This is a genomic window from Morganella sp. EGD-HP17, from assembly GCF_000512315.2.
Taxonomy (GTDB): Bacteria; Pseudomonadota; Gammaproteobacteria; order Enterobacterales; family Enterobacteriaceae; genus Morganella; species Morganella morganii.
The window spans coordinates 230687-288187 of sequence record NZ_AZRH01000003.1 but is presented as its reverse complement, the minus strand read 5'-3'; the positions used below and the strand labels follow the sequence as shown (position 1 = coordinate 288187).

Sequence of the window (57501 nt, the reverse complement as noted above, 5' to 3'; positions counted from 1 at the left end):
GCGATTGATCGTTTCATCGGTGACGAGCGTTTCCACTTTATTGAAGGCGATGTCAGCATTCACACCGAGTGGATTGAGTATCACATCAAAAAATGTGATGTCATTCTGCCGCTGGTGGCGATTGCCACACCAATCGAGTACACCCGTAACCCGCTGCGCGTGTTCGAGCTGGACTTCGAAGAAAACCTGAAAATCGTCCGTTACTGCGCGAAATACAACAAACGTATCATCTTCCCGTCCACCTCCGAAGTGTACGGTATGTGTGATGACAAAGAGTTTGACGAAGATAATTCACGCCTGATTGTCGGCCCGATTAACAAACAGCGTTGGATCTACTCCGTTTCCAAACAGCTGCTTGACCGGGTTATCTGGGCATACGGCGCGAAAGAAGGTCTGAAATTCACGCTGTTCCGTCCGTTCAACTGGATGGGACCGCGTCTGGACAGCCTGAACTCCGCGCGTATCGGCAGCTCCCGTGCTATCACTCAGCTGATCCTGAACCTGGTGGAAGGTTCGCCGATTAAACTGGTTGACGGTGGTGAGCAGAAACGCTGCTTTACTGATATCCATGACGGTATCGAAGCCCTGTTCCGCATCATTGAAAACCGTGACGGCAAGTGTGACGGCCAGATCATCAACATCGGTAACCCGGTGAACGAAGCGAGTATCCGCGAACTGGCAGAAATGCTGCTCGACTGCTTCGAGAAACATCCGCTGCGTGATAACTTCCCGCCATTTGCCGGCTTCCGTAAAATCGAAAGCAGCACTTACTACGGTAAAGGTTACCAGGACGTGGAGCACCGTAAACCAAGCATCAAAAACGCTGAGCGTTTACTGGACTGGAAACCGACTATCGATACCCGCCAGACTGTGGAAGAAACTCTCGACTTCTTCCTGCGCGGTGCGGTTGAAGAGCTGAGGAACGACGAGTAATGAAAAATGTCGGCCTGCGGGTTGACGTGGATACTTACCGCGGCACACTGGAAGGTGTGCCGCAGTTACTGAAGGTATTTGCGCAGCACGATATTAAAGCCAGTTTTTTCTTCAGCGTCGGGCCGGACAATATGGGGCGTCACTTGTGGCGCCTTTTGCGTCCTAAGTTTCTGTGGAAAATGCTGCGCTCCAATGCGGCTTCATTATACGGCCTGGATATTCTGCTGGCCGGTACAGCGTGGCCGGGTAAGAAAATAGCCCGTGACCTGGGTTACCTGATGAAACAGACGCTGGATGCCGGTCATGAAGTCGGCCTGCATGCGTGGGATCACCAGGGCTGGCAGGCGAAAATCGGCCGCTGGACACCGGCACAAATCACAGAGCAGATTCGTCTGGGTACCGATGCCTTATCACAGGCTACCGGGCAGCCGGTGCAGTGCTCTGCGGTGGCGGGCTGGCGCGCGGATGAACGGGTGATTGAAGCCAAACAGGCATTTGGTTTTGCCTACAACAGTGATTGCCGCGGAACGCATCCGTTTCGTCCGCTTCTTGCAGACGGGACTACCGGAACCGTGCAGATTCCTGTTACACTGCCGACCTATGATGAAGTGGTGGGGCCGCAGGTGGCTGATGCGGATTTTAACGACTTTATCCTCGATGCAATCAGACGGGATCAGGGCGTACCGGTCTATACTATCCACACAGAAGTGGAAGGCATGTCCAAAGCCGCACAGTTTGAGGCATTGCTGGATCGGATTAAAAACGAGGATTTCCGCTTTTGTCCGCTCAGCGAACTGCTGCCGTCTGATTTATCAACATTACCGACAGGCAAAGTGGTACGGGGTGATTTCCCCGGCCGGGAAGGGTGGCTGGGCTGCCAACAAGAGGGATAGCATTACATGCTGAATAACCGGGCGAGTAAAATCGGAGCCTTTCTGCTGGCTCTTTTTTTCGTGTTAACTTACCTTTTCCCGATCAATGATCGTCTGCTCTGGCATCCGGATGAAACCCGGTATGCGGAAATCAGCCGTGAAATGGTGACACAGGGTGACTGGGTCGTTCCCAAATTACTCGATCTGCGTTATTTTGAAAAACCGGTGGCCGGTTACTGGGTGAATAACGTCAGCCAGCTGGTCTTCGGTCATACCAATTTTGCTGTCCGTGCAGGTTCTGTCTTCAGCATCCTTATCAGCACTCTGCTGGTTTACTGGATGACCCTCCTGATGTGGCGCAACCGTCACACGGCATTTGTTGCGTCGCTGGTCTTTGTCTCCATGTTTCTGGTGTTCAGTGTCGGCACATACAGTGTGCTCGACCCGATGTTTGCCATGTGGGTGATTGCCTCGATGGCCTTCAGCTTCAGGGCACTGAAAGCCGAAAATGTGAAAACCAGAATAACCTCCTGGTGCCTGCTTGGTCTGGCCTGCGGTATGGGCTTTATGACCAAAGGCTTCCTTGCGCTGGCGATCCCGGTGGTGGCTATGCTGCCGGTGATGCTGTACCAGCGGCGTTTCCTTGAGTTACTGAAATTCGGCCCGCTGGCGGTTTTCTGCGCAGTGCTGATCAGCCTGCCGTGGGCGATTGCGGTTCATCAGCAGGAGCCGGATTACTGGCGCTATTTCATTGTGGTGGAGCACTTCCAGCGTTTCTCAGGTGAAGATGCCCAGCACGCCTCGCCGGTCTGGTACTACATCCCGGTGATCCTGCTCGGTTGCCTGCCGTGGCTGGCGTTACTGCCCGGCGCATTGTTTAAAGGCTGGAAAGAGCGGCGCAATAATCCGCCGATGTTTTTCCTGTTCTGCTGGTTTGTTGCCCCGTTCCTGCTGTTCAGTATTGCCAAAGGTAAACTGCCGACCTATATGCTGCCGCTGATGGCACCGCTGGCTGTGATGATTGCCAAATACGGCGTTGACTGTGTGCGTAAACACCGGATGAAAGCATTACAGGCGAACGGTATTCTGAACCTGACCTTTGGTGCAGTGGCGGTCGCCGGGCTGATCGTTGCCAGTTATCTGGTGAAAAAACCAATCTATCAGCCGGATGAATGGTCCAAAGTGGTACTGGGCATTGTCGCCTTTACTATCTGGGGCATAATCGGGTATCTCTGTTATCTGCTGAAAGCAAAACACTGGCTGTGGGCGGCTTCCTGCTCACTGGTGATCAGTCTGACATTCGGCAGCGCGGTGCCTGATCGTTCCGTGGATTCCAAACTGCCGCAGGCGTTTATCCGCCAGAATATGACTGATCTGGAAAAAAGTCCGTTTATTGTCAGTAACAGTGTCGGCATCGGTGCCGGGCTGGCCTGGGAACTGAAACGCGGTGATATTTATCTGCTGAATAATTCCGGTGAGCTGACTTACGGCCTGAAATATCCGGACAGCGAATACCGGTTGCTGAATGATGCGACGTTCGCTGACTGGCTGGCGGAAACCCGCAAAAAAGGGCAGGTCGCACTACTGGTAACAGATAAAAATGACACCTACGATGCCAAACTGCCGCCGGCGGACAAACGGACTGAAAACAGCCGGATGACCCTCTATATCTATGATAAACAGCCATAAGGTGTGATGGTGTTCGGGCAAATTGTTTTACTGATTATTGTCAGTTTTCTTACCTGCGGCGGCCAGATCTGCCAGAAACAGGCGGTGGATGTCTGGCAGGCGGCGCAGGAAAATGCAAAACGCAGAGGCCTGTACTGGCTGGTACTGGCAGTATTTCTGCTCGGCCTGGGGATGCTGCTGTGGCTGAAGCTTTTACAGGTCATGCCGCTGAATATCGCCTATCCGATGCTGAGCATCAACTTTGTGGTGGTTGCTCTGGTGGCGCAGTTTTTATACGGTGAGCGGGTGACCCGCAAGCACTGGTGCGGTGTGGCCGCGATTGTCACCGGCGTGATTCTGATGGGAGCGGGACACTGATGCGCGGATATCTCTGGGTGCTCGGCAGTGTGCTGTTTGTCACCGCCGCTCAGCTGCTGCTGAAACTGGGCGTGACACAATTACCCGATATTGCACTGAGCTCACAATGGCTGGATATCCGCTGGTTGTTATCTCAGTGGCAGCCGTTTGCAGTCGTTTTCGCCGGATTGGTGGGATATGTCCTGTCAATGGTGTGCTGGCTGCTCGCACTGCGGGATTTGCCGCTCAATAAAGCCTATCCGCTTATCAGCCTGAGTTATGTGTTTGTCTATCTGCTGGCTGCCTTCCTGCCTTGGTTTAATGAAGGTGTGTCGCTGATAAAGAGCATCGGTATTATTTTTATTCTGTTTGGTGTGCGTCTGATCCACAGCAAAGAGAAGCCGGCCGCATAGTCACGGGGCGGTTTACTGTTTTATTAAGCCGCCATTAACCGTTAAGCCTGAATTAATCCTCCCTTTTATTCTTTCTTGTATAACAAAAATATCCTGTTCTTCCGTGAATTATTCTGCAGGGCTCTGGTCTTAATGGAAGTAACAGAGATGGTTACCTTATTGTTATAAAATTGTATCCTTGTCCGGAGGTTATATTGGACGTTAACAGCCGTAAGTCCGCGTTTAATGTGGCGTATCCGTCTGCCGCAATGTGGGCTGTGTTATTTCTGTTGTTTATTGCAGTGACCTATTTTATTCCTTTGGAATTCCGTGCGTTATGGCAGCCGGATGAAACCCGCTATGCGGAAATAAGCCGGGAAATGCTGGCTGACGGCAACTGGGTGGTGCCGCATCTGCTGGATATCCGCTATTTTGAAAAACCGGTGGCGGGTTACTGGGTAAATAACATCAGTCAGATGCTGTTCGGTCACACACAATTTGCAGTGCGTTTTGGTGTCCTGTTCTCGACGATGATCAGCACATTGCTGGTTTACCGGCTGGCAATGAAAATGTGGGATGAGAAAGTCATCGCCCGTACAGCGGCCTTCCTGTATGCCAGTATGTTACTGGTGCTTGCTCTCGGAACCTACAGTACGCTGGATCCGATTCTGACCATGTGGGTCACACTGGTGATTTACCTCAGTTATGGCCTGACTACCGCACAGTCACGCCGTGCATTGCTGGGCTACTGGATCACCTTCGGGCTGGCCTGCGGCATGGCGCTGATGACAAAAGGCTTTCTGGCATTGGTGCTGCCTGTTATTGCACTGATACCGGTGCATATTTTCTACCATCGCTTTAAAACCATGCTCTGTTATTGCTGGGCGGGAATTGCGGCTGCCGGGCTTATCACGCTGCCGTGGGCGCTGGCGATATATCATGCCGAGCCCGATTTCTGGCGCTATTTTGTGATGGTTGAGCATATCCAGCGTTTTATGAGTAAAGAGGCGCAAAACCTCTCGCCGTTCTGGTTCTTTATTCCGATTCTGTTTGCCGGTGTTTTACCCTGGAGTGGTTTTTTATTCGGGGCATTAAAACAGGGCTGGCAACAGCGCCGTGAAAATAAGCCATTATTCTTCCTGTTGTGCTGGACAGTATTACCGTTCTTATTTTTCAGTATCGCCAAAGGAAAATTACTGACCTATATTCTGCCGGTTATTGCACCACTGACGATCCTGATGGCAGCGTATATCCATACTCTGATTAAGAAACAAGCCGTTTCAATCTTTAAACTGAACGCGGTGATCAATATTATTTTTGGCGGTTGCGCCGTTATTGCCCTGCTGGTAATCAATAATCTGGAAAATACCCTGGTGTATTCTGCCGCTGAGCGCGGTAAATTTATCGGCGCCATTGCGATTTTCCTGTTCTGGATTGTGGTTTCAGCGCTAACCCTGATAAAAGGGTGCCGCTACTGGATGCTCGCGGCATTTTGTACCGTGGCGATCAGTTTATCAGTCAGCTCACTGTTACCGGAGCGGACTGAACGGGCAAACTTACCGCAGATCTTTATTCAGAAGAATGCCGCATTGCTGAAAGATGCCCGTTATATTCTGGTCAATAGTGTTGGCATCGGTACATCAGCAGCATGGGAATTGCAGCGCAGTGATATTTATATATTTGATCGCCCAGGAGAACTGAAATACGGGCTGAGTGACTTATATCCGGATACCCGGGAAAGGTTCATTTCGCATGATGATTTCGAATCCTGGCTGAAAAATGCTCGTAAAACCGGTAATGTTGCGCTGATTCTGCGTGATCGTCACGGGGTGGATGAGAACGATGTCTCACCGGCCGATGAAATGGTCACTGATGAAAACCTGACATTACTGTATTACCGGAAAATGCCTTAACATCCGGTAAAATACGGCAAATATTGACTTTCACCCGCAGATATTAATACAGTAATGCGGGTTGAAGGTCTGCCGCACCGGGGATAATACAATGAAAATCATATTCCGTTCTCTGCTTTTTATCTGCGTATTAGCCGTTGTCGGCTGTTCATCAACGCCGCGTAAATATCATGCACCGCCGATCAAAACAGAATTATCGGACCCGATTATGGTGATTGCCCAGTTGCGGGAACAATTATCGCAATGGTACGGCACACCATATCATTACGGCGGAATGGATTTAAACGGCATTGATTGTTCCGGCTTTGTCTACCGGACATTTAATGACCGCTTCGCTATTTCTCTGCCGCGCACCACCAAAGCGCAGACAACCTACGGCACCCGGATCGATGTTGAGGATTTACAGCCCGGTGACCTGGTATTCTTTAAAACCGGCGGTGGCGAGAACGGGTTACATGTCGGCATTTATGATTCTGACCGTGCCTTTATTCATGCCTCGACCAGCAAAGGTGTGATGCGTTCCAGCCTGGATAACGTTTACTGGAAAAAAGTCTTCTGGCAGGCGCGCAGACTTTAAAATCACCGGGATAAATATGCTATCTTATCGGCAGCCTATTTTTTCCGGGGGACAACATGTCGTCACTTCGTCTTTTTATTTCTGATTCCTTTGATCCGTGGTTTAACCTTGCCGTTGAAGAGTGTATTTTCCGGCAGATGCCTGCTGACCAGCGCGTGCTGTTTTTATGGCGCAATAATGACACCGTGGTTATCGGCCGGGCACAAAACCCGTGGAAGGAATGTAATACCCGAAAAATGGAATCTGACCATATTAAATTAGCACGGCGCAGTAGTGGCGGCGGGGCGGTATTCCACGATAAGGGAAATACGAATTTCACCTTTATGGCCGGGAAACCGGAATATGACAAAACGGTTTCCACCAATATTATTCTCAGCGGCTTATCCCGGCTCGGCATTTCGGTATCGGCATCCGGCCGTAATGATTTGGTGGTTAACTGCGAAGACGGTGAGCGGAAAATTTCCGGCTCGGCATACCGGGAAACCAAAGATCGCGGCTTCCATCACGGCACGGTATTAATTAATGCGGATTTAAGCCGTCTGGCGGATTATCTCAATCCGGATCCGAAGAAATTGCAGGCCAAAGGGATCACTTCTGTCCGCTCGCGGGTGACCAATCTGACGGAAATTATTCCCGGGATTGACCATGAGCAGGTGTGCGAAGCGATTAAAGCTGCGTTCTTCGACTATTACGGCGAAAAGGCAGAGGCGGAACTGATTTCACCGGATTCACTTCCTGATCTGCCGGGATTTGCCGAGACCTTTGCCAGACAGAGTAGCTGGGACTGGAATTTCGGCAATGCACCGGCCTTCAGCCATCTGCTGGATACCCGCTTTAAATGGGGCGGGATTGAACTGCATTTTGATGTGGAGCGCGGCATGATCAGCCGGGCGCAGATTTTTACTGACAGCCTTGACCCGGCCCCGCTGGAGCAACTGGCACAACTGCTGACCGGTCAGCGGTACAGCGCTGATGCTGTAACGGCGGTATTCACTGAGCTGATGGCCGGTTATCCGGACATGCACGATGAGCTAATTCAGTTGCGGGACTGGTTGGTGGCAGAGCTTCAGTAAAATATGCCGTTAATCTGAAAGACAATCCGGGTCGGTGCCGTAGGATAGGTGAGGAATAATAAACTGAAGGAGCATATGATGAAAAAACTCATTCCGTTGTTAATCCTGATGGGGGCATCAACCTCCCTGGCTGCAACTGAGCGCGTTACCCTGCATGAAGCGACAGAAAAAGGTGCCGGTAAGGTTATCGGCACTATTGATATTCAGGAAACGGATTATGGTTTGCTGTTTACACCGGCGCTGAATGGGTTACCGCCGGGCGTGCACGGGTTTCACATCCACGAAAATCCGTCCTGTGATGCTGCAGAGAAAGAGGGTAAACCGGTACCTGCCCTGGCCGCAGGCGGCCATTTTGACCCGGCAGGTACAAAAGTTCATGCCGGGCCATATGCTGACGGCCATTTGGGCGATTTGCCGGCACTGTATGTGACTGATGACGGGAAAGCGACCACGCAGGTGCTGGCACCACGCCTTAAAAAACTCAGAGAGATCAAAGGGCATGCCATTATGGTTCATGCGGGCGGTGACAATCATTCAGATTCACCGGCACCATTAGGTGGTGGCGGCGCTCGGATTGCCTGCGGCGTGATAGCAGCAGAATAAAAAATATCCCCGTTTGGCCGGTTGCGGCAGGCGGGGATATTTTTTCAGCTGTTTAGTGTGAACCGCACTCCATAAAACAGCGCGGTTCCGGCAACTGACCGTGATCACGGAATTTTGCCGGTGTGGTATTGAAATGTTTTTTAAAGATGCGGGTAAAGGTTGCCTGTGAGCTGAAGCCATACTGCAACGCGATATCCAGAATAGACATATCGTTATCGCGCAGAGATTTAGCTGCTTCCAGCAGGCGGCGCTTACGGACATACTCACCTAATGTGCATCCCTTGATATCTTTGAAAATACGCTGGAGATGCCATTTTGAATAACCGCTCTTATCCGCAATAGTATCAATCTTGATCCCTTCATTGCGCTGTAACTGGGTTTCCAGCCATTTGATAATATCGTTCACTACACTTTCTGACATGTTCACCTCCCAAAATCGGGCTTACAATCTATAAATTTTAATAGTCACATATGTTATTAACCATATTTTATGAATTTTCCAAGAATTGTGTAGGCAAATCGTGCCTTTCATAATTGAGAATCATTATCAGACCAATAGATGAAACCAATTGTTTTATTACCAGCATATAGCACCATATGTCACCAATTATAGTTTCAATATCGATAGAATCTTCCGACGATAAATATAATTCAGGATGGTTATGTCACAGCAATTTCGGTTTCTTTTTGGGGCAATGGGACGTTTTTTTATGCTGGCACTGATTATGGCTGCCAGTACAGGTCTGTTGTTTATTGATATTCTGGTTCTTAAGAATGATTTGGGTGAAGACTCGGTGACAGAAATTGTTGCTGAGGTGATGCTGCTGGCAGTGATTGTGCTGTTTTTTCGCAAAGGGCTGCGGGAGCCGGAGGACAGGGCGGGCTTTTTTCTGATAGCCGGATTTTTTGCCAGCATGCTGATCAGAGAATTGGATCAGATTTTTGACTATATTTCCCACGGAGCATGGTTCTGGTTTGCTGTCCCGGTCTCGCTGATTGCGATTATCTATGCTTTTCTGCATCCGCGCACGGCGGTTAACGGGCTGTACCGTTTTGTCTCTCATCCGGCATACGGCATGATGGTTACCGGTTTGCTGGTGGTGCTGGTTTTTTCCCGCCTGTTCGGTATGGGAATTTTATGGCGCGGTATGATGGGTGATGATTTTAACCGGCTGGCAAAAAACTTGGCCGAAGAAGGCTGTGAATTACTCGGCTACACCTTATGTCTGCTTTCGGCAATCATGTTTTGCCGCAAACAACGGGTTACGGCAAAACCTGATCAACATTAAGGTGCAAGTAACACAGATGTATTGCCGGTAAGCGGATGGCGGAGCGTTATCAGGTCTGCCTGATAAGTTTCCGCCAGTACCGTTTTTTGCAGCACCCCGGCCGGTGTTCCCTGACGGACAATGCGGCCGTTATTCAGCATTATGACGTGATCAGCATATAAAGAGGCCAGATTCAGGTCATGCAGAATGCAGAAGACCGCCAGGGAGGTTGCACTTACACGCTGTTTCAGCATCCGCATCAGGTGTTGCTGGTTATGAAGATCCAGTGCTGCAGTCGGTTCATCCAGTAATAACAGACGAGGGAGAGGCAGCGGACAGCTTAGTTGCATCAGTGCACGCGCCAGATGAACCCGCTGTTGTTCACCACCGGAAAGCTGATACCAGCGTTTCTCCAGCAGTGGTTCACAGGCCGTCAGGTGTATCACTTCATCTGTGGTTGATTGGTGTATGTACTCTCTGTGCAAATCCCCCAATGCAATAATATCTCTGACCCGGTAGGGGGCAGAGATAACACTTTGTTGTGTCATGACCGCCCTGATTTGTGCCAGTGCACCGGCAGACCAGGACGCCATTGGTTTTCCGCGCAGCATGATCTGACCGCTGTCACAGCGATAATAGCCGCTGAGTAAACGAAGAAAAGTTGATTTACCTGCGCCGTTCGGGCCGGTAACCGCAGTGATGGTTCCGCAGTGCAAAGTCAGGGAGATATCACTGACTACCGGCTGTCCGTGACGGGAAAAACTGACATTCTCTGCAACCAGCACCGGTGGCGGATTATTGACGGTTATACGGGGCATATCATTCCTTCACAGAGAAAATCAGCCAGAGAAAATAGGGTGCACCAAGTAATCCGGTCAGTAATCCGACCGGGATTTCTGCTGGTACCACCAGTGTGCGGGCGAGTGTATCGGAGAGCAGTAACAGCAGTGTACCGGCAAGGGCTGATGTCACCAGCAGAAGCCGGTGGTGCCAGCCGAAAATCATACGCATCAGGTGCGGGATAACCAGGCCGATAAAACCGATAATCCCGCTCAGTGCCACGGCAATCCCGGTGAGCAGGGCACTGATCAGCAGGACACACTGTTGTGTCCGGCGGACATTCACTCCGGCATAATGTGCTTCTTCTTCTCCCAACTGAATCATATCCAGCGGACGTGCCAGTCTGAATGCGGCATAAAACACAGGGAGTGCCAGTACGATAGCAGGCAGAAGCAGAGTCCAGCTGATGTGCCCGGTGCTGCCCATCATCCACAGTGAAAACTGACGTAATTCTTTATCATCACTCAGATAATTGAGCACGCCGACAAAGGACATACTGATTGCGTTAACGGCAATGCCGCACAGCAACAGACGCAGCAAAGGCTGACGGCGGCGGTTGAGCAGAAAAATCAGCCCGCTGATACAAAGTGCGCCGCTGAAGGCAGTAATAATATGCAGATACAGTGTGACTGCACCACTCAGATAAGGCGCGATAAAGACAATCCCCAGTGCCACCGCAACGGCTGCGCCGCTGCTGATCCCGAGCAAACCGGGGTCTGCCAGCGGGTTGCGGAATAATCCCTGCAATAATACCCCGGCGGTGGCCAGTGCCATACCCACCAGAACTGCCAGAACAATCCGCGGCAGACGGACAGATAACCAGATCTGCCAGAGTTGCGGGGTTACTTCACCCCGCAGGAATGCGCTGACAGAAACCGGCAGTCCGCCGGTATTCATGGCCGTCAATATCATGATCACCAACAGAAAACAGAGGCACAGGCGGCGCAGATGAAAGGCGGGCGGATTATTCATAACACGGCTGCTGCCTCCATCGCTTCACGTAACTGATGCAGTGTATCCGGGGTTTGTAACCCGAAGCCGAGAAACCCCATATCATCAGCCACCAATACCCGCTTATGTTTTCCGGCAGGTGTCTGAGCCAGCCCCGGTAACTGCCAGAGATTGCCAGTGCTGCCGAGAGAAGCCAGACCGCTGCGGGTGATCACCACTAAATCGGGCTGAGCGGCAATCATTCCTTCTGCTGACAGCGGGCGATAACGGCGGAAAGAAGCGGCTGCGTTTCTTCCGCCTGCACTGCGGATAAGGCTGTCTGCCGCCGTATCTGTACCGGCTGCCATCGGAGCAGTACCGGCGTGGCTGAGCAGAAACAGTACATTCACCGGCAGTGGTGTCTGCGGTACAGCATCCAGTTTCCGGTTAATGTCAGCGACCAGTACAGCGGCGGCTGACTGTAAGGCCAGAGCCTCCGCAATCTGACGGACTTTCGCGGTAATAGCCGGTAGTTCTGCCGCAGCACTGACAGTGACGACAGGGATACCCGCCGCGCTGATCTGCGATAAAACGGCAGAAGGATAAGCCAGTTCACTGGCGAGGATCAGTGAAGGCTGAAGCGACAGCAGACCTTCCGCATTCAGAAGCCGCAGATAGCCGACATCCGGCAACTGAGTGACCTGCGGCGGATGCTCGCTGGTGGTATCACGGGCAATTACCCTGTCACCGGCACCGAGTGCAAAAACAATCTCCGTGACATCACCGCCAAGGGTAATAATGCTGCCCTGCATACTGCGTGCAGACGGAAAAAAACAGAGCAGCAGTAGCAGGAGGACATATTTTTTCATGCCGCCGCCTCACCGCTGCAGTCTGTCAGCAGGGCATTAATCTGGCTGCGCCAGATCGTTTGTTCCGGTTCACCCTCGGTGCGCTGTCCGAAGAGCTGGGCGATAGCCTGACCGTTTTTATCAAATAATTCCAGGCTGGTGATAATACCGTCTTTGGTGGGTTTGCGGGTAATCCAGGATTCCGCAACAGCCGATTCGATCAGATGGAGAGTGAACGACGGATTGAAAATATTGATCCAGTGCTGTCCGTCGCGGGGGCTGATATAAGGTTCAACCCGGCCAATGGCGCCGGTAAAAATCTGTACACAGCCCCGGTTGGCGACAAAGATCATAATGTCATTCTGTTCTTCCGCACACTGAGTGAGCAGGCGTGATAACGCGCTGTTATCCACCCGCTGTGCCAGGGTGTTATCCACACAACGGAATGCCTGCAAGCGACTGATATTAAATCTTTTTAACAGAACAAAAAATTGGTGAACATCCGTCATTTGCTGCCAGTGACGGGTAAATTCAGCCTGCTGCTCCGGTGTCAGTGATGTGCAGGCCGGGATGACGGCCGGTTCCGGAACAACCTGCGGGTTATCATACGCGGCGAACTGTGCTGTCAGGTGATGCCAGACCCCCATATCGGTATCAGCGGTGGTATAAATTTTGTGGACGGCATCTCCGTGGCGGTCAAAAAACTGAAGGCTGTGGCGCAGGCCGCGCGGGGTATTTTCCGCGAAGGCAAATACCGTCTGCCACTGAGACAGGAAAAAGCGTAAATCCAGCCCGTACGGGTTCAGCAGCAGGCAGGCGTGTTCCCCGAATTCAGCATTATCATAGGTGCCGGTATGTTCATGTACCGCGTGGTCATTGCGGGTGATGCTTTTCAGCTCCCCGGCGGTGCCCAGCATCCGGAAAATGGCGGGGATATCCCGGGTGAGGCGGCAGGCGTCATAACCGGCCCGGCAGTGTGCCAGTTCTGCCTCGGATATGCCCATCTCAGCGGCGATATCACGGGCGTGGATAAGATGTCCCTGTTCTTTCAGGGCAAGGTAACGGGAGAGTGTTTCACTGTGCATAGCAGATCCTTACTTTTTCGTGATCTGCACCAAACGGGCGCAGACCGGATAACCGGTATTAAAAAGTAAGCTGGCTGCCTTAAGAAAACAGGTGGCTGGCCTGTGTGTTATTTGGTCAGAATAAGTTTTCCGTTTTTAGTCCTGCGCAGGTGATATTCCTCATTCTGATGGCGGATAATAATCCGCTGCTGCGGCCCCAGGAGTGCTTCACTGCTGATAACCGTGATTTTATCTGTTGCTGTATTTTTATATCCGGTAAGTACGGATATCACAGAATTCTGATTATTTTCAGTCATATAATTTTATTTGATATCAATTCGCATTCGCAAATTATTATCAGCAGCTGACGAGAGTGGTTCAAGTGATTTTTTCCGAGAGAGGGAATTTACACGGAAAAAGTGAGCGGCATCTCAACTATATGGGGAAGGAATGATAACTGCGGGTGATGAATAAACAGGATGCAGGTGCATCCTGTTTCATAATAAGGGGGTTAATCAGCTGAAACGGGCATCTGCTGCATCAGCCAGAATATCCAGCATGGTGACGGTATCTGCCCAGCTCAGGCACGGATCGGTAATTGACTGCCCGTAAACCGGCGCTTTGTGATTCACCAGTTTTTGTGTGCCTTCCTGAATAAAGCTTTCGGCCATAACACCGGTGATAGCCCGCGAGCCGTCTTTTATCTGCTGTGCGACATCTTTGGCGACATCCAGCTGACGACGGTGGATTTTCTGACAGTTGCCGTGGCTGAAATCAATAACCAGATGTTCCGGCAGATCAAACTGGCGCAGCTGATCACAGGCGTGAGCAATATCACCGGCAGCATAGTTCGGTGTCTTACCGCCGCGCATAATAATGTGCCCGAACGGATTGCCTTTGGTCTGATAAATCGTCATCTGCCCGTCTTTATCCGGTGACAGGAACATATGACCGGCCTGTGCGGCGCGGATGGCATCAATCGCAATTTTGATATTGCCGTCAGTACCGTTTTTGAAGCCGACCGGGCAGGAGAGTGCGGAGGCCATTTCGCGGTGGATCTGGCTTTCCGTGGTCCGGGCACCGATAGCCCCCCAGCTGATAAGATCCGCAATATACTGCCCCGTGACCATATCAAGAAACTCGGTGGCTGTCGGGACATTCAGTGCATTAACGTCGATCAGCAGTTTGCGCGCCAGCCGGATACCTTCATTGACCTGACAGGAGTTATCCAGACGCGGATCTGAAATCAGTCCTTTCCAGCCGACCACGGTACGCGGCTTTTCAAAATAGGTGCGCATCACAATTTCAAGGCGTGAGCTGTATTTCGGCAGCAGTTCGCTCAGGCGCTGTGCGTAATCCAGTGCGGCGATCGGGTCATGCACGGAGCAGGGGCCGACAATCACCAGCAGACGCGGATCATCGCCGGTTAAAATACGTTCAATGCGGGTTCGTGATGTGGTGACATTCTTATTAATTGCTTCTGTGGCCGGAAACTCACCGGCCAGCGCAGACGGGGTGATCAGTTTGTCTATCGCCCGTGTGCGCAGTTCATCCGTTTTTTCCATAGATTAGTGCTGTCTCTGAATTCGGTCAGTTGCTGTGTTAAACCACAGTGATACCGATCACAATAAACGAAAACGTGATGATTACAAGATACAATTGCAGAAAGTGGATCACCGCGGGAATGTGATCCACTTAACCGTTTCCGCTGTCAGAACATACGGCGGTTTAATCCCAGAGAATCGATGATTTTTGTCGATATCTCTTCCACCGAATAGTTGGTGGTATTGAGGTAGCTGATTTTGTGTTTGCGGTACAGCGCTTCCACCTCTGCCAGCTCCATCCGGCACTGACGGATTGAGGCGTAGCGGCTGTTTTCACGGCGCTCTTCGCGGATAGCAGCCAGACGCTCGGGGTCAATGGTCAGACCGAATAACTTATTATTATACGGCTTCAGGGCCGCAGGCAGCTGCAGGTTATCCATATCATCTGCGGTGAACGGATAGTTGGCGGCCTGGATACCGAACTGCATGGCCAGATACAGGCTGGTCGGGGTTTTACCGCAACGGGAAACGCCGAGCAGAATGACCTGCGCCTGATCCATATTGCGCAGAGACACGCCGTCATCATGTGCCAGTGCGAAATCAATGGCCGCGATACGGGCATCATACTGGCTCAGATTGCGCTTGGATAAGCCGTGGGTCCGGTTGAATATCGGCTGCGGATCCATCTGAATCTCTTTCTGAATCGGCGCGACCAGGGTTTGCACTATGTCCTGGCAGCAGCCCTGACTGCCGGTGATGGCTTCGCGCACGTCCTGACAGATAATGGAGTAGAACACCAGAGGGCGTAACCCGGTGGTTTCAAAAATGGTATCGATTTTTTGTCTGATTTCCAGCGCGCGCTCGACAGTTGCCACGAACGGCAGGGTGTAAGCGATAATATCAATAGGGAACTGTGACAATACAGCATGACCTAATACTTCCGCCGTAATTGCCGTTCCGTCAGAAATAAAGAAGACACTCCGTGTTTCTTTATTTTGTGTATCAGAAGATGAGCCGGTTGTGATAGACATGTTATTTATTTTCCTATGTTTTTTGCTGAATCGATAATCCGGAGCAACGGCACAAATAAATTAAAACATGATTATAAAGGATAAAAAAATATTGTAATCGGGTTGATCGATTCACCTGTCTATATTCTTACAAACATTGTGATAATCTGTTTCTGATGCTCAGCAGAGCCCGTATTTCCGATTTTACCTTCTTTTGAATGTTAAAAGGATTGCTTGCAATGTCCAACAATGGTCAAACCCCGTGTAATGTACTTTGGTATAACCAGTTAGGTATGAATGACGTACCCCGTGTCGGTGGTAAAAATGCGTCTTTAGGCGAAATGATAACCAATCTTTCCGGATTAGGCGTGTCTGTTCCCAATGGTTTTGCCACCACGGCACAGGCCTTCAATGACTTTCTTGAGCAAAGTGGCGTCAACCAGCGCATTTATGAGCTGCTGGATAAAACGGATGTTGACGATGTCAACCAGCTGGCGAAAGCCGGTGCGCAGATCCGCGCATGGGTAATTGATACCCCGTTCTCCGCGGAATTTGAGCAGGACATCCGTCACGCGTATGAGCAGTTGTCCGAAGGCGAGAAAGGCGCATCTTTTGCTGTGCGTTCTTCCGCAACGGCTGAGGATATGCCGGATGCCTCCTTCGCGGGACAGCAGGAAACCTTCTTAAACGTGCAGGGTATTGATGCGATCATGGTCGCCATCAAGCACGTATTTGCCTCATTATTTAATGACCGCGCGATTTCTTACCGCGTGCATCAGGGCTATGACCACCGTGGTGTTGCACTGTCTGCCGGTGTTCAGCGCATGGTGCGTTCTGACCTCGCGTCTTCCGGCGTGATGTTTACTATCGATACCGAGTCCGGTTTTGACCAGGTTGTCTTTATCACATCCGCTTACGGGCTGGGTGAGATGGTGGTACAGGGCGCGGTAAACCCGGATGAGTTTTATGTCCACAAACCAACCCTGGAAAAAGGCCGTCCGGCTATTGTCCGCCGTACCATGGGTTCCAAGAAAATCCAGATGGTTTATGCGGATGACACCAGCCACGGCAAACAGGTGCGTATTGAGGATGTGGATGCAGAAAAATGCAAACGTTTCTCACTGACCGACAGCGAAGTGGAAGAACTGGCAAAACAGGCCGTTACCATTGAAAAACACTACGGCCGTCCGATGGACATCGAGTGGGCGAAAGACGGTAACAACGGCAAACTGTATATCGTTCAGGCGCGTCCGGAAACCGTCCGCTCTAACCAGCAGGTGATGGAACGTTATCAGTTGAACGGCCAGAGTAATGTGCTGGTTGAAGGCCGTGCAATCGGTCACCGTATCGGTGCCGGTGTGGTCAAAGTTATCCATGACCTGAGCCAGATGGATCGTATTCAGCCGGGTGATGTGTTAGTCACTGATATGACTGACCCTGACTGGGAACCGATCATGAAGAAAGCGGCGGCGATTGTTACCAACCGCGGCGGTCGTACCTGTCACGCGGCAATCATTGCCCGTGAGCTGGGGATCCCGGCGGTGGTTGGTTGCGGTGATGCCACCGAACTCCTGAAAGAAGGCCAGGAAGTGACTGTTTCCTGTTCTGAAGGGGATACCGGTTACGTCTACGGCGGCAAACTGGATTTTGATATCCACTCTTCTGAAATCGATAAAATGCCGGAAGTGGGCACCAAAATCATGATGAACGTCGGTAACCCTGACCGTGCATTTGACTTTGCCTGCCTGCCGCATGAAGGTGTCGGCCTGGCACGTCTGGAATTTATCATCAACCGTATGATTGGTGTGCACCCGCGTGCACTGCTGGAATTTGATCAGCAGACTCCGGAATTACAGGCTGAAATCCGCAGCATGATGCAGGGCTATGATGATCCGGTTGAATTCTATATCGGTCGTCTGGTTGAAGGAATTGCCACGATTGCAGCGGCGTTCTATCCGAAGAAAGTGATTGTCCGTCTGTCTGACTTTAAATCCAACGAATATGCCAACCTGGTCGGCGGAGATATCTACGAACCGCATGAAGAGAACCCGATGCTGGGCTTCCGTGGTGCAGGCCGTTATGTGCATGATGATTTCCGTGATTGTTTCGCGCTGGAATGTGAAGCAGTGAAACGTGTGCGTAATGATATGGATCTGACTAACGTCGAAGTGATGATCCCGTTTGTCCGTACTGTAGCTCAGGCAGAAGCCGTGGTGAATGAACTGGCGGTTCATGGTCTGAAACGCGGTGAAAACGGCCTGCGTCTGATCATGATGTGTGAAATCCCGTCAAACGCACTGCTGGCAGATCAGTTCCTCGAGTATTTCGATGGCTTCTCTATCGGCTCCAACGACATGACACAGCTGACACTGGGTCTGGATCGCGATTCCGGTGTGGTTTCTACTCTGTTTGACGAGCGTAACGATGCGGTGAAAGCGCTGCTGTCGATGGCTATCAAAGCGGCGAAAGCACGTAACAAATATGTGGGAATCTGTGGTCAGGGGCCATCCGACCACCAGGATTTTGCTGCCTGGCTGATGGAGCAGGGAATCGACAGTGTTTCTCTTAATCCGGATACTGTAGTGAAAACCTGGATTTCATTAGCAGAAAATCACTGATTCAATCATTTAAAATGATTAAAAGCCCGGATTATTTCGGGCTTTTTTTTCGTATTCAGTGTTAGAATGTCTGTGCGCACTTAAGGCAAATCAAAATAAAACCAAATCAGATACCCTGAATTACAGGCAAAAAAAAAGCCTATCATGGGCTGACAGGCAAAGACTACACACAGCAATATTTGTATTCGGAAGGTATCATTGTAATGAATAACAATACCTTTTAATTCGTTACTTGATGGCTGATATATTAAAATAATTAAGATATGCCTGCATTAAGAATTGTCTCAATATATATATTTACTGATTGTTAGATAAGTGAAATATATTCAAAACCTCTGTCCGTATCCGGAATAAGTCCGGTGAAATTCTCTCAATGTATATTAATATTTCAAATTATTAATGCTATTTATGAACCATAATTGAATAATTAATTAAATATATCAGAGGTGCACTTCTGCACCTCTGATTAAAAACTTATTCTTTTTCTGAGAGTTGTTCTTCCATATAAGCGCGAACCTCGGTCAGGTCATCTGACGGCTTCGGCACATCATTCATCCACGCCTTCAGCAGTGTGTAGGAGACCGCCAGCACGACAGGGCCGATAAAGAGGCCGATCATTCCGAGCGATAACATCCCGCCGATAACGCCGGTCAGAATCAGTACCATCGGTAAATCCGCCCCCATTTTAATGAGGTACGGGCGCAGTACGCCATCCATGGTGGCAACAATACCGGCCCAGACAATCATGACGACAGCCCAGGTGGTATCTCCGGTCCAGAACAGATAAATGATGGACGGGATCATAATCAGCAGCGGTCCGAGTTGTGCCACACAGCAGATAAAAATAAGCACCGTCAGGATGGCGGCAAACGGCACACCGGCCAGCCCCAGCCCCAGACCACCGATAATTGCCTGAGTTAGTGCGGTGACCACCACACCCAGTGCCACGGCGCGTACAGACATCGCTGCCAGCAGTACGGCGGCATCGCCGCGCATGCCGGCGAGGCGCAGAGCAAAGTGACGGAAACCGCGCATCGCTTCTTCACCCTGAAGATAGAGCAGAGCACTGAACAGCAGCATAATCGCCAGATGGAACAGGAATTTACCGGCACTCAGCAACTGAGTCAGGAACCAGGCCGCGCCCTGTCCGAGGTAAGGCTGGATTTTGGCCATCATCGCGTTGCCGCCGCTGGCGACCAGGGTTGTCCAACTGGCAAACAATTTCGGCCCGATAACCGGGATTGAGTCAAGCCAGTAGAGCTCCGGCAGTGTCAGCTGCCCCGGGGATTTGACCCAGCGCATCAGCGGCTCGCTGTTCTCGACAATACTGTTGATAAGCAGCGCCAGCGGAAAGACAAACAGCAGAATAATCAGCATGACCATCACAGATGCGGCTATCCAGCGGCTGTTACGGACACGGCGGCGGATTGCGGTATAAACCGGCCAGGTGGCAATCACTATCATACCCGCCCAGACGAAGCCCGGAAGAAACGGACTTAATACCCAAAAACTAATGACAATGAGAATTGATATCGCTCCGACGGCGAATATTAGTTTAGGTAAATCATAACCCGGTTGCGATTTTTCCACGGATAAGTTTCCCTTTGTAAATGAATTAACTGGTTGTTCCCGATAAAGGAGCGCAAATATTGCGTTATTTTATTGCAGGCGCAAAATGAATACATTGTGTGTTAAGGTGAATATTCTCGCATGAATCATGCATCAGAATGAAGAGTTAACCACATAATTATATTGTCAGATTTGCAATGTGACCATTTATGATAAAAGAGCCGCAGATAATGATCCCACGATTAACGCAATCCCCACAGGTAAGCCCGGCGGTTGAACGTTATATTCACGTCCTCAATGAAAGCGGATTTACCGGCGATACCACCACCCGCTATGGCGATCGGCTGACACTCGCGACCGACAACAGTATTTATCAGCTTCTGCCGCAGGCAATCGTTTTCCCGCGTTCGACCGCTGATGTGATTCTGGTGATGCGCCTTGCCGCACAGGATGAATTCCGTTCGGTTACCTTTACCCCGCGCGGCGGCGGTACGGGCACTAATGGTCAGTCGCTGAATAACGGTGTGGTGATCGATTTATCCCGCTATATGAACCGCATTCTTGAAATTAACCCGGAGCAGGGCTGGGTGCGGGCGGAAGCGGGTGTGATTAAAGATCAGCTCAATGCGTATCTGAAACCGTACGGCTATTTTTTCGCGCCGGAGTTATCCACCTCCAACCGCGCCACTCTCGGCGGAATGATTAACACCGATGCTTCCGGCCAGGGCTCGCTGGTGTACGGCAAAACCTCTGACCATGTGCTGGGGCTGCGCTCGGTACTGCTTAGCGGTGATCTGCTGGATACCGCGCCGCTGCCGGTCAGCGAGGCGTGGCGCTGTGCACAGGAGGAAAGTGCGGCGGGGGAACTTTACCGCACCACACTGGAGAGTTGCGAAACTCACCGGCAGACCATTCTGGACAGCTTTCCGAAGCTCAACCGCTTTCTGACCGGTTATGATCTGCGCCATGTCTTCAGTGATGATATGCAGACCTTTGATCTGACCCGCATCCTGACCGGCTCGGAAGGCACTCTGGCGGTGATCACTGAGGCAAAACTCAATATCACGCCGATCCCGGAAGTGCGCCGCCTGGTGAATGTCAAATATGATGCATTTGATTCCGCACTGCGCAATGCCCCGTTTATGGTGGAGGCTCAGGCGCTGTCAGTGGAAACCGTGGATTCAAAAGTGCTGAATCTGGCGCGGGAAGATATCGTCTGGCATTCCGTCAGTGAATTGATCACGGATGTGCCGGATAAGACCTTGCTGGGATTAAATATTGTCGAATTCTGCGGTGATGATGAAGCACTGATTGACAGGCAGGTTGCGTCACTGTGTGAACGCCTGGATTCATTAATGGCAAATAATGAAGCGGGTGTGATTGGCTATCAGGTCTGCCGTGAACTGAGTGGTATTGAGCGTATTTATGCAATGCGCAAAAAAGCGGTGGGTCTGCTCGGTAACAGTAAAGGGGCGGCAAAACCGATCCCGTTTGTCGAAGATACCTGTGTGCCGCCGGAACATCTGGCGGATTACATCACAGAGTTCCGCGCGCTGCTGGACAGTCATCACCTGGAATACGGCATGTTCGGTCATGTGGATGCGGGCGTATTGCATGTGCGTCCGGCGCTGGATATGTGCTCTCCGGAACAGGAAATGCTGATGAAGCAGATTTCCGATGATATTGTCGCGCTGACTGCCAAATACGGCGGGCTGCTGTGGGGTGAGCACGGTAAAGGGTTCCGGGCACAGTACAGTGAGGCTTTTTTCGGTGACACGCTGTATCGCGAACTGCGCCGTATCAAAGGGGCATTTGACCCGGAAAACCGGCTCAATCCCGGCAAAATTTGTGCGCCGTTAACCAGTGACGCACCGATGATGCAGGTGGATGCGATCAAGCGCGGCACCTATGACAGAACAATCCCCGTTGAGGTCAGAAATACTTTTTCCGGCGCGATGAACTGTAACGGCAACGGCCTGTGTTTTAATTTTGATGTCAAAAGCCCGATGTGTCCGTCAATGAAAGTGACGCAATCACGCTTTCACTCGCCGAAAGGCCGTGCCGGGCTGGTGCGCGAATGGCTGCGGCTGCTGACAGAGCAGGGCACGGACCCGGCGCTGTTATCACGGGCCGTACCGCAGAGCCGGATCTCTCTGCGTGGTCTGATTGAAAAAATTGGCAATACGCGGCGGGCATCCCGCGGGGAATATGATTTCTCCCATGAAGTGAAGGAATCGATGTCCGGTTGTCTGGCCTGCAAAGCCTGCTCCACACAGTGCCCGATTAAAATTGATGTACCGGAATTCCGCGCCCGGTTTCTGGCGCTCTATCACGGACGCTATCTGCGCCCGCTGCGCGACCATCTGGTGGCGAATGTGGAAGCCGGTGCACCGCTGATGGCGAAAGCGCCGAAGATGTTTAACTTTTTCCTGAAACAGCCGTGGGTGCAGAAACTCAGTGAAAAAACAGTGGGTATGACCGATTTACCGCTGCTGTCGTCACCGTCACTGAAACAGCAGCTGGCGGGGAGCAACGCGGTTTCCGTCACCCTGGAAATGCTGGAAAGTATGAGTGAGGAACAGCGCCGCGCCGGGCGCTATCTCTTTATCGTTCAGGATCCGTTCACCAGCTATTTTGACGCAAAAGTGGTGGCCGATTTTGCCGCACTGACGGAAAAGCTTGGTTTTCAGCCGGTGCTGCTGCCGTTCAGCCCGAACGGAAAAGCGCAGCATATTAAAGGTTTTCTCGCCCGCTTTGCCCGTACGGCAAACAAAACGGCGGATTTCCTCAACCGGGTGGCACGGCTCGGCTGTCCGATGGCGGGTGTCGATCCGGCGCTGGTGCTCTGTTACCGCGATGAATACAAAACTGTTCTGCCACCGGAGAAACAGCAGTTTCGCGTGATGTTAGTCCATGAATTTCTCACAGAATATGCGGATTTATTACCGGTGAAAGATATCAGTGAGGATACTCCCCCCTGGTATCTGTTCAGCCATTGTACCGAGGCCACTGCACTGCCGGACAGTGTGAAAATCTGGCAGAATCTGTTCCGTCGGTTTGGCGCAACACTGCAGTCTGTCAGCACCGGCTGCTGCGGTATGGCGGGGACATACGGCCATGAGATGCCGAACCTGGCGCGCTCGAAAGGAATTTATCAGCTTTCCTGGGCGCAGCCGTACCAGTCACTGCCATCAGAGCGCTGTCTGACCACCGGATACTCCTGCCGCAGTCAGGTAAAACGGATGGAAGGCAAAGTGATGCTGCACCCGTTGCAGGCGCTGCTGACACTGGTATCCTGACAGCGGGATAAAACATGACGCGGAGAGCTTATTAATGATATGGAAACGACCTGCAACACCGGCAGAACTGAATCGCATCTCGGAAGGGAATATGCTCAGCCACCTGGGCATTGTCTTTACGGCAGTGGAGTCGGAGCAGTTAATCGCGACGATGCCGGTCGATGACCGGACCAAACAGCCGCACGGCCTGCTGCACGGCGGGGCATCGGTGGTACTGGCGGAAAGCCTCGGCTCTGTGGCCGGTTATCTGTGCAGTGAAGGGGATGAAACCGTGGTCGGTGTTGAGATTAACGCCAACCATGTGCGTGCGGTGCGCAGTGGTGTTGTTACCGGTTATTGCAAGGCGATACACCTCGGACGCAACCAGCAGGTCTGGTCTATTGAGATTTTTGATGAGCAGCAGCGGTTATGCTGTATTTCCCGTCTGACCACCGCGATTCTGCGCGGGTCAAAAAATTAACACCTGAGCAACATGTCAGCCGGTATTGCGTGAATTCCGCCCGGAATTTCCGTGTACCGGCACTTCTCTTCAAAAGTCGTATTTATAATGATCCTTTTGTGCCATTGATACTGTACTGGCTGGTACGGTAATAAGTATTTATCATTGATAAATAATCTCTTTTATAAACAAAAGATTAATTCATTTTCCGCTCAAAAATGATAACGCCCGCCCGGCATGTTTGTCTATTATTTAAGCAGTAATCGGAATATCCTTTCAAAGCAAGTGGTTGAAGTGAGAAATATTATCATTAACATGATGTTTACGGAGAGCTCCCGTCGAATTTTATGAGGTCAATAATGACAACGCACAGCACCAACCCGGTGGAAACTTTTTCACTGAATGATAATGACTGGACAGGTATCACACTGACAGCGGCCGCTGCAAAGCAGATTGTGACACTGATGAAAAACACCCCGGACAGTATCGGGCTTTGCCTGAGTGTCAAACAATCCGGTTGTGCCGGGTTTGGTTATGTTTTTGAAATGATTAATCAGGCGGATGCAGAGGATATGTTGTTTGAGCGCGACGGCGCCCGGCTGTATGTCCCGCGCAAAGCCATGCCGTTTATTGACGGCACGGAAGTGGATTTTGTCCGTGAAGGGCTGAATCAGATATTTAAATTTAATAATCCGAAAGCTCAGCATGCCTGCGGGTGTGGTGAAAGCTTCGGGGTTTAAGAGCGAAGCCATATTATGTCTCAGAGCAATGCAGAGATTGGTGAAGACGTCCAGACCTGGCTGAATGACGGACGCTATAAAGAGGGCTTCTTCACTAACGTCGCCACGGATGAACTGGCGAAAGGGATCAATGAAAATGTGATCCGCGCCATTTCCGCCAAACGAAATGAACCGGAGTGGATGCTCAATTTCCGGCTGGAGGCTTTTCAGCACTGGCTGGGAATGGAAGAGCCGCACTGGCTGAAGGCGAAGTATCCGCAGCTGGATTATCAGGATTACAGCTATTACTCCGCGCCGTCATGCGGCTCGTGTGATGATACCTGCGGCTCACAGCCGGGGGCGGTGCAAAGCCCGGCGGGCAGTTTCCTGACCAGTGAAGTGGAAGAAGCCTTTGAAAAACTCGGCGTGCCGGTTCGCGAAGGGCAGGCGGTGGCGGTGGATGCGATTTTTGACTCCGTATCCGTCTCAACCACTTACCGTGATGAGCTGAAAAAACACGGTGTGATTTTCTGCTCGTTCGGGGAAGCGATTCACGACTATCCGGAACTGGTGCAGAAATACCTCGGTACCGTGGTATCCAATCACGATAACTTTTTCGCCGCACTTAACTCGGCGGTTGCCTCTGACGGCACCTTTGTTTATGTCCCGAAAGGGGTGCGCTGCCCGATGGAATTATCCACCTATTTCCGCATTAATGCAGCCAAAACAGGCCAGTTTGAACGCACCATTCTGATTGCGGATGAAGGCAGTTATGTCAGCTATATCGAAGGCTGCTCCGCACCGGTGCGTGACACTTATCAGCTGCATGCGGCGGTTGTGGAAGTGATCATCCATAAAGATGCGGAAGTGAAGTATTCCACTGTTCAGAACTGGTTCTCCGGCGGTGACAGTGAAGGCGGCATCCTCAACTTTGTCACCAAGCGGGCACTGTGTGAGGGTGAAAATTCCAAAATGTCATGGACACAGTCTGAAACCGGCTCTGCTATCACCTGGAAATACCCGAGTGTGATCCTCAAAGGGGATAACTCTGTCGGTGAATTCTTCTCTGTTGCCCTGACCAACGGCACACAGCAGGCGGATACCGGTACCAAGATGATCCACATCGGCCGCAATACCAAATCCACAATTATCTCGAAAGGGATTTCCGCCGGGAGAAGCCAGAACAGCTACCGGGGACTGGTGAAGGTGCTGCCGGGGGCGGAAAACGCCCGTAACTTTACTCAGTGTGACTCAATGCTTATCGGCACAGAGTGCGGCGCACACACTTTCCCGTATGTGGAAGTGATGAATAACAGTGCGCAACTGGAGCATGAGGCCACCACCTCGCGTATCGGTGAAGACCAGCTGTTTTACTGCTTACAGCGCGGTATCAGCGAAGATGACGCCATCTCAATGATTGTAAACGGTTTTTGTAAAGATGTGTTCTCTGAGCTGCCGCTGGAATTTGCCGTGGAAGCACAGAAACTGCTGGCGATAAGCCTGGAACACAGTGTCGGTTAATCCATCAGAATCAGCGCCTGCGGGATAACCGGCGGGACGGAGTAGTACATTATGTTAAGTGTAAAAGATTTGCATGTCAGCGTGGAAGGTAACGAAATCCTCAAAGGGTTATCACTGGACGTGAAACCGGGGGAAATCCACGCCATTATGGGGCCGAATGGTTCTGGTAAAAGTACCCTGTCTGCCACACTGGCCGGCCGGGAAGAGTATGAAATTGACAGCGGATCCGTCACTTTTAAAGGTAAAGACCTGCTGGAGCTGGCACCGGAAGATCGTGCCGGTGAAGGCATTTTCCTCGCCTTTCAGTACCCGGTGGAAATTCCCGGGGTAAGTAACCAGTTCTTCCTGCAAACCGCAGTCAATGCAGTGCGCGAATATCGTGGTGAAGAGGCGCTGGACCGCTTTGATTTCGCTGATTTTATCGAAGATAAAATTGAGCTGCTGAATATGCCGCAGGATCTGCTGACGCGTGCGGTGAACGTCGGGTTCTCCGGCGGTGAGAAAAAACGTAACGATATCCTGCAAATGGCTGCCCTTGAGCCGTCACTCTGCATTCTTGATGAAACGGATTCCGGGCTGGATATTGATGCCCTGAAAACCGTGGCCAACGGCGTGAATCAGCTGCGCAGCCCGGAACGCGCCTTTATTATTGTCACTCACTATCAGCGCATCCTGGATTATGTGAAGCCTGACTTTGTTCATGTGCTGTATCAGGGCAAAATCATCAAATCCGGTGATTTCTCACTGGCGAAAAAACTGGAGGAGCAGGGATATGGCTGGCTTATTGACCAACAGTGAACGTGCGCTGAAACGCCGCGAAGTCAGTGAGCGCAATCTGGCCGCAATGGGGCGGATAGAACAGCTTATCGCGCAGCATCCACTCTCCGGGCACGCCGCGCAGCACTGGCAGCAGGCACAGAAAACCGGCTTCCCGGCCTTTCATCAGGAAGACTGGCATTATACGTCGCTGACACCATTGCTGGAGGCAGATTATCAGGATAAGACCGGAACACTGAACGTCTTACCGGAGGCGGTGCTGACCTCACTGAATGCATACCGCATAGTGCTGGTGGACGGTGTATTTGCGCCGCAGTGGAGTGATACTGATACAGGTGTGTTTGAGTTGTCAGTGGCTGACCGTCACAATGAATTCCCGGCACCGGTTAACGGCGAGATTTTCCTGCACCTGACTGAAAGCCTGGCGCAGACACCGTTAATTATCCGCGTGAAAGCCGGCGCACAGGCGGAAAAACCCCTGTACATCGTGAATATTTCAACGGCACATAATGATTCCCTGAATATGCGCCACAGCCGCTATCACCTCGATATCGGTGTGAATGCGGCTGTCTCTGTGATTGAGCACTTTATCAGCCCGGATGAACAATCAGCCCATTTCACCGGGGCGCGGATGACCGCGAACGTGGGAGAAAACAGTGATTTCCGCCATCTGAAACTGGGGTTTGAAAACCCGCAGGCGTACCATTTTGCCCATAATGATTTGGTGATCGCCGCCCATGCCCGTGTGGAAAGCACCAGTTTTCTGCTCGGCGGTAAACTGACCCGGCATCACACCAGCACACAGCTTAACGGCGAAGGTATTGTGCTGGCCATGAACAGCCTTGTGCTGCCGAAACACGGCGAAATCGCTGATACCCGCACGTACCTGGAACATAACAAAGGGTATTGTGAAAGCCGCCAGCGCCATAAAACCATTGTGATGGATAACAGCCGTGCGGTATTTAACGGCATGATTAAAGTGGCACCGCATGCACTGAAAACAGACGGCCAGATGACCAACAATAACCTGTTACTGGGCCGGAAAGCGGAAATCGATACCAAACCGCAGCTGGAAATCTATGCCGATGATGTGAAGTGCAGCCACGGTGCGACGGTCGGGCGGATTGATGAGGAACAGCTGTTTTATCTGCGCACACGCGGGATCGCGGAAAAAGCCGCGAAGCAGATGATCATCCTCGCGTTTGCTGCGGAACTGACTGATGCGATCAGCGATGAAGTCCTGAATAACGTGGTGATGGCGCGTATCCGTCAGTCGCTGGATCAGGGGGATAAACAGTAATGAGTTATTCAGCACAACAGCGGCGGGCAGACTTCCCGGTACTGGCCGGGGAGGTGAACGGCAAACCACTGGTCTACCTCGACAGTGCCGCCAGTGCCCAGAAACCTCAGCAGGTGATTGATGCGGTGAGTGATTTTACGGCTCACCATTATGCCGCGGTTCACCGCGGCATTCACACATTAAGTGCAGAGGCCACGGCCGCCACGGAAGCTGTGCGGCAGAAAGCGGCGGCGTTTATCAATGCGCCGCAGACGGAAGAAATTATTTTTGTCAAAGGTACCACGGAAGCCATCAATCTGGTGGCGGACAGTTTTGGCCGCGCATTCTGCAATGATGGTGACAATATCATTATCACGGAGATGGAACATCACGCCAATATTGTGCCCTGGTATATGCTGGCAGAGAGCGCGGGGATTGAAATCCGTGTATTGCCGATGGCGGATGACGGCACTCTGGTGCTGAGTAAACTGCCGGAACTGATCGATAACCGCACCCGTCTGCTGAGCTTTACCCATCTTTCTAATGTGCTCGGCACCGTGAACCCGGTGAAAGCGATTATTGCGCAGGCGCGTGAATTGAGCCGTGCTGCCGGGGGAGAACTGGCGGTGCTGGTGGACGGTGCTCAGGGCGCCATGCATCAGCCGGTGGATGTGCAGGCGCTGGATTGTGATTTCTATGCGTTCTCCGGCCATAAGCTGTACGGACCGACCGGCATCGGTATTTTGTGGGGACGCAAATCTCTGCTGGATAACATGCCACCCCGCGAAGGCGGCGGTGCCATGATCGCAGAGGTCAGCCTGACGAACGGTATTACCTATGCGGATGTACCGTGGCGTTTTGAGGCGGGAACGCCCAATATCCAGGGTATTATCGGCCTGGGAGCTGCGCTGGATTACCTGAATAACATCGGTATGGCGGAGATAGCCGCGTATGAACACACTCTCATGCAGTATGCGCTGACGCGGCTGGCAGAGGTGCCCGGCATTATTCTGTACGGCAATGCACTGCGGGAAGGGGTGATCGCCTTTAACCTCGGGACGCATCACGCTTTTGATACCGGCGCATTTCTGGATCGCTACGGCGTGGCTGTCCGCACCGGGCATCACTGCGCACAGCCGCTGCTGGCGCATTATGGTGTCAGTGCCATGTGCCGTGCCTCACTGGCGCTCTACACCACGGAAACGGATATTGATATACTGACGGACGCACTGAAACGTACCGCAAAACTGCTGGGTTAAGGATCCTGATGAAAATTACGCTGCCGGATCAGGCAAAATTACTGCGCAATTTCTCCCGTTGTCATGACTGGGAGGAACGTTATCTGTATCTGATTGAGCTGGGCGAAAAATTACCGGCGCTGACAGAAGCACAGCGGCAGCCGCAGTATAAAATATCAGGTTGCCAGAGTCAGGTCTGGATCATCATGCAGCAGGATGAGGAAGGGCGGGTCTGGTTCGCCGGTGACAGCGACGCCGCGATTGTCAAAGGCCTGGTGGCGCTGGTTATCGCGCTGTATCAGGGAAAAACGCCGGCGGAAATCCGTGAACTGGATATCGCACAAATCTTCTCGGAACTGGCACTTTCTGTCCATCTGACCCCGTCCCGTACTCAGGGACTGAACGCCATGGTCAGAACAATCATACAAAACACGCAGCAAATGAGATAAAACATCGTTCCCTTTTACTTACTCTGCTAATAATATATTACCTGGCGTGGCCGGAAAGCGGCCACGTATTTTTTTATACCATCAGCTGAGGATCTGGAATGAAACGAATTCTCCCGTTGCTGGGCGGGCTGTTGTTAGCGGTTACTGCGTTAACAGCCCGGGCAACCGAATATCAACTCCCTGCGGATAAGGGCCGGGTCATCGGTGAAAACGTCACCTATGTTGTGCCGGATGACGGACGCTCACTGGAAGCGATTGCCGCCGAATACGGTATCGGCCTGCTGGCGATGCTGGAAGCTAACCCGGGGACGGATCCGTATCTGCCGAAACCCGGCAGCGAACTGATTATCCCGTCACAACTGATCCTGCCGGATACCCCGCATCAGGGTATTGTGATTAACCTGGCGGAACTGCGTCTGTTCTATTACCCGCAGGGCACCAATACCGTACGGGTCTACCCTATTGGTATCGGTCAGCTGGGGCGTGATACCCCGGTTATGACCACCTCAGTTTCCCAGCTGATCAAAGATCCGACCTGGACACCAACCGCGAATATCCGCAAAGCCTATGCGGCTCAGGGGATCACCTTACCGGCAGTTATCCCGGCCGGCCCGGAAAACCCGATGGGGCTGTTTGCTCTGCGTCTGGCGCACGGTCGCGGTGAATACCTGATCCACGGCACCAATGCCGACTTTGGTATTGGTATGCGTGTCAGCTCCGGTTGTATCCGTCTGCGTCCGCATGATATTGAAGCACTGTTTAAAACTATTCCGAAAGGTACACGGGTTCAGATCGTGAATGAGCCGGTGAAATATGCCGTTGAACCGGATGGTCAGCGCTATGTGGAAGTACACCAGCCGCTGTCCCGTAATAAAAATGACGACCCGCAGACTATGCCGATTGCGCGTTCTGCCGGACTGACCAGCTTTATTCAGTCTCCGGATACCAACAGCGCCATCGTTGAGCAGGCGATTGCCCGCCGCTCCGGTATGCCGGTGAATGTCAGCCGTGATGCGGAGTATAAGCAGGAAGCGGCACCGGCAGAGAAAACCAACTTTGCACCGGTGGAAATGGATGAAGAAGCGGAAGTGAAGGCACTGAACCTGAAACCGGCCGATTTTGCACCGGGTCAGTTAACCCAGCCGGGTCCGATTGTCCGTGAGGAAAACAGCGCAGAGTAATATCGCTTTTACGCTGTGACAGATGAAAACCGCTTCCGTTGTGAGGCGGTTTTTTTACGCCCGGCATAAATCGCAGGCATAAAAAAATGGCGTAACATAATTTATGCTACGCCACCTGTTCTTCAGATCGTGATTACAAATTATTTTTTGTAAGAACGAACCTGGTTGTCTAAGCGCTGGTTAGCGCGTGCTGCTTCGTCTTTAGCCTGCTGAACATCAGCGCGGATTGCGTTAACGTCGTTGCTCAGTTGATCAACTTTGGCATTCAGCGTCTTAACGTCGTTGTCCAGTTGGTCAAATTTAGCGTTAGAAGAACAACCTGCTAATAATGCAGAAGCTAAAACTACAGCACCTAATACAATCTTAGAACGACCCATTTTAATACCCTCTAGATTAAAGTTAATCACCAAGTAGCAGTAATGATATTACACATTTCAATAGGGAAAGAGAATAGAAATTCAGCGTTTACAAAGATTATTTTCCTGAAACCGCAAAATAAATCAAAAAAAACGGCAATTGCGTAATTCTCAACCAAATAATCTGATGCGGAGACAGATACAGCAGTGCGGTATTATCCCGTATTCAGAAAGCGGCAATTATTCTGCGGCCCGTTGCTTCATTTCATGTTCCCCTACAGTTTAGAATAAAAAAAGCACCCGTGCAGCGGGTGCTCTCATTAATTCAGATAATGCTGAAAAATATTACAGTAATTGTACGGATGAGGTATTGGTGGTGCCGCTTGGTACTAACGCACCGGATACCATCACCACGATTTCACCGTTGGTGGCCAGACCGCTTTCCAGCGCGGCTTCGCGGCCGATACGGTAGAAATCATCGGTTGATAAGATTTCGTTCACCAGTTTGGTGGTCACACCTTTCACCAGCAGTAACTGACGGGCAGTGGTTTCGTTGGTGGTCAGCGCCAGAATCGGGGCTTTCGGGAAGTATTTACGGACAGACTTCGCGGATTTACCACCGGCGGTTGCCACAACAATCAGCGGGGCATCCAGGTTTTCTGACATTTCAACCGCACCACGGCAGACTGCTTCAGTCACACGCAGTTTTTTACCGGCCTGTAAATCGCCGAGACGGCTGTGCATCACGCGATCAGTACGCTCACAGATAGTTGCCATGATGCTGACAGCTTCAACCGGATATTTCCCTTTCGCACTTTCACCGGACAGCATAACCGCATCGGTACCGTCGAGGATGGCGTTGGCAACGTCACCGGCTTCCGCACGGGTAGGGCGCGGGTTTTTGATCATGGAGTCAAGCATCTGAGTCGCGGTAATGACCACTTTACGTGCAGTATTACATTTTTCGATCATCAGTTTCTGCGCGAAAATCACTTCTTCAACCGGAATTTCCACACCCAGGTCACCACGGGCAACCATGATACCGTCAGAGGCTTCGAGGATTTCATCGAAGTTGTTCATCCCTTCCTGGTTTTCAATCTTGGAGATGATCTGGATATGTTCGCCGCCGTTGGCTTTGAGGTGAGCACGGATTTCGTCCACATCGGCACGTTTACGGATAAAGGAGGCGGCAACGAAGTCAACATTCTGCTCGCAGCCGAAAATCAGATCCTGTTTGTCTTTTTCTGCCAGAGCCGGGAGGCCGATAGACACATTCGGCAGGTTAACCCCTTTGTTTTCACCGAGGTCACCGTTATTCAGAACTTCACAGATAACCTCTGTTGCGGTGGTTTCTTTGACACGCATGCCGATCAGACCGTCATCGACCAGAACGATATTGCCCGGTTTCAGATCCTGCGCGAAGCCCGCATAAGTGACGGCAACACGCTCATTGTTACCGATGACAGATTTATCCGTGGTAAAGGTAAAGGTCTGACCCGCCACCAGCGCGACATCATTGCCGCCTTCCAGTTTAATGGTACGGATTTCAGGGCCTTTGGTATCCAGTAAAATGGCTGCTTTCTTACCGGTACGCGCACAGACAGCACGCAGATTTTTGATGCGCTGACCATGTTCTTCGTAATCGCCGTGGGAGAAGTTCAGACGCATAACATTCATGCCGGCATCTAACAGTGCTTCGAGTTTCTCTTCTGATTCGGTTTTAGGTCCGATAGTACAAACAATTTTGGTCTTTTTCATGACAGCCCATCTACAGTTATTGAGAGTAAATAGTGAACAACCGCCTGTATTCACACCGCATGAGTAAGAACAGGCAATTGTCGTGATCCCCGGTTATTAAAATTAGTCGTTTTTGTAAAAAAACAGATTCAGTATAGCGTGTTTTTTATCACGCCTCTCTGTTTCAGTGCTTGTAAATCAGCAAGCTGAATCCATTCAACAACTACGCAGGCATTATAGAGGGTTATTAGTGTGATTTGAATCATAAAATCAGAAATAAATTAACATTCTTGCGGTAACGCAAGAAAACAGCTGTATTGATACGCAGAAGTACAATGAAAACAGAAGAGGGTAACTGACTGAAAATCGGATGAACTGAAAAGGGAGGTAAAACGGAACTGCTGAGAAATGGTGCGTCCAAGTGGACTCGAACCACCGACCCCCACCATGTCAAGGTGGTGCTCTAACCAACTGAGCTATGGACGCACTGTGTGAAAATTGCTTTGCGAAGTAAATGGTGCGTCCAAGTGGACTCGAACCACCGACCCCCACCATGTCAAGGTGGTGCTCTAACCAACTGAGCTATGGACGCATTCTTTAATATCTTCGCTGACAACGGGGACGAATATTAACGATCCGAACCGACTCTTGCAAGGGGAAAAACACATTTTCTTGTCCGACTGCTCGTATTTAATGCTATCGGACTGAAAACTGTGCATTTCCCCCGTCAAAAAGCCGTTAACGACCGGCGCGTTGCAGGATAAAACTGTCCGGCTGTTTCTGTAACCACAGGATCCGGCATGCCATACCGATGGCTGCGGCGGTTAATCCGATGATAAAACCGATCCAGAACCCGGCAGGGCCCATCGCCGGTACCACCAGATCTGTCAGTCCGAGAATATAACCGGACGGCAGGCCGAGGATCCAGTAAGCCGTAAAGGTGACATAGAAGATGGCGCGCGTGTCTTTATAACCGCGCAGCACACCGGCACCGATTACCTGAACGGAATCCGACAGCTGATAAATACCGGCAAACAGCATCAGGCCGGAGGCCATAATCACTACTTCCGGATTGTCGTTATACAGCAGCGCGATAGGTTCACGGAACAGCACAGTAAAGAGCGCCGTCACCGCCGCGATCATCAGCCCGACACCCAGCCCGGTATAGGCGGATACACGCGCTTTCTCCGTGGAACTTTTTCCGAGGTTAAAGCCGATACGGATAGTGGTGGCGATCCCCAGTGAAATCGGGAACATAAACATCAGTGAGCTGAAGTTCAGGGCAATCTGGTGTCCGGCCACCGCCGTGACACCTAATGGCGCAACCAGCAGGGCAACAATGGCAAACAGCGTGACCTCAAAGAACAGTGCCAGGGCAATCGGCAGGCCGAGCTGCGTGATCCGTTTCATTACCGCCCAGTCCGGCGGGGTAAAGCGGCTCTTCGGCTGCACATCACGCTGCGAACGGGCATGTTTCACATACCAGCGCATAAACAGGAACATTGCCCAGAACACGGAAGCGGTCGCGACACCGCACCCGACACCGCCGAGGGCAGGTGCGCCGAATTTCCCGTAGATAAAGATATAGTTGACCGGGATATTCACCAGCAGGCCGAGAAAACCAATTACCATCCCCGGTTTGGTTTTCGACAGTCCTTCACACTGGCTGCGCAGCACCTGATAAAACAGGTAACCCGGTGCCCCCCACATAATAGCGTGGGTGAATCCGACGGCTTTTTCAGCCAGGACCGGGTCAATATGCGGCATATTTTCAATAATGTAGCGGCTGTTATAGAGCACCGCGATGACCAGGACGGATAAAAATGCCGCCAGCCACATACCCTGGCGGATCTGATTGGCAATCAGCGGACGGCGGCCGGAGCCGTTGAGCTGCGCGACCACCGGGGTCAGCGCCATCAGCAGACCGTGGCCGAACAGGATAGCGGGCAGCCAGATGGAGGTACCGACAGCCACGGCGGACATATCTGTCGCACTGACTCTGCCGGCCATCACAGTGTCAACCACGCCCATCGCTGTCTGTGTAAACTGCGCGATAATAACGGGAATACCAAGAGCCAGCAAAGTACGCGCTTCTTTCAAATACTTCTGCACGTAATACACCTTATTTATTCTGATAAAAGGAGGAGGAAAGACTTTCCGGGATTCGTAACACATTTACCGGATCAGGCGGAAAAATCATTCTAGCGATTAATCAAATACAAGCCAATACAATTAAATGTGCGGGATGTAACGGGAAGGGCTGTTTAATTCTCTGTTTCAGGATAAACTGCATAAATCTATCCGAATACTGACTGGAGATCCGCATGTTTACCGGGATTGTACAAGGCAAAGGCCCCGTCGTCGCCATTGAAGAAAAAGAAAACTTTCGTACTCACACTGTGAAATTCCCGCCTGATATGCTGGCCGGGATAGAAACGGGCGCATCAGTGGCACATAACGGCTGTTGCCTGACAGTCACAAAAATAGACGGGGATTTAATCAGTTTTGATCTGGTTAAGGAAACCTTAAGACTAACCAATCTCGGCAGCATTAAAACCGGAGATGTGGTCAATCTGGAAAGAGCCGCTAAATACGGTGATGAAATCGGCGGGCATATTATGTCCGGTCATATTGTCACCACGGCGGAAATTGCCAAAATCTTTGTCTCTGAAAATAATTATCAGATCTGGCTGCGCATCGAAGATAAAGCCCTGATGAAATATATCCTGCATAAAGGCTTTGTCGGTATTGATGGTATCAGCCTGACTATCGGGGATGTGGTGAATAACCGTTTCTGTGTGCATCTGATTCCGGAAACCCGTGAGCGCACCACGCTGGGTAAAAAACGGCTGGGCGATAAAGTGAATATTGAGCTGGATCCGCAGACACAGGCCATTGTTGATACCACCGAGCGGGTGCTGGCGCAGAAAATGCAGCAGTTGCAGGAAAGCCTGACGCCGCCGGTGCCAATGGAAAAACCACAGGCCTGACTTTATTGAGATAAAAAAATCCGGTACTGATTTTTGTCAGACCGGATTTTTTATTGCGGATAGTTTATTGCGGATATGATATTCAGCGCGGAACGCGTAATCCGCCCTCACAACCCTGCGGGCTCCATAATATCTGCCATAGCTGGATATCACGGGCACGGAATGCACCGGCACAGGCGTTGAGATAATAGGTGAACATCCGCTTAAAGCGCGGTGTGTAATTATTTTCCAGTGACGGCCAGGCTGCCTGAAAACGGGAATGCCATGCCATTAGTGTCCGGTCATAATCAGCCCCGAAATTATGCCAGTCTTCCATTACTAATTTATTTTCACTGCTGTCGCCGATATTCTGCACAGACGGCAGACAACCGTTCGGGAAAATATATTTTCCGATCCAGGCATCCACATTCACTTTATTGCGGTTTGAACCGATGGTGTGCAGTAAAAATAAACCGTCCGGTTTCAGATTGCGTTTGACCACATCAAAATAGGTGGCGTAATTTTTCGGCCCGACGTGCTCAAACATCCCGACAGACACAATCCGGTCATATTGCTCATGCAAATCGCGGTAATCTTCCAGGATAATATTTACGTCAAGATCCTTACAACGCGCCTGAGCATATTTTTGCTGCTCAGCGGAAATGGTCACACCGGTCACCGACACACCGAAATGTTTCGCAGCATACGCCGCCAGTCCGCCCCAGCCGCAGCCGATATCCAGCAGTTGCATACCCGGTTTCAGCTGTAATTTTTCACAGATGAGATGCAGTTTCTGTTCCTGCGCCTTCGCCAGATTGGCGGGGTCATCACTGAGACCTTTCCAGTAGCCGCAGGAATACTGCATATACGGGTCGAGCATCAGCTCAAACAGGTCATTACCCAGATCATAATGTTCTTCGCCGACAATCCGCGCCCGTTTTTTGGTTTGCAGATTACGCAGACGAGCCATGGCGATTTTTATAATATCGTTGATATTCTGCGGCAGTTTATTTTCCAGCCCAGCGCGTAACACCCGCTGAAAGAAAATATCTAACCGCTCACAGTCCCACCAGCCATCCATATAGCTTTCACCCAGTCCCATAGAGCCCTGCTGCAAGACCCGTTTAAAGAACTGCTGGTTATGCACCTGAATATCGAAAGGGCGGGAACCATTAATCTCAATGCCGGCTTCGTCTAAAAGATCGGAGGCAATCCGCTGCCAGGAGTCGGCAGGCGTTTTTTGATTTTCGACACAATCAGAACTCATATTATCTCCAATTTTTATCAAAGCGGGATTCTGAGTGCTTTATTTATGACGTTTTGCGCGGGAACAACAGAACCGGTGTAATTGGCCGTCATCGGGTGACAGTCTGCGTATTAACGTGATCGTTAAAACAAAAACAAAGCTCAAAATCCGGATTTAAAACGAATTGTCAGAAAAGTATAGGAGCCTGAAATTAAAATTCAATGACAAAAAAGGCCGTACCTGAGTACGGCCTGTAATTAGGAATATTCTTAATAGGAGGTGCAATCTATTGATTTTGTTCCGCAATAGTCACGGAGGTGCGCGAAGGGCGGCGCTGGATAATATAACCGCCGATGGTCAGTATCACCGTTGCCGCCATCACTGCTGTGGTGGAGAGCAGTGGCTCATGCATCAGGGCAGAAACGAGGAAACTGATCGCGGAGCATAAACCGAGCTGAATGGCATTCTGTAATGCTGCTGCTTTACCGCTGTGTTCCGGGTAAACCGCCAGGGCGTTTGATACCGCAATCGGGTAAGACGCGCCATTCATTGCTGCCATAAAGCAGAACGGGATCAGGATCGCCACCAGTGACGGGTTACCGAATTTTGCCATAGCATACAGGCCCACCATACTGACGGCGTAACCGGCCAGCAGGAACGGTAATAATGTTTTGCCGTTAATCCGCGACAACAGGGCACGGCAGCCGTAGCCCCCGACCATAAAGGCGATAGTCTGCGGAATGTAGCTCAGACCGATATCATTCGGGTTATAACCCATATCGCGCAGAATAAACGGCGAACCGGTCAGCCAGGCAAAGAAACCGGCGCTGCACGCGGCATAAATCAGCACGTTACCGCTGTAAACCGGGGATTTCAGCAGACGGAAGAAGGAAATTTTCTGTTTTTCCGTTTTGACCGCATCCGGCGCGATATGATGCTTTTCTTTCAGCATCAGGGTCGGGATCAGCACCAGCAGGGTGATACCGCCGAGCACGAGGAAAATTTCATGCCAGCCGCCGTGGTTGAGCAGCCATGCGCCCAGTAACGGTGCCAGTGCCGGAGAGAGTGCCACCAGCGGCATAATTGCGGCGAAAACACGCTGTGCGCGGTGATCGTCATAACGGTCGATAACCAGCGCCTGCCAGGTGACAGCGGCAGAGCAGACACTGACGGCCTGTACAAAACGCAGTAATAATAACTGGGCAGGGGTGGAAACCCAGACCATGGCCAGACAGCTCAGGGCAAACAGGCTCAGGCCCATCAGCAGAACCGGCTTACGGCCGATTTTATCGGAGAGCGGTCCCCATAACAGCTGACCGATGGCAAAACCGACCAGGAAGATACTCAGACTGGCGCTGATTGCGCTGGCTGTGGAGTTCAGAGAGTCCTGCATCATACCGAATGCAGGCAGATACATATCAATCGCGAGATAACCCAGCATGCTGAGTCCGGCGAGATAAAAGAGAAAGCCGCGGGAAGGCGATTTATTGACAGTCACAGAGAAATACCTGAATGTTAAATAAGTGTAATGCGTGAGTTAGTATTTTAACTATTCGAGTTTTCCCTTGTAAAACGTTATTATTTGCACACTGCTGTGAAATTTTTTGAAAGGAAGGATTATGTGGTCAGAATATACGCTGGATGTGGTGGATGCTGTGGCGCGGACAGGCAGTTTCAGTGCGGCGGCAGAGGAACTGCACCGGGTGCCTTCTGCCATCAGCTACAGTGTCCGCCAGCTGGAAGAGTGGCTGGCGGTTCCGCTGTTTGAACGGCGTCACCGCGATGTTGAACTGACACCTGCCGGGGCGTTGTTTGTCAAAGAAGCGCGTGATGTCATCAAAAAAATGAAATCCACACGTCACCAGTGCCAGATGATTGCCAACGGCTGGCGCGGACAATTCAGCATCGCCGTTGACTGTATCGTAAAACCGGAACGGATAACGCGACTTCTGCTGGATTTTTATCATCATTTCCCGGATATCGAGTTGTATATTTATCCGGAAGTGTTTAACGGGGTGTGGGATGCGCTGGTGGACAGACGGGTGGATGTGGCAATCGGTGCGACACGCGCATCCCCTATCGGCGAGCGCTATAATTTCCGCGATATGGGCTTTATGCCGTGGCGTGCGGTGGTCAGTCCGGATCATCCGCTGGCCTCTGCCGGTCATGTCCTGACCAATGAGGAGATGGTGCCGTACCCGAGTTTGTGTCTGGAAGATACCTCACGTTCTCTGCCGAAACGCGATACGTGGGCACTGGATAATCAGCGCCGCCTGGTGGTGCCGGACTGGGATCGCGGGATTGCCTGTGTGGAATCGGGATTGTGTGTGGCAATGATGCCGGCACACCGCGCCGATCCGCTGATTAAAGAGGGGCGGCTGACAGCGCTGAAGATAGAGCAGCCGTTGCCGGACAGCCCGTGCTGTATCACCTGGGTAGATAAAGATACCTCTCCGGCACTGAGCTGGCTGCTCGATTATCTCGGGGACAGCAACACGCTCAATGCCGAATGGCTGCGCTGATCCTCAGCGGCGGTAATCGATAAACGGACCATCCGCTACAGAGCGGCGTTCCACCAGGCGCGGATGCACCTCAATGGTCTGCGCATCTTCGCGTTTGTTGACGATGCGGTCGAGCAGCATGGTCAGTGCCATTTGTCCCAGCCGCTCTTTCGGCTGGTGGATGGTGGTCAGGGCAGGGGTAAAGTAACGGGCGTTACGGATATTGTCATACCCGATCACAGAAATATCCTGCGGCACGCGCAGACCCATTTCATCAGCCGCGCAAATTGCGCCCATCGCCATAGCATCACCGCCGCAGAATACCGCTGTCGGGCGCTGTTTGCCGGATAAAATCTGTGTCATGGCCTGATAACCGGAATCCGGTTCAAAATCGCCCTGGACAATCCATTCATCGCGCACCGTAATACCTGCTTCTTTCATTGCTTTGCGGAATCCTTCCAGACGGTTGCCGCCGGTGTTCCGCTCAAGCGGCCCCGGAATAACCGCGATATCGCGGTGACCGCGTTCAATCAGATAACGGCCGGCGAGATAACCGCCGTGCAGGGCGTTATCAATGATCGCATCGGTGAAATCCCCGCGCGCTTTGCCCCAGTCCATCACCACCATCGGGATATTGCGGTAGCCTTCCAGCATGGCAATCAGCTGATCCGGGTACTCTGAACACATCACCAGCAGACCATCGACACGTTTCTGTGCCAGCATCGCCAGGTAGGCTTTCTGTTTGTCAGGATTATTGTGAGAGTTGCACAGCACCAGGGTATACCCTTTGCTGTAGCAGCTGTTTTCCACCGCCTCAATCACTTCCGCAAAATACGGCGCTTCACTGGAGGTGGCCAGCAGCCCGATGGACTTGGTGTTATTGACTTTCAGACTGCGCGCCACGGCGCTCGGTGAATAGTGCAGTTCTTTGATAGCAGCCCAGACAGCCGCCTTCGTTTCTTCCGCAACGAAACGGGTATTATTAATGACATGGGAGACGGTTGTGGTGGAGACGCCCGAGCGTTTAGCCACATCTTTAATCGTTGCCATGATGAAAACAACTCCTGACCTGCCGGTCTGTATTTTATTATTCGGTTAATCGATTGCTATTATAGTGCCATTATGCGGTAACAATAGAAAAATTTCTGTAAAAACAGGCATTGTTGTCTGATCCGGGTCAAAAGTAAAAAATATTACCTGTGCTATGGTTATTGATATGGTCAGCTATTCGGGTTTTCCGGTCAGACCATCCGTTTTAATTAATTTGATGATTCAGGATGTCAGGTAATCATCATCAGGTCACTAAGCAGCTATTTTGGAGATAAGAATGGATACAGATCTGAAATATGGTTTGTCAACCGCGGTTGCAGCACTGGTTATGATCGTATTATTTGCAACAATGCTTTTCTGATTCACCCCTTACAGTACAAAAGGGCGGAAAATTCCGCCCTTTTTTGATCAACTGTATTGTGTTACCGGATAATGTGTTTCCGGATTACGCCAGGTTTTCTTCCGCAAATTTCCAGTTCACTAATGCCCAGAAGTTTTCCAGGTATTTAGGACGGGCATTACGGTAGTCGATATAATAAGCGTGTTCCCAGACATCAACGGTTAAGATTGGTTTGTCGTTACCGCTGACCGGGGTTGCCGCGTTAGAGGTATTGACGATAGCCAGGCTGCCGTCTGCTTTTTTCACCAGCCATGTCCAGCCGGAACCGAAGTTTTTCACTGCGGAATCGGTAAACTGCTGTTTGAATTCGGCAAATGAACCGAACGCTTTGTTAATCACGTCAGCAATTTTACCGGTTGGTTCGCCACCGGCATTTGGTGCCAGGCAGTGCCAGTAGAACGTGTGGTTCCAGACCTGAGCAGCGTTATTGAAGATACCGGCATCAGAGGTTTTGATAATCTCTTCCAGTGATTTACCTTCAAATGCGGTGCCTTTGATCAGGTTATTCAGATTAACCACATAGGTGTTGTGGTGTTTGCCGTAGTGGTATTCCAGTGTTTCTTCAGAAATATAGGGCGCTAATGCATTTTTTGCATAAGGCAGTGCAGGTAATTCAAACGACATTGCATTCTCCTTGTTAAGGTTAAATCAGTAACCTCATCACAGACGGGTTACTGTTATTATTCTGCGAATTATCTTAACAAGTTTTGTCATAAAAAACAGCGTGAAATACCGGGGGGGTGTTATTCACATGGTGAAAGACAAAATCGCCCACAGAATGATATCCGTGATAATAAAGGCGATAAGCAGGGTGTACAGCTTATGGCGGCAGATCCAGTTATAATAGCGTTTCATTCTGTCTTCCCCGTATGACTGCGGAATCTTAAATATAACGGGTTTACCGGCTGAAATCCGCGCAAATTTAACAATTTTACAGAAAGCGTGACAACGACCGCCGTTTGTCAACCGGCCGCAGACCCTTTACAATCTCCGCTATGACAAAAGTACAAGAATGATCACGATGCTGGCAGACTATATTTCCCGCGCGATACAAAACCATACTGATTGCAATGTTATTTGTGACCATTATCAGAAAGATGAGCTCTCTGAAGTGATCCGGCGGGTCCGCAAATGGCAGTTCCGCGATGGTATTGAGCTGATGTGCAGTGAAGAGATAGAAACTACCGTGCAGACCGGTGACGAACAGTGCCCGGAACAGTGGATTGTCTGGACGGTCACGGGGGATAAAGCGAAAACAATTTCTCCGCGGCACAAAGAATTTTTCAGTCTGTGCCAGCAGGGTTACTGGCTGAAAATGCAGCTGGCCTGACGTGCCGGATACAATCCTGAAAATTACCGGTATAATTACCTGCAATATTAAACTGATTCAGAAAAGACAATGACAAAACTCACATTACAAGAGCAGATGCTGAAAGCCGGACTGGTGACCAGCAAAAAAATGGATAAAGTCCGCAGAACAGCAAAAAAATCACGCGTTCAGGCCCGTGAGGCCAGAGAAGCGGTGGAAGAGAATAAAAAAGCGCAGCTTGAGCGCGATAAGCAGCTGAGTGAGCAGCAAAAACAGGCTGTTTTATCCAGGGAATATAAAGCTCAGGTGAAGCAGCTGATTGAAATGAACCGGATTATTATTTCAAAAGGCAGTATTGATTTTAATTTCACCGACAATAACGTAATTAAAAGCATTACGGTGGATAAAACCACACAGTCTCAGCTGATCAGCGGCCGTCTGGCGATTGCCCGGTTAAGCACGGAAAACAGCAGTGTCAGTGAATATGCCATTATCCCGGCTATTGTTGCGGATAAAATCACACAGCGTGATGCGGAACGCATTGTATTAAATAATGCACTGGCGCAGGACGAAGCGGATGAAGACGACCCGTATGCTGATTTTAAAATCCCGGATGATTTGATGTGGTGATCCGCATCTGCCTGCTTTCCCTGTTCAGAACGGGCAGGGGCTGCGGGCAGTTACCGGTTCGCCGCTGACCGGATGCACAAAATCCAGCTCCCCGGCGTGCAGCATCAGCCGCGGAATATTTTCTGTGCCCGGCAATAATTTCCCGCCATAGAGATCACACCCCAGAATCGGACGGCCCAGATACTGACAATGAATGCGGAGCTGATGCGTGCGGCCGGTTTCCGGTGTCAGTGTCACCCGGGTTACCGGCAGAGAGAACCCGTCCTCAGTTTCATAATAAAAACGCTCAGTCACCTGATAATGTGAACGGGCCGGTTTCCCCCGGACAGCACATATCGTCATGCGCGGAAACAGCGCCGGATCTTTGGTAATCGCCGCATCAATTATTCCTTCATTCTCATTCAGATGCCCGCACAACAGGGCACTGTAACCTTTCTGCACAGTCCGTTCACTGAACTGACGGCAAAGCGCGGCATTGATGGTTTTGTTACGGGCCACCAGCAGCAGCCCGGAGGTGCCGAAATCCAGCCGGTGTACCAGTGTGCAGCCGGGAAACAGCTGTACCAGCCGGTAATGCACGGAATCCAGATTCTGTGGATTCTTTCCCGACAGACTGAGAAGGCCGGCAGGTTTGTTAATCAGCAGCAGGTGTTCGTCCTGATACAGAATATCGATCTGTTCCGGGCACGGCGGGGCGATAAAGGTATCGGTAATGTCAGACATCGGGTTATCCGGGTAAAAAGCGGAAGGGAATAATAACCAATTTTCAGTACAGTGGCGAATCATGTTGTCCGGTTATCCTATTGCGTAATTCTGCGGAATGATCAACGCTTATTATTAGTATTAATACGCAGAGGTTGTGTTATGCGCAGATTTACACAGGTATGCAATGCTGTATTGGTTATCACCGGACTTTTAGCGGTGCCGCTTTCATCTTATGCTGACCCGGGAAACGGCAAAGGGCATGGCAATCCTCACGGACAGTCCAAAAAACAAGGACATAAAGGCAACGGAAAAGAGAGCAGGGAGTTTGCGGATTCCGGCAACGGGATATCGCTGACACTGACTTACGGAGATGCGCGGAGAATTGCACTGGGAAGCGGATTGACCGGATACAGTGCGTTGCCGCCGGGAATAGCCAAAAATCTGGCCAGAGGAAAACCACTGCCGCCGGGTATTGCAAAGAAAGCGGTTCCTGCCTCTATGCTTGAGCAATTACCGCATTATCCGGGGTATGAATGGCGTATCGCCGGTAACGATTTAGTACTTATTGCGGTGAGTACCGCAATTGTCACATCAATTATTAATAATGTTTTTGATTAAGATATTAGCTTTATAGTTATAACGCCCCATAATGATGCGGGGCGTTATTTATATATGTTTATCTCATGCCGGACGGGTAAAGGCCAGCAGGGCACCGACCAGCATAAATAATGATCCGAACACTTTATTCATGGCGCGGGTCTGTGCCGGGCTTTTGATAAACACCGCGATTTGCCGTGCCAGTACGGCATACCCTGTCATGACAATAATATCAGCGGCAACGGTGGTGACACCCAGAATCAGATACTGCATCAGCTGAGGCTGGTGCGGCATAATAAACTGCGGAAACAGCGCCGCGAGAAAAACAATGCTTTTGGGGTTCGAGATATTCACCAGTACGCCATTCTGATACAGCTTTTTGCGTGACAGCGTTGCCGCCTGTGCACTCAGCTCAATAGTTCCCGCTGCCCGCCACTGGCGGATCCCCAGCCAGATAAGATAGGCCGCTCCTGCCCATTTCAGTATTTCAAAAGCAAGAACCGATTGTGACAACAATGTCCCCAGCCCGACACCGACCAGGATAATCAGCATCATCAGGCCGGTCTGCAACCCGGCAATGGCCGCAATCGCGCCCCGGTAGCCGTGATTGACAGAGGTCGTCATGCTGTTAATGGCACCTGCGCCGGGAGACAGACTGACAATAACGGATGTCATCAGATAGGCAAACCACCACTCAAAGGTCATTTTCAGCTCATCAGATTGTTAACAGAATATAATGTGCGGATTATGGCATTACCGCGTAAGATAAAAAATGACGGCGGTCTTGTTTATCAGAGGAAAATACCGTAAATGACGGATGTAATGACCGGTTTTTGCCGCGGCGTATTCAGCTGAAAATACACCGGATTGATCTCTCTGCCCGATTTTAACAGTATGTTAAAACCAATATCGCTTTGCAGTGAAAAGTGGTATTCTGCGGGTAAGTTAACACCGGTACTAACCGATCTGAAGTGAAGGACGTTTTACATGACGACGACTATTGAAAAAATCGAACGCCAGATTAAAGAAAACCCGATTCTGCTGTATATGAAGGGCTCTCCGAAGCTGCCGAGCTGCGGTTTTTCCGCACAGGCTGTGCAGGCGCTGGCTGCCTGTGAAGAGCGTTTTGCTTATGTGGATATTCTGCAGAATCCGGATATCCGTGCTGAATTACCAAAATACGCTAACTGGCCGACGTTCCCGCAACTGTGGGTTGACGGTGAGCTGGTCGGCGGCTGTGATATCATTATGGAAATGTTCCAGCGCGGTGAATTACAGCCACTGATTAAAGAAACCGCAGCAAAATACCGGACTGAAAACGAAGAATAATCACGTCCCGTACTGTTTAGAAAAGCCCTGCAGTGTCACCGCTGCGGGGCTTTTGCTTTTCTGATGGCGGTGAAATGAAAGTTGTCCGGGCTGTTATTTTCTAGAGTAGGGGCGTTAATTACACAGAAAGGAAAAAAAATGCAGCCAACATCAGCAGGACAAAATGTTATTTTAACCGGGTATATTTCATACAGCGGGCCGGGACCTGCGCTTGGTACACTGACTGAAGATACGGCAGCAAGAGTCCCCGGGCTGGCTGAGCGATTCAGCGGCATTTGCAACAGCGTGGCAGATTTTTTTATGTCAGCAAAAGGGAAAGTGAATAACTCACTGCATCAGTTAGGTGACCGGATAAAAAATATCTCTTTCTGTTGCGAAAAAACGGAAATACGAGCGGAAACGCCGCCCCCGCCTGTGCAGATTCCGTTGTTTTCTCAGATTTTACTTGAGTCAGCAAAAGAATGTCTGCCAAAGCATCTGGATATACTGGCAGGTAAACTTGAGAATAACGAACCTCTGCAACCGGACATGCTGGTAAGTATCTCTGGTGGTCCGCTGAGGGGGATTATTACCCAGCTCAGTTCCATAAACGGGAAAATATATGAACCGGGTTCTGAAGGTATCCGTGAAGAATCGGGAAATCTGCTGAGAAAGGAAGTGGCTCAGGAGGAATTCTCTCAGCTTGGCAGTATCGCTGATTTGGGCAAAGCAAAAGAGTATCTTGCCAGACCGGGATTTGAAGCGATATTCCGTGAAAGTGTTGGTCAGGTGATATCCGAAATCCGCGGGAAAATCCTTCCGGAACTGATGAAACTTTAATCAGCGGATATATTGCCCGCATTAATGACAATATAGCGAAAAACGCCACCCTGACGGTGGCGTTTTCTCACTGATTACTGTCTGCCGCCGGCGGCCAGCCGCCCAGTTTCTTCCAGCGGTTGACGATGTCACAAAAGAGCAGGGAGGTACGGTCGGTATCATAAGCCGCACCGTGGGCTTTTTTGCTGTCGAACGGGATACCTGCGGTGATACAGGCTTTTGCCAGAATGGTCTGGCCCAGAGACAGTCCGCTTAATGCGGCGGTATCAAAGGTGGCAAACGGATGAAACGGATTGCGTTTCAGTCCGCAGCGTTCTGCCGCTGCCATCACAAAGCTGTGATCAAAATTTGCATTGTGCGCCACGATAATCGCCCGCTTGCAATCCGCATCTTTCATGCCTTTGCGGACCATTTTGAAAATGGCATGCAGCGCTTCATATTCTGTTACCGCATTACGCTCCGGGTCGGCCGGATTAATACCGGTAAATGCCAGAGCGGCGGGATCAAGGTTTGCACCCTCAAAAGGCTGCACATTAAATTCAAGCCGCTGATCCGGCATCAGCCAGCCGTTGTTATCCATTTTGACGGTAATGGCGGCAATTTCCAGCATCCCGTCCGTTCTGGCATTAAAACCGCCGGTTTCAACATCAATAACGACAGGATAATAGCCGCGGAAACGTGCGCTCAGAGTATTGTGATTTTGATTTTCAGACATGGGACTCTTAATTAAACAAACAAAACGCACTATTCTAGCGCGGCTTGCCGGAGGGAGAAAGGGCTGAGCCGGAAAAGAAGGATCGTTCGGATCCTTCTTACGGAGTCACTCAGTTACCGAGAGCAGCCCCGGCACTTTTATTTTCAATTAATTCAATCTTATAGCCGTCCGGGTCTTCCACAAACGCGATAATAGTGGTACCGCCCTTAACCGGACCGGCTTCACGGGTCACATTCCCGCCCGCCTTGCGGATAGCATCACAGGTCGCCGCGACATCATCCACGCCGAGTGCGATATGGCCGAATGCCGTTCCCATCTCATAGGAATCCGTGCCCCAGTTATACGTCAATTCGATAACAGAGCCTTCACTTTCGTCACTGTAACCCACGAAAGCCAGAGAATATTTATATTCCGGGTTTTCACTGGTGCGCAGTAAACGCATGCCGAGAACCTTAGTGTAAAAATCGACAGAACGTTGCATATCACCCACGCGGAGCATGGTATGGAGTACACGCATAAAGTAACCTCTCAGAGTGCTTTCAGTTATTTATCAGTAATGGCTCACACTATAACGTGATAATTGACTACAATTCAAATTATCAGGATGCTGATGGTTACAGGATAACCATTACCTGTCCGGCAGGGCATCAGACAAAAGGACATCAGCCGATGGCAGAACAACTTCACTTTTTTGATATCCCTTCACCTTGTGTGGGAATATGTCAGATGAATGAAAAAGGCTACTGCCGGGGATGCTACCGGAGCCGTGATGAGCGTTTTCAGTGGCTGTCACTGAGTAACGCACAAAAAGAAAATGTGATTCGGCTGTGCCGTCAGCGTCGTTACAGAGCCGCAAAAGGGGACTCACCACCGGAAGCGCCATCCGGACAGCTGGATTTATTTTAAATAAATAATTATAAATCTATATATTAGACATGAATTAATGTATGGATGTTATTTAGCACAAAGGATTTATGTTGCAGATAAATAATATTTTTAAGTTCATCTTTATTTATAATCAAGAATGAAATTATATAAATTAAATATAAAATTACCGCCTTATCCATCATGGCGATGATGTTTCATTAACTCACTGTTTAATATTGAAAATATCATATATCAATTATTTTTTGTTAAAAATAAAATGGTGGTTATGTAAAAAAATATAGATCCGTTCAGTGATGATCGCTATTCTTAATGTGAAACAAGTTCATCAGCTTAATCAATTAAATTTGTATAAAAAGCTAATTATTTCGTGCCTATTAAATTGACTATGACATAAGCATGAACTGTTTTTGTCACACAGCAATATTGCGTCCGCTGTTAATAAACACCGCAGCGCTGCGCTTCTTTTTTCGGGTGATTGAAAGACATGATGGCGTGTATATGCGTCCGTACCGTATTCACATAAGGAGAAATTTGTGGAGTTAACATTGGGATCAGACTTAGCGAGGTTAGTGCGGATTTGGCGATCACTGATTGACCACCGGCTCAAACCACTGAAACTCACACAGACACACTGGATTACACTCTACAATATCAGCCTGCTGCCGCCGGATCAGTCTCAGATTCAGCTGGCAAAAGCGATTGGTATTGAACAGCCGTCGCTGGTCCGCACGCTGGATCAGCTGGAAGAAAAGCGGTTAATCACACGACATATCTGTATTAATGACCGCAGAGCGAAACGGATTAAACTGACGGAGGAATCAGAACCTTTTATTCGTGAGGTGGACGCGGTAATTGAAAAAACACGGCGTGAAATTCTGGGCGGGATCACGCAGGATGAATTATATACGCTGGCGGAGATTGTCAGAAAACTGGACAATAATATCGTACAGTTGCACAACCGTAACTGACGGCAGGTAATAAAAAAGGCGAAACAGTTGTTTCGCCTTTTGCCGGTAAACCGTGAAAATTAACGCGGAGATACGGTATAGGTTGAACCGGATTTCGCGATACGGACACGCTGACCGACGGAGAACGGGGTTTTACCTTGTTTCTGTACAACAACAATGATTTCGCCGTTATCCTGTTTCAGTTCCAGCTCAACACCGGAAGTGTTGTTCATTGCTGCCTGAACGTTCTGGCCTGCAACACCACCAGCAATTGCACCTGCTGCGGTAGCCAGGGTCTGACCGGTGCCGCCGCCGACAGTGCTGCCTAAAATACCACCCAGAATTGCACCACCGGCCGCACCGAGGATATTTTCGTCACTGCCGCCCTGGATAGTTACCGGACGGGCGCTCATCACTGTACCATAGGTAACGGTCTGAACACGTTTCGCCTGGTCTGCACTATAAGTGTCACCACTCAGTGTGTCCATATTCACACAACCGGAAAGGGCCACGACGGCAAATACACCGACGAGAAAACGCTTATACATACTTAACTCCTGATTATTGTATTCACAGATTCAGATGTGTTCATTATCTGTAGTGTAATATCTTATCTATTATCGCAGAATAATTTAGCATTAAAAACGTTTTATTTTCATCTTCATTAGGAACAGCTTAAAGCGAAACGTTCCGGCGGCAAGGTAAATCCTCTTATTTCACAAATGTGAAGCGTGCATCAGAATGAGGATTAAGTGGGGTCACGGTACGAAAAGGGGTGAATCTGCGGAGCGCCCTGATTATAGTAGTCACACGGAATATGAATACTATATTTTTATCAGACGGTTATTGATTAAAAGGAACAGGTTATGCGTTCGGGACGTTATATCGGCGTGATGTCAGGAACCAGCCTTGACGGGGTGGATGTTGTTCTGGCTGCGATTAATGATTCAGTGGTGGCGCAGCAGGCGGCGTATTCGCATCCGTTTCCGCACGCGCTGAAAAAGCGCATACTGGCGGTATGTCAGGGACAGCAGACGACACTGTCAGAAATCGGCCGTCTGGATTATGAACTGGGCACACTGTTTGCTGACGCTGTCGGCGGGCTGCTGGCACAAACCCGGCTGAATCCGCAGGATATTGCCGGCATCGGCTGTCACGGACAGACCGTCTGGCATGAGCCGGACAGCGAAACACCTTTTACCATGCAGCTCGGGGATAACAACAGGGTTGCCGCGCTGACCAATATCATGACAGTCGGGGATTTCCGCCGCCGTGATATGGCTTACGGCGGGCAGGGCGCGCCGCTGGTGCCCGCCTTTCATCAGGCGGTGCTCGGTGTGGCGGATGAAAAACGGATTATCCTGAATATCGGCGGGATCGCTAATATCACCACACTGATTCCGGGGGCGGAGGTCAGAGGGTATGACACCGGACCGGGCAATATGCTGATGGACAGCTGGACATGGCGGCACCGTGCCGAGCCGTATGATAAAGACGGTGAATGGGCGAAAAGCGGGCACGTTAATCAGGACTTACTGGCACAGATGCTGAGTGATCCCTATTTCCGCCGTCCGGCACCGAAAAGTACCGGGCGTGAATATTTCAATATGCAGTGGCTGACCACACAACTGGATAATTTCCCCGGCCTGAAACCGGAGGATGTGCAGGCGACCCTGCTGGTACTGACCACTGTCAGTATCAGTGAGCAGGTTACGCTGTGCGGCGGCTGTGAGCGCCTGCTGGTATGCGGCGGCGGTGCACGCAATCCGCAGATTATGGCGCAGTTATCCGCACAGTTGCCGGGCACTGAAGTCAGCCCGACCGATAAGTACGGCCTGAGCGGCGATGATATGGAAGCTCTGGCATTTGCCTGGCTGGCGGCGCGGACACTGGCCGGTGAACCCGGTAATCTGCCGTCTGTCACCGGCGCAGACCGGGAAACCGTATTGGGCGCGGTATATCCTGTTATCCGCCGGCAGCCGTAATAAAAGACAACACAGTTTCAGTTATTAAAAAGAATAAGAGGATAAAAGGCATGTCAGATGAGTTTACTGACGTTGCGGATCTGCGACGTGAATACACCAGAGGGGGCTTGCGCCGCCGTGATCTCAGCGACGACCCGCTGGAAATGTTCGAACGCTGGCTTAAACAGGCGTGTGAGGCAAAACTGACCGACCCGACTGCGATGTGTGTGGCGACCGTGGATGAAACCGGCCAGCCGTATCAGCGTATTGTGCTGCTCAAGCACTTTGATAAAGACGGGCTGATTTTCTACACCAATATGGGCAGCCGCAAGGCGCAGCATCTGGCAAAAAATCCGAAAATCAGTGTGCATTTCCCGTGGTACAGCCTGGACAGACAAGTCTGTTTCCTCGGCGAGGTGGAGCGCTTATCCACACTGGAAGTAGTAAAATATTTCCACAGCCGGCCGAAAGACAGCCAGATTGCCGCATGGGCATCTCAGCAATCCTCACGGATTTCCGCACGCGGTATTCTGGAAGGCAAATTTCTTGAGCTGAAACAGAAATTTAAGCAGGGTGATGTTCCGCTGCCGAGCTTCTGGGGCGGTTTCCGGATTAAATTCAGTTCTGTTGAGTTCTGGCAGGGCGGTGAACACCGTCTGCATGACCGCTTCCTGTACACCCGTACCGCAGACGGCTGGGATATTGACCGCCTCGCGCCGTAACCGGTTGTTGTCAGAATTTCTTCAGTAAAATCATTTTAATTGCTGGCACTTCACGGAGTGCCGCTTTATGCTATAGCCTTCATATTTCCAATCCACTATTTTTGCATAGACAAAACAGAACTGACGGAGTCATTGATGTCTGGTACGAACCTGATAAAACAACTGCAAGAGCGGGGCCTCATTGCCCAGGTTACGGATGAAAAAGCGTTAGCAGAGAGACTGGCGCAGGGCCCGATCTCCCTCTATTGCGGTTTCGATCCGACCGCTGACAGCTTGCATTTGGGCCACCTGGTTCCGTTGCTGTGCTTAAAGCGTTTCCAGTTAGCCGGGCACCGTCCGGTGGCACTGGTCGGTGGGGCCACGGGGCTGATTGGCGACCCGAGCTTTAAAGCAACGGAACGCAAACTGAATACACAGGATACGGTTCACGGCTGGGTGGATAAAATCCGTCAGCAGGTTTCCCCGTTCCTCGATTTTGACTGCGGTACGAACAGTGCTATCGCGGCAAACAACTATGACTGGTTCGGCTCGATGGATGTGCTGACCTTCCTGCGTGATATCGGTAAACACTTCTCTGTGAACCAGATGATCAACAAGGAAGCGGTTAAGCAGCGCCTGAACCGCGATGATGTCGGTATTTCATTCACCGAATTCTCTTACAACCTGTTGCAGGGTTATGACTTCGCCCGTCTGAATAAAGATCACGGCGTTGAGCTGCAGATCGGCGGTTCTGACCAGTGGGGTAACATCACCTCCGGTATCGATTTAACCCGTCGTCTGAACCAGCAGCAGGCCTGGGGTCTGACCGTTCCGCTGATCACCAAATCTGACGGTACCAAATTCGGTAAAACTGAAGGCGGCGCGGTATGGCTGGATCCGAAGAAAACCAGTCCGTACAAATTCTACCAGTTCTGGATCAACACTGCGGATGCGGACGTCTATCGTTTCCTTAAATTCTTCACCTTTATGAGCCTCGAAGATATCGATGCACTGGAAGCGGAAGACAAAGCCAGCGGCAAAGCACCGCGTGCCCAGTACGTTCTGGCAGAGCAGGTGACAAAACTGGTTCACGGCGAAGCTGGGCTGACGGCTGCCCGTCGTATCACTGACAGCCTGTTCAACGGCGATGTATCAAGCCTGACTGAAGATGACTTCGCGCAGCTGGCGCAGGATGGTATGCCGCATATCGAACTGGACAGCGATGCGGATTTACAGCAGGCGCTGGTGGTTGCGGAACTGGTTCCGTCACGCGGTCAGGCCCGTACCATGATCGGCTCCAATGCGGTGTCTCTCAACGGCGAAAAACAGTCTGATGCGGAATACCGCTTCACTGACAGCGACAAGCTGTTCGGACGTTACACTCTGCTGCGCCGGGGCAAAAAACATTACTGTCTGATCTGCTGGAAATAATAGTTTACGGTAATCAAGGGCAACGAAGGTTGCCCTTTTTGATCTGTCAGCAGGATCTTTTCTGTTTCACAGAATATGATATGCACAGTAATAATAAAAAATCAGGTTGTATCAATGAAAAATATTCTCTCTATCCAGTCCCATGTTGTGTATGGTCACGCCGGTAACAGTGCGGCTGAATTCCCGATGCGCCGCATGGGCGTTAATGTCTGGCCGCTGAATACCGTCCAGTTTTCTAATCACACACAGTATGCACAAGGCTGGACCGGCTGCGTGATGAGCGCAGAGCACATCACGGAGATTGTGGACGGCATTGATAAAATCGATCAGCTGACCCGCTGTGATGCGGTGCTCAGCGGCTACCTCGGCTCGGCAGAGCAGGGCAAGCGTATCCTGGATGTGGTGAAAAAAGTCAAAACCCGCAATCCGCAGGCATGGTATTTCTGTGACCCGGTCATGGGACATCCGGAAAAAGGCTGTATCGTCGCACCGGGAGTGGCGGATTTCCTGTGTCAGGAAGCACTGGCAGTCAGCGATATGATCGCGCCGAACCTGCTGGAGCTGGAAACCCTGAGCGGAAAAACCATTCACAATGTGGGCGAAGCCGTTGCCGCTGCCCGTGAACTGTGCAAAAAAGGGCCGCGTCTGGTACTGGTCAAACACCTGTCCCGCGCCGGTTACCGCGCTGACCGTTTTGAAATGATTCTGGTCACTGCTGAACACGCCTGGCATGTCAGTCGTCCGCTGGTGGACTTTGGCGAGCGTCAGCCGGTTGGTGTGGGTGATTTAACCAGTGGTCTGATGCTGGTGAATCTGCTGAAAGGCGAAGAGTTGCCGAAAGCACTGGAACATGTGGCTGCCGCTGTGTATGAAGTGATGCTGAAAACCAAAACCATGAATGAGTACGAACTGCAACTGGTTGCGGCTCAGGATGAAATGGTGCTTCCGACACACAAATTCTGCGCTGAACAGATCGACTGAGCCGGTCTGAACACCGTATCAGCATAAAAAAACGCCGGATTTGAATTGTCCGGCGTTTTTGTTTCTGCACATCAGAAAGATTAAATCAGACCTTCCGCTTCCATCGCATCCTGCACATGCGGACGATGGGCAATTTTCGCCAGATACGCCTGTAAATGCGGATACGGCTCAAGTGAAATCTTCAGATGCGGAGCCCAGCCGCAGACAGTAAACAGATAAGCATCCGCTACGGTAAAACTGTTGCCGGTAATATACGGGCTTTTCGCCAGCACGCCGTCCACATAGGCAAACTTATTCATCAGATTGCGCAGCGCAATTGGCCGGTAATCTTCCGGGGTTTCCGGAGAGAACAGCGGGCCGTAGCTTTTATGCACTTCGCTGGCAATATAGTTAAGCCATTCAATCTGGTGATAACGTTCCATCGTTCCCGCCGGGGCAATAAGCTTACGATCCGGTTTCTGATCAGCAAGATACTGCACAATCGCCACACCTTCGGTCAGCAGCTGACTGTCACTGATACTCAGTGCGGGGACTTGTCCTTTCGGATTAATTTTCAGGTAATCATCACCGTTTTCGGTTTTTTTTGCTTTCAGATCGACACGGACCAGGGAAAAATCCAGACCGGTTTCACGCAAAATAATATGGGGTGACAGTGCACAACTTCCCGGGGTATAGAACAATTGCATGGTATGCTCCTCAGTTAAAACAAAAGAACGGACATGGCAGTAGTGATGAAGTATAGACCGGTATTCGCGGGCGGGATGTATTCAGAATGCGAATTATTTGTCGGTTAACGCCATCTTTCCATATAATCGCCACAGATTCAATTTATGGGAAGACTTTGTAATTCATTGTTACAAAACACTAAAAGGTAAAGCACACATGAATAAAATCCGTATCGGGATCGCCGGACTGGGCGGGATAGCACAAAAAGCGTATTTACCGGTTCTGACCAGAACGGATAACTGGGTGCTGTCCGGCGGTTTTTCGCCGAATCAGGAAAAAGCGCGTCAGGTTTGTGATGCGTATCGCTTTCCTCTGTTTTCGTCACTCCGCGCGCTGGCAGATCAATGCGATGCCGTGTTTGTTCACAGCAGTACAGAGAGCCATTTTCAGGTTGTCAGCGAATTACTGAATGCAGGATGCCATGTGTATGTTGATAAACCGCTGGCAGCATCGTATGAACAATCAGAGGCACTCGTCAGCCTGGCGGAGAAAAAACAGCGGGCACTGATGGTCGGGTTCAACCGGCGCTTTTCACCGTTTTATCTGCAGCTCAGAGAACAGATTGCCGGAAAAGCGGCATCGATCCGTATGGATAAACACCGCAGCAACAGCGTCGGCCCGCATGATGTGGCTTTTACGGTGACCGATGATTATCTGCATATCGCGGATACTCTGCTCTGGCTGGGACGGGATGGTAATGCGGCACTGAAAAGCGGCCATATGCAGGTGAATGAGGAAAATCAGCTGCTGTATGCGGAACACCATTTACAGACAGATAACGGCATCTGGCTGACAGCCTCCATGCACCGCTGTGCGGCGAGTCAGCGGGAGCAGGTCAGTGTGACCGGACGTGACGGCTGTTATCAGGTGACGGATATGAATCACTGGCGCAGTGAAACTGCCGCCGGGATACAGGAACAGCATCCGAAAGCGTGGGATCCGGTACTGGTTCAGCGCGGGTTTGACGGTGCGGTGCGGCATTTTATCGAATCTGTTGCCAATCAGACACAACCGCTGGTCAGCGGCGAAGAGGCGCTTTATGCGCAGCGGCTGACGGAGAAATTGCTGACAGGCCGGTAATTAAAAGAAGTGCTCTCTGAAAGTGCGGGGAACAGCTGACAGCAGGCAAAACGAAAAGACGCTGTAAACACCTCCCTGTGCGCTCAGGCGCGTCATCCATGACGCGCATGCTTTTCGTCCGCTTGCCTGCTGTCAGCTGATTGACCTGTCCGGCGGTGATATTAATGGAAAGCCGGACAGAAGCAGGATTACTTCAGTTCCAGCTCATTCATTGCCGCGATACTGAAACCGCCGTCAACATGCAGGATTTCACCGGTAATACCGCCGGCCAGATCAGAGCAGAGGAACGCTGCCGCGTTACCCACATCTTCTGTGGTGACTGTACGGCGCAGCGGGGTGACTGCTTCACAGTGCGACAGCATTTTGCGGAAATCTTTAATACCGGATGCTGCCAGTGTACGGATAGGACCGGCAGAAACCGCATTAACACGGATGGTTTCTTTCCCCATCGCGTTCGCCATATAACGGACGTTCGCTTCGAGAGAGGCTTTAGCAAGACCCATGGTATTGTAGTTCGGGATAGCGCGCTCCGCGCCCAGGTAAGAGAGGGTCAGCAGGGCGGAATTCGGGTTCAGCATACTGCGGCAGGCTTTTGCCATCGCCACAAAACTGTACGCGCTGATGTCGTGAGCAATACGGAAGCCTTCACGGTTTACCGCATCCACATAGTCGCCGTCCAGTTGGTCAGCCGGGGCAAAGCCGATAGAGTGAACAAAACCGTCAAATTTCGGCCAGACTTTGGCTAATTCCGTGAACAGATTTTCAATACTTTCATCTTCTGCCACATCGCAAGGCAGAACGATGTAGGAACCCAGAGACTGAGCGAACTCTTCAACACGGGGTTTCAGCTTGTCATTCTGGTAGGTGAATGCAAGTTCCGCCCCCTGGTCACGCATTGCTTTGGCAATACCGTAAGCAATCGATAATTTGCTTGCAACCCCTGTGATCAGGATGCGTTTACCGGTCATAAAACCCATAGCAGTTTCCTTGTGTTTTCTCTGTCACCTTCTGCGCCGCAACCCGGCAGGTGACACGTTTAGTAAAAATCCGGCTGATGTTAACAGGTTACCGGAAATTGAGATGTAACCGGCCTGAATTATCAGAATACCGGCAGTTAATCCACATCCTGGCGCCAGGCTTCGGCGGACAGTGCTTCACCAAAGTGGCTGGTGATAAGGCGGCGTGTGACATCGTGCAGCGGGGATGCCAGTACCTCGGCAGTGTTACCGCGCTCGACAACTTCACCGTTGTGCATCACCAGTATCTGGTCACTGACATGTTTTGCCATGCCCAGATGCTGTGTGACATAAATATAGGCAATTTTTTGCGTTTCCTGGAGTTCAAGGATCAGATTTATGATCTGTGAACGTAATGACATATCCAGAGAGGCGAGCGCTTCATCCGCCACAATCACTTCCGGCTGCAGAATCAGGGCGCGG

59 protein-coding genes and 2 tRNA genes (2 of these 61 only partly in view) are annotated in these 57501 nt (G+C 50.9%); 35 read left to right on the top strand and 26 right to left on the bottom strand.

Annotation, left to right across the window (positions count from 1 at the left end; genetic code table 11):
• The 9 genes from arnA to sodC all read left to right on the top strand — a co-directional run.
• Positions 1–933 carry the 3' portion of a bifunctional UDP-4-amino-4-deoxy-L-arabinose formyltransferase/UDP-glucuronic acid oxidase ArnA gene (arnA, locus tag X965_RS05625; RefSeq protein ID WP_036417347.1) on the top strand. Its footprint begins 1053 nt before the window's first position, so 933 of the gene's 1986 nt are visible here — the last part of the coding sequence; its start codon lies beyond the left edge, outside the window; its stop codon occupies positions 931–933.
• Positions 933–1826 (top strand): 4-deoxy-4-formamido-L-arabinose-phosphoundecaprenol deformylase, encoded by an 894-nt coding sequence (gene arnD, locus X965_RS05620; RefSeq protein ID WP_004235382.1) that lies wholly within the window; start codon positions 933–935, stop codon positions 1824–1826. Before arnA ends, arnD begins: the two co-directional genes overlap by 1 nt.
• 6 nt (positions 1827–1832) lie before the next feature.
• Positions 1833–3494, top strand: coding sequence for a lipid IV(A) 4-amino-4-deoxy-L-arabinosyltransferase (arnT, locus tag X965_RS05615; protein WP_004235384.1), 1662 nt, complete (start codon positions 1833–1835; stop codon positions 3492–3494).
• Positions 3495–3500: 6 nt separating this feature from the next.
• On the top strand, positions 3501–3851 hold the full coding sequence (arnE, locus tag X965_RS05610) for a 4-amino-4-deoxy-L-arabinose-phosphoundecaprenol flippase subunit ArnE (protein ID WP_036417346.1): 351 nt from the start codon (positions 3501–3503) through the stop codon (positions 3849–3851).
• Entirely contained in the window at positions 3848–4243 is a 396-nt protein-coding gene (gene arnF, locus X965_RS05605; RefSeq protein ID WP_170927066.1) for a 4-amino-4-deoxy-L-arabinose-phosphoundecaprenol flippase subunit ArnF, read from the top strand. The genes arnE and arnF overlap by 4 nt, the downstream gene beginning before the upstream one ends.
• A gap of 194 nt (positions 4244–4437) precedes the next feature.
• Positions 4438–6135 (top strand): lipid IV(A) 4-amino-4-deoxy-L-arabinosyltransferase, encoded by a 1698-nt coding sequence (arnT, locus tag X965_RS05600; protein ID WP_051997312.1) that lies wholly within the window; start codon positions 4438–4440, stop codon positions 6133–6135.
• Positions 6136–6226: 91 nt separating this feature from the next.
• Positions 6227–6712 (top strand): C40 family peptidase, encoded by a 486-nt coding sequence (locus X965_RS05595; protein ID WP_004235392.1) that lies wholly within the window; start codon positions 6227–6229, stop codon positions 6710–6712.
• Between the two features lie 56 nt (positions 6713–6768).
• Positions 6769–7785 (top strand): lipoate--protein ligase A, encoded by a 1017-nt coding sequence (locus tag X965_RS05590; protein WP_004235393.1) that lies wholly within the window; start codon positions 6769–6771, stop codon positions 7783–7785.
• Positions 7786–7860: 75 nt separating this feature from the next.
• Positions 7861–8388, top strand: coding sequence for a superoxide dismutase family protein (gene sodC, locus X965_RS05585; protein WP_004235395.1), 528 nt, complete (start codon positions 7861–7863; stop codon positions 8386–8388).
• A 52-nt stretch (positions 8389–8440) separates the two neighbouring features.
• Here sodC and X965_RS05580 read toward each other — a convergent pair whose 3' ends face one another.
• Entirely contained in the window at positions 8441–8809 is a 369-nt protein-coding gene (locus X965_RS05580) for a helix-turn-helix domain-containing protein (RefSeq protein WP_004235398.1), read from the bottom strand.
• 241 nt (positions 8810–9050) lie between these two features.
• On the opposite strand from X965_RS05580, the gene X965_RS05575 reads away from it, so the two are divergent.
• Positions 9051–9677, top strand: a complete 627-nt coding sequence (locus tag X965_RS05575; RefSeq protein WP_048822470.1) for a hypothetical protein — start codon at positions 9051–9053, stop codon at positions 9675–9677.
• On the opposite strand, the gene X965_RS05570 is transcribed toward X965_RS05575, so the two are convergent.
• The 7 genes from X965_RS05570 to X965_RS05540 all read right to left on the bottom strand — a co-directional run bounded on the left by X965_RS05570 (position 9674) and on the right by X965_RS05540 (position 15913).
• Positions 9674–10474: a heme ABC transporter ATP-binding protein gene (locus tag X965_RS05570; protein ID WP_036417341.1), complete on the bottom strand. Its 801-nt coding sequence runs from the start codon at positions 10472–10474 to the stop codon at positions 9674–9676. The two genes, X965_RS05575 and X965_RS05570, sit on opposite strands and share 4 nt — an antisense overlap.
• A 1-nt stretch (position 10475) precedes the next feature.
• Positions 10476–11468, bottom strand: coding sequence for an iron ABC transporter permease (locus tag X965_RS05565; protein ID WP_036417339.1), 993 nt, complete (start codon positions 11466–11468; stop codon positions 10476–10478).
• Positions 11465–12295, bottom strand: coding sequence for a hemin ABC transporter substrate-binding protein (locus X965_RS05560; RefSeq protein WP_004235406.1), 831 nt, complete (start codon positions 12293–12295; stop codon positions 11465–11467). Before X965_RS05560 ends, X965_RS05565 begins: the two co-directional genes overlap by 4 nt.
• On the bottom strand, positions 12292–13359 hold the full coding sequence (locus X965_RS05555; protein ID WP_036417337.1) for a hemin-degrading factor: 1068 nt from the start codon (positions 13357–13359) through the stop codon (positions 12292–12294). Before X965_RS05555 ends, X965_RS05560 begins: the two co-directional genes overlap by 4 nt.
• 107 nt (positions 13360–13466) lie before the next feature.
• On the bottom strand, positions 13467–13655 hold the full coding sequence (gene hemP, locus X965_RS05550; protein WP_032098087.1) for a hemin uptake protein HemP: 189 nt from the start codon (positions 13653–13655) through the stop codon (positions 13467–13469).
• A 198-nt stretch (positions 13656–13853) separates the two neighbouring features.
• Positions 13854–14903 (bottom strand): 3-deoxy-7-phosphoheptulonate synthase, encoded by a 1050-nt coding sequence (locus X965_RS05545; protein ID WP_036417335.1) that lies wholly within the window; start codon positions 14901–14903, stop codon positions 13854–13856.
• A 146-nt stretch (positions 14904–15049) separates the two neighbouring features.
• Positions 15050–15913: a pyruvate, water dikinase regulatory protein gene (locus X965_RS05540; protein ID WP_004235416.1), complete on the bottom strand. Its 864-nt coding sequence runs from the start codon at positions 15911–15913 to the stop codon at positions 15050–15052.
• 218 nt (positions 15914–16131) lie between these two features.
• Here X965_RS05540 and ppsA point away from each other — a divergent pair, with 218 nt between their 5' ends.
• Positions 16132–18510, top strand: coding sequence for a phosphoenolpyruvate synthase (gene ppsA, locus X965_RS05535; protein WP_004239083.1), 2379 nt, complete (start codon positions 16132–16134; stop codon positions 18508–18510).
• Between the two features lie 474 nt (positions 18511–18984).
• On the opposite strand, the gene ydiK is transcribed toward ppsA, so the two are convergent.
• Positions 18985–20100, bottom strand: coding sequence for an AI-2E family transporter YdiK (ydiK, locus tag X965_RS05530; protein WP_015422756.1), 1116 nt, complete (start codon positions 20098–20100; stop codon positions 18985–18987).
• Between the two features lie 209 nt (positions 20101–20309).
• Here ydiK and X965_RS05525 point away from each other — a divergent pair, with 209 nt between their 5' ends.
• The 9 genes from X965_RS05525 to X965_RS05485 all read left to right on the top strand — a co-directional run bounded on the left by X965_RS05525 (position 20310) and on the right by X965_RS05485 (position 30981).
• The gene (locus X965_RS05525; protein WP_036417366.1) at positions 20310–23378 is read left to right on the top strand and encodes an FAD-binding and (Fe-S)-binding domain-containing protein; all 3069 of its coding nucleotides are present in this window, start codon (positions 20310–20312) and stop codon (positions 23376–23378) included.
• Between the two features lie 34 nt (positions 23379–23412).
• Positions 23413–23838 carry a hotdog fold thioesterase gene (locus X965_RS05520; protein WP_032098089.1) on the top strand — a complete coding sequence of 142 codons (426 nt, stop codon included), beginning with the start codon at positions 23413–23415 and terminating at the stop codon, positions 23836–23838.
• 338 nt (positions 23839–24176) lie between these two features.
• The gene (gene sufA / locus X965_RS05515; protein ID WP_004235425.1) at positions 24177–24557 is read left to right on the top strand and encodes a Fe-S cluster assembly scaffold SufA; all 381 of its coding nucleotides are present in this window, start codon (positions 24177–24179) and stop codon (positions 24555–24557) included.
• A gap of 15 nt (positions 24558–24572) precedes the next feature.
• On the top strand, positions 24573–26057 hold the full coding sequence (gene sufB, locus X965_RS05510; protein ID WP_004235427.1) for a Fe-S cluster assembly protein SufB: 1485 nt from the start codon (positions 24573–24575) through the stop codon (positions 26055–26057).
• 51 nt (positions 26058–26108) lie between these two features.
• Complete coding sequence (gene sufC, locus X965_RS05505; RefSeq protein WP_004235432.1) at positions 26109–26855, top strand: Fe-S cluster assembly ATPase SufC; 747 nt, start codon at positions 26109–26111, stop codon at positions 26853–26855.
• Positions 26830–28134 (top strand): Fe-S cluster assembly protein SufD, encoded by a 1305-nt coding sequence (sufD, locus tag X965_RS05500; RefSeq protein WP_036417333.1) that lies wholly within the window; start codon positions 26830–26832, stop codon positions 28132–28134. Before sufC ends, sufD begins: the two co-directional genes overlap by 26 nt.
• A complete protein-coding gene (gene sufS / locus X965_RS05495) occupies positions 28134–29372 on the top strand; it encodes a cysteine desulfurase SufS (protein ID WP_036414982.1) in 1239 nt (412 codons plus the stop codon). Before sufD ends, sufS begins: the two co-directional genes overlap by 1 nt.
• Before the next feature lie 8 nt (positions 29373–29380).
• Positions 29381–29800, top strand: a complete 420-nt coding sequence (sufE, locus tag X965_RS05490) for a cysteine desulfuration protein SufE (RefSeq protein WP_036417331.1) — start codon at positions 29381–29383, stop codon at positions 29798–29800.
• A 98-nt stretch (positions 29801–29898) separates the two neighbouring features.
• Positions 29899–30981: a L,D-transpeptidase family protein gene (locus tag X965_RS05485; protein ID WP_004235440.1), complete on the top strand. Its 1083-nt coding sequence runs from the start codon at positions 29899–29901 to the stop codon at positions 30979–30981.
• Positions 30982–31121: 140 nt separating this feature from the next.
• Here X965_RS05485 and X965_RS05480 read toward each other — a convergent pair whose 3' ends face one another.
• From X965_RS05480 to X965_RS05460, 5 genes are all read right to left on the bottom strand, one after another.
• Complete coding sequence (locus tag X965_RS05480) at positions 31122–31358, bottom strand: major outer membrane lipoprotein (protein WP_004239093.1); 237 nt, start codon at positions 31356–31358, stop codon at positions 31122–31124.
• Between the two features lie 324 nt (positions 31359–31682).
• Complete coding sequence (gene pykF / locus X965_RS05475; RefSeq protein WP_004235443.1) at positions 31683–33095, bottom strand: pyruvate kinase PykF; 1413 nt, start codon at positions 33093–33095, stop codon at positions 31683–31685.
• 388 nt (positions 33096–33483) lie between these two features.
• Positions 33484–33560, bottom strand: a tRNA-Val gene (locus X965_RS05470).
• A 29-nt stretch (positions 33561–33589) separates the two neighbouring features.
• Positions 33590–33666, bottom strand: a tRNA-Val gene (locus X965_RS05465).
• Positions 33667–33812: 146 nt separating this feature from the next.
• Positions 33813–35186 (bottom strand): MATE family efflux transporter, encoded by a 1374-nt coding sequence (locus tag X965_RS05460; RefSeq protein ID WP_004239095.1) that lies wholly within the window; start codon positions 35184–35186, stop codon positions 33813–33815.
• A 212-nt stretch (positions 35187–35398) separates the two neighbouring features.
• On the opposite strand from X965_RS05460, the gene X965_RS05455 reads away from it, so the two are divergent.
• Positions 35399–36064: a riboflavin synthase gene (locus tag X965_RS05455; protein ID WP_004235447.1), complete on the top strand. Its 666-nt coding sequence runs from the start codon at positions 35399–35401 to the stop codon at positions 36062–36064.
• An 82-nt stretch (positions 36065–36146) separates the two neighbouring features.
• Here X965_RS05455 and cfa read toward each other — a convergent pair whose 3' ends face one another.
• The gene (cfa, locus tag X965_RS05450) at positions 36147–37310 is read right to left on the bottom strand and encodes a cyclopropane fatty acyl phospholipid synthase (protein ID WP_004235450.1); all 1164 of its coding nucleotides are present in this window, start codon (positions 37308–37310) and stop codon (positions 36147–36149) included.
• 265 nt (positions 37311–37575) lie between these two features.
• Entirely contained in the window at positions 37576–38787 is a 1212-nt protein-coding gene (gene punC / locus X965_RS05445) for a purine nucleoside transporter PunC (RefSeq protein WP_004239098.1), read from the bottom strand.
• 121 nt (positions 38788–38908) lie between these two features.
• Between punC and punR the strand changes: the two genes are divergently transcribed.
• A complete protein-coding gene (gene punR, locus X965_RS05440; protein WP_004239099.1) occupies positions 38909–39811 on the top strand; it encodes a DNA-binding transcriptional activator PunR in 903 nt (300 codons plus the stop codon).
• A gap of 3 nt (positions 39812–39814) precedes the next feature.
• Here punR and purR read toward each other — a convergent pair whose 3' ends face one another.
• Positions 39815–40840, bottom strand: a complete 1026-nt coding sequence (gene purR, locus X965_RS05435; RefSeq protein ID WP_004235455.1) for an HTH-type transcriptional repressor PurR — start codon at positions 40838–40840, stop codon at positions 39815–39817.
• Between the two features lie 277 nt (positions 40841–41117).
• Between purR and X965_RS19915 the strand changes: the two genes are divergently transcribed.
• The gene (locus tag X965_RS19915) at positions 41118–41201 is read left to right on the top strand and encodes a YnhF family membrane protein (protein ID WP_108695365.1); all 84 of its coding nucleotides are present in this window, start codon (positions 41118–41120) and stop codon (positions 41199–41201) included.
• Positions 41202–41285: 84 nt separating this feature from the next.
• Here the strand turns inward: X965_RS19915 and sodB are convergent, their stop codons facing one another.
• Positions 41286–41864, bottom strand: coding sequence for a superoxide dismutase [Fe] (gene sodB, locus X965_RS05430; RefSeq protein ID WP_004235459.1), 579 nt, complete (start codon positions 41862–41864; stop codon positions 41286–41288).
• A gap of 388 nt (positions 41865–42252) precedes the next feature.
• Here sodB and X965_RS05420 point away from each other — a divergent pair, with 388 nt between their 5' ends.
• Together X965_RS05420 and X965_RS05415 are read left to right on the top strand one after the other, a co-directional pair.
• Positions 42253–42570 carry a hypothetical protein gene (locus X965_RS05420; protein ID WP_004235469.1) on the top strand — a complete coding sequence of 106 codons (318 nt, stop codon included), beginning with the start codon at positions 42253–42255 and terminating at the stop codon, positions 42568–42570.
• Positions 42571–42639: 69 nt separating this feature from the next.
• Entirely contained in the window at positions 42640–43179 is a 540-nt protein-coding gene (locus X965_RS05415) for a DUF2058 domain-containing protein (RefSeq protein ID WP_036417327.1), read from the top strand.
• A gap of 24 nt (positions 43180–43203) precedes the next feature.
• Here X965_RS05415 and X965_RS05410 read toward each other — a convergent pair whose 3' ends face one another.
• Positions 43204–43902 carry an RluA family pseudouridine synthase gene (locus X965_RS05410; RefSeq protein WP_036417325.1) on the bottom strand — a complete coding sequence of 233 codons (699 nt, stop codon included), beginning with the start codon at positions 43900–43902 and terminating at the stop codon, positions 43204–43206.
• A 141-nt stretch (positions 43903–44043) separates the two neighbouring features.
• On the opposite strand from X965_RS05410, the gene X965_RS05405 reads away from it, so the two are divergent.
• A complete protein-coding gene (locus X965_RS05405; RefSeq protein WP_004239106.1) occupies positions 44044–44502 on the top strand; it encodes an anti-virulence regulator CigR family protein in 459 nt (152 codons plus the stop codon).
• A gap of 63 nt (positions 44503–44565) precedes the next feature.
• On the opposite strand, the gene rhtB is transcribed toward X965_RS05405, so the two are convergent.
• Positions 44566–45186 carry a homoserine/homoserine lactone efflux protein gene (gene rhtB / locus X965_RS05400; RefSeq protein ID WP_036414975.1) on the bottom strand — a complete coding sequence of 207 codons (621 nt, stop codon included), beginning with the start codon at positions 45184–45186 and terminating at the stop codon, positions 44566–44568.
• 282 nt (positions 45187–45468) lie between these two features.
• On the opposite strand from rhtB, the gene X965_RS05395 reads away from it, so the two are divergent.
• Positions 45469–45810: a Grx4 family monothiol glutaredoxin gene (locus tag X965_RS05395; RefSeq protein ID WP_004235478.1), complete on the top strand. Its 342-nt coding sequence runs from the start codon at positions 45469–45471 to the stop codon at positions 45808–45810.
• A gap of 81 nt (positions 45811–45891) precedes the next feature.
• Complete coding sequence (locus tag X965_RS05390) at positions 45892–46629, top strand: hypothetical protein (protein WP_240336407.1); 738 nt, start codon at positions 45892–45894, stop codon at positions 46627–46629.
• Positions 46630–46696: 67 nt separating this feature from the next.
• Here the strand turns inward: X965_RS05390 and rnt are convergent, their stop codons facing one another.
• A complete protein-coding gene (gene rnt / locus X965_RS05385) occupies positions 46697–47344 on the bottom strand; it encodes a ribonuclease T (RefSeq protein WP_004235480.1) in 648 nt (215 codons plus the stop codon).
• Between the two features lie 109 nt (positions 47345–47453).
• A complete protein-coding gene (gene gloA, locus X965_RS05380) occupies positions 47454–47861 on the bottom strand; it encodes a lactoylglutathione lyase (RefSeq protein ID WP_004235481.1) in 408 nt (135 codons plus the stop codon).
• A 152-nt stretch (positions 47862–48013) separates the two neighbouring features.
• Here gloA and X965_RS05375 point away from each other — a divergent pair, with 152 nt between their 5' ends.
• Both X965_RS05375 and slyA read left to right on the top strand, forming a co-directional pair.
• A complete protein-coding gene (locus X965_RS05375; RefSeq protein ID WP_004235482.1) occupies positions 48014–48250 on the top strand; it encodes a DUF1289 domain-containing protein in 237 nt (78 codons plus the stop codon).
• A gap of 515 nt (positions 48251–48765) precedes the next feature.
• Positions 48766–49200 carry a transcriptional regulator SlyA gene (slyA, locus tag X965_RS05370; RefSeq protein ID WP_015422751.1) on the top strand — a complete coding sequence of 145 codons (435 nt, stop codon included), beginning with the start codon at positions 48766–48768 and terminating at the stop codon, positions 49198–49200.
• Positions 49201–49259: 59 nt separating this feature from the next.
• On the opposite strand, the gene X965_RS05365 is transcribed toward slyA, so the two are convergent.
• Complete coding sequence (locus X965_RS05365) at positions 49260–49727, bottom strand: glycine zipper 2TM domain-containing protein (protein ID WP_004235484.1); 468 nt, start codon at positions 49725–49727, stop codon at positions 49260–49262.
• A 318-nt stretch (positions 49728–50045) separates the two neighbouring features.
• Here X965_RS05365 and anmK point away from each other — a divergent pair, with 318 nt between their 5' ends.
• The 4 genes from anmK (at position 50046) to pdxY (ending at position 54256) form a co-directional block, all read left to right on the top strand.
• The gene (anmK, locus tag X965_RS05360) at positions 50046–51164 is read left to right on the top strand and encodes an anhydro-N-acetylmuramic acid kinase (protein ID WP_036417322.1); all 1119 of its coding nucleotides are present in this window, start codon (positions 50046–50048) and stop codon (positions 51162–51164) included.
• Positions 51165–51214: 50 nt separating this feature from the next.
• Positions 51215–51865 carry a pyridoxamine 5'-phosphate oxidase gene (gene pdxH / locus X965_RS05355; RefSeq protein WP_036408124.1) on the top strand — a complete coding sequence of 217 codons (651 nt, stop codon included), beginning with the start codon at positions 51215–51217 and terminating at the stop codon, positions 51863–51865.
• A gap of 135 nt (positions 51866–52000) precedes the next feature.
• Entirely contained in the window at positions 52001–53275 is a 1275-nt protein-coding gene (gene tyrS, locus X965_RS05350) for a tyrosine--tRNA ligase (protein ID WP_032098097.1), read from the top strand.
• Positions 53276–53389: 114 nt separating this feature from the next.
• On the top strand, positions 53390–54256 hold the full coding sequence (pdxY, locus tag X965_RS05345; protein ID WP_036417321.1) for a pyridoxal kinase PdxY: 867 nt from the start codon (positions 53390–53392) through the stop codon (positions 54254–54256).
• Positions 54257–54336: 80 nt separating this feature from the next.
• Here the strand turns inward: pdxY and gstA are convergent, their stop codons facing one another.
• Positions 54337–54942: a glutathione transferase GstA gene (gene gstA, locus X965_RS05340; RefSeq protein WP_024473226.1), complete on the bottom strand. Its 606-nt coding sequence runs from the start codon at positions 54940–54942 to the stop codon at positions 54337–54339.
• Positions 54943–55138: 196 nt separating this feature from the next.
• On the opposite strand from gstA, the gene X965_RS05335 reads away from it, so the two are divergent.
• Positions 55139–56062 carry a Gfo/Idh/MocA family protein gene (locus tag X965_RS05335; protein WP_036417319.1) on the top strand — a complete coding sequence of 308 codons (924 nt, stop codon included), beginning with the start codon at positions 55139–55141 and terminating at the stop codon, positions 56060–56062.
• Positions 56063–56250: 188 nt separating this feature from the next.
• On the opposite strand, the gene fabI is transcribed toward X965_RS05335, so the two are convergent.
• Positions 56251–57039, bottom strand: a complete 789-nt coding sequence (gene fabI / locus X965_RS05330; RefSeq protein ID WP_004235495.1) for an enoyl-ACP reductase FabI — start codon at positions 57037–57039, stop codon at positions 56251–56253.
• Positions 57040–57176: 137 nt separating this feature from the next.
• Positions 57177–57501: the 3' portion of a putrescine export ABC transporter ATP-binding protein SapF gene (sapF, locus tag X965_RS05325; protein WP_004235496.1), read on the bottom strand. 485 nt of this gene lie beyond the right edge of the window; 325 of the gene's 810 nt are visible here — the last part of the coding sequence; its start codon lies off the right edge, out of view; the stop codon is at positions 57177–57179.

Bases quoted from the DNA above. Each gene is read 5' to 3' on its own strand.
- arnD (WP_004235382.1), top strand. From the start codon at position 933: ATGAAAAATGTCGGCCTGCGGGTTGACGTGGATACTTACCGCGGCACA.
- arnT (WP_004235384.1), top strand. From the start codon at position 1,833: ATGCTGAATAACCGGGCGAGTAAAATCGGAGCCTTTCTGCTGGCTCTT.
- arnE (WP_036417346.1), top strand. From the start codon at position 3,501: ATGGTGTTCGGGCAAATTGTTTTACTGATTATTGTCAGTTTTCTTACC.
- X965_RS05595 (WP_004235392.1), top strand. From the start codon at position 6,227: ATGAAAATCATATTCCGTTCTCTGCTTTTTATCTGCGTATTAGCCGTT.
- X965_RS05590 (WP_004235393.1), top strand. From the start codon at position 6,769: ATGTCGTCACTTCGTCTTTTTATTTCTGATTCCTTTGATCCGTGGTTT.
- sodC (WP_004235395.1), top strand. From the start codon at position 7,861: ATGATGAAAAAACTCATTCCGTTGTTAATCCTGATGGGGGCATCAACC.
- X965_RS05580 (WP_004235398.1), bottom strand. From the start codon at position 8,809: ATGTCAGAAAGTGTAGTGAACGATATTATCAAATGGCTGGAAACCCAG.
- X965_RS05575 (WP_048822470.1), top strand. From the start codon at position 9,051: ATGTCACAGCAATTTCGGTTTCTTTTTGGGGCAATGGGACGTTTTTTT.
- X965_RS05570 (WP_036417341.1), bottom strand. From the start codon at position 10,474: ATGCCCCGTATAACCGTCAATAATCCGCCACCGGTGCTGGTTGCAGAG.
- X965_RS05565 (WP_036417339.1), bottom strand. From the start codon at position 11,468: ATGAATAATCCGCCCGCCTTTCATCTGCGCCGCCTGTGCCTCTGTTTT.
- X965_RS05560 (WP_004235406.1), bottom strand. From the start codon at position 12,295: ATGAAAAAATATGTCCTCCTGCTACTGCTGCTCTGTTTTTTTCCGTCT.
- X965_RS05555 (WP_036417337.1), bottom strand. From the start codon at position 13,359: ATGCACAGTGAAACACTCTCCCGTTACCTTGCCCTGAAAGAACAGGGA.
- hemP (WP_032098087.1), bottom strand. From the start codon at position 13,655: ATGACTGAAAATAATCAGAATTCTGTGATATCCGTACTTACCGGATAT.
- X965_RS05545 (WP_036417335.1), bottom strand. From the start codon at position 14,903: ATGGAAAAAACGGATGAACTGCGCACACGGGCGATAGACAAACTGATC.
- X965_RS05540 (WP_004235416.1), bottom strand. From the start codon at position 15,913: ATGTCTATCACAACCGGCTCATCTTCTGATACACAAAATAAAGAAACA.
- ppsA (WP_004239083.1), top strand. From the start codon at position 16,132: ATGTCCAACAATGGTCAAACCCCGTGTAATGTACTTTGGTATAACCAG.
- X965_RS05525 (WP_036417366.1), top strand. From the start codon at position 20,310: ATGATCCCACGATTAACGCAATCCCCACAGGTAAGCCCGGCGGTTGAA.
- X965_RS05520 (WP_032098089.1), top strand. From the start codon at position 23,413: ATGATATGGAAACGACCTGCAACACCGGCAGAACTGAATCGCATCTCG.
- sufA (WP_004235425.1), top strand. From the start codon at position 24,177: ATGACAACGCACAGCACCAACCCGGTGGAAACTTTTTCACTGAATGAT.
- sufB (WP_004235427.1), top strand. From the start codon at position 24,573: ATGTCTCAGAGCAATGCAGAGATTGGTGAAGACGTCCAGACCTGGCTG.
- sufC (WP_004235432.1), top strand. From the start codon at position 26,109: ATGTTAAGTGTAAAAGATTTGCATGTCAGCGTGGAAGGTAACGAAATC.
- sufD (WP_036417333.1), top strand. From the start codon at position 26,830: ATGGCTGGCTTATTGACCAACAGTGAACGTGCGCTGAAACGCCGCGAA.
- sufS (WP_036414982.1), top strand. From the start codon at position 28,134: ATGAGTTATTCAGCACAACAGCGGCGGGCAGACTTCCCGGTACTGGCC.
- sufE (WP_036417331.1), top strand. From the start codon at position 29,381: ATGAAAATTACGCTGCCGGATCAGGCAAAATTACTGCGCAATTTCTCC.
- X965_RS05485 (WP_004235440.1), top strand. From the start codon at position 29,899: ATGAAACGAATTCTCCCGTTGCTGGGCGGGCTGTTGTTAGCGGTTACT.
- X965_RS05480 (WP_004239093.1), bottom strand. From the start codon at position 31,358: ATGGGTCGTTCTAAGATTGTATTAGGTGCTGTAGTTTTAGCTTCTGCA.
- pykF (WP_004235443.1), bottom strand. From the start codon at position 33,095: ATGAAAAAGACCAAAATTGTTTGTACTATCGGACCTAAAACCGAATCA.
- X965_RS05455 (WP_004235447.1), top strand. From the start codon at position 35,399: ATGTTTACCGGGATTGTACAAGGCAAAGGCCCCGTCGTCGCCATTGAA.
- cfa (WP_004235450.1), bottom strand. From the start codon at position 37,310: ATGAGTTCTGATTGTGTCGAAAATCAAAAAACGCCTGCCGACTCCTGG.
- punR (WP_004239099.1), top strand. From the start codon at position 38,909: ATGTGGTCAGAATATACGCTGGATGTGGTGGATGCTGTGGCGCGGACA.
- purR (WP_004235455.1), bottom strand. From the start codon at position 40,840: ATGGCAACGATTAAAGATGTGGCTAAACGCTCGGGCGTCTCCACCACA.
- X965_RS19915 (WP_108695365.1), top strand. From the start codon at position 41,118: ATGGATACAGATCTGAAATATGGTTTGTCAACCGCGGTTGCAGCACTG.
- sodB (WP_004235459.1), bottom strand. From the start codon at position 41,864: ATGTCGTTTGAATTACCTGCACTGCCTTATGCAAAAAATGCATTAGCG.
- X965_RS05420 (WP_004235469.1), top strand. From the start codon at position 42,253: ATGATCACGATGCTGGCAGACTATATTTCCCGCGCGATACAAAACCAT.
- X965_RS05415 (WP_036417327.1), top strand. From the start codon at position 42,640: ATGACAAAACTCACATTACAAGAGCAGATGCTGAAAGCCGGACTGGTG.
- X965_RS05410 (WP_036417325.1), bottom strand. From the start codon at position 43,902: ATGTCTGACATTACCGATACCTTTATCGCCCCGCCGTGCCCGGAACAG.
- X965_RS05405 (WP_004239106.1), top strand. From the start codon at position 44,044: ATGCGCAGATTTACACAGGTATGCAATGCTGTATTGGTTATCACCGGA.
- rhtB (WP_036414975.1), bottom strand. From the start codon at position 45,186: ATGACCTTTGAGTGGTGGTTTGCCTATCTGATGACATCCGTTATTGTC.
- X965_RS05395 (WP_004235478.1), top strand. From the start codon at position 45,469: ATGACGACGACTATTGAAAAAATCGAACGCCAGATTAAAGAAAACCCG.
- rnt (WP_004235480.1), bottom strand. From the start codon at position 47,344: ATGTCTGAAAATCAAAATCACAATACTCTGAGCGCACGTTTCCGCGGC.
- gloA (WP_004235481.1), bottom strand. From the start codon at position 47,861: ATGCGTGTACTCCATACCATGCTCCGCGTGGGTGATATGCAACGTTCT.
- X965_RS05375 (WP_004235482.1), top strand. From the start codon at position 48,014: ATGGCAGAACAACTTCACTTTTTTGATATCCCTTCACCTTGTGTGGGA.
- X965_RS05365 (WP_004235484.1), bottom strand. From the start codon at position 49,727: ATGTATAAGCGTTTTCTCGTCGGTGTATTTGCCGTCGTGGCCCTTTCC.
- anmK (WP_036417322.1), top strand. From the start codon at position 50,046: ATGCGTTCGGGACGTTATATCGGCGTGATGTCAGGAACCAGCCTTGAC.
- pdxH (WP_036408124.1), top strand. From the start codon at position 51,215: ATGTCAGATGAGTTTACTGACGTTGCGGATCTGCGACGTGAATACACC.
- tyrS (WP_032098097.1), top strand. From the start codon at position 52,001: ATGTCTGGTACGAACCTGATAAAACAACTGCAAGAGCGGGGCCTCATT.
- pdxY (WP_036417321.1), top strand. From the start codon at position 53,390: ATGAAAAATATTCTCTCTATCCAGTCCCATGTTGTGTATGGTCACGCC.
- gstA (WP_024473226.1), bottom strand. From the start codon at position 54,942: ATGCAATTGTTCTATACCCCGGGAAGTTGTGCACTGTCACCCCATATT.
- X965_RS05335 (WP_036417319.1), top strand. From the start codon at position 55,139: ATGAATAAAATCCGTATCGGGATCGCCGGACTGGGCGGGATAGCACAA.
- fabI (WP_004235495.1), bottom strand. From the start codon at position 57,039: ATGGGTTTTATGACCGGTAAACGCATCCTGATCACAGGGGTTGCAAGC.